At 73.5% G+C, this 57,671-nt stretch carries 42 protein-coding genes and 2 pseudogenes (1 of these 44 only partly in view); 25 read left to right on the forward strand and 19 right to left on the reverse strand.

Features of this window, described 5'->3' with window-relative positions:
• Nucleotides 1–121: 121 nt before the first annotated feature.
• Nucleotides 122–961 carry a poly-gamma-glutamate hydrolase family protein gene (locus ACZ5GH_RS05145; protein ID WP_464333562.1) on the reverse strand — a complete coding sequence of 280 codons (840 nt, stop codon included), beginning with the start codon at nucleotides 959–961 and terminating at the stop codon, nucleotides 122–124.
• Between the two features lie 185 nt (nucleotides 962–1,146).
• Here ACZ5GH_RS05145 and ACZ5GH_RS05150 point away from each other — a divergent pair.
• A pseudogene (locus ACZ5GH_RS05150) lies at nucleotides 1,147–1,846 on the forward strand (DUF5995 family protein); the annotation flags it as partial.
• 191 nt (nucleotides 1,847–2,037) lie between these two features.
• Here ACZ5GH_RS05150 and ACZ5GH_RS05155 read toward each other — a convergent pair.
• The gene (locus ACZ5GH_RS05155; protein WP_387751704.1) at nucleotides 2,038–3,477 is read right to left on the reverse strand and encodes a GuaB1 family IMP dehydrogenase-related protein; all 1,440 of its coding nucleotides are present in this window, start codon (nucleotides 3,475–3,477) and stop codon (nucleotides 2,038–2,040) included.
• A gap of 318 nt (nucleotides 3,478–3,795) precedes the next feature.
• On the opposite strand from ACZ5GH_RS05155, the gene ACZ5GH_RS05160 reads away from it, so the two are divergent.
• The 3 genes from ACZ5GH_RS05160 to ACZ5GH_RS05170 all read left to right on the forward strand — a co-directional run bounded on the left by ACZ5GH_RS05160 (nucleotide 3,796) and on the right by ACZ5GH_RS05170 (nucleotide 6,862).
• A complete protein-coding gene (locus ACZ5GH_RS05160) occupies nucleotides 3,796–5,298 on the forward strand; it encodes an SDR family NAD(P)-dependent oxidoreductase (RefSeq protein WP_387751929.1) in 1,503 nt (500 codons plus the stop codon).
• 21 nt (nucleotides 5,299–5,319) lie between these two features.
• Nucleotides 5,320–5,781: a nucleotide triphosphate diphosphatase NUDT15 gene (locus ACZ5GH_RS05165; protein WP_387751701.1), complete on the forward strand. Its 462-nt coding sequence runs from the start codon at nucleotides 5,320–5,322 to the stop codon at nucleotides 5,779–5,781.
• Nucleotides 5,782–6,184: 403 nt separating this feature from the next.
• The gene (locus ACZ5GH_RS05170; protein WP_464333563.1) at nucleotides 6,185–6,862 is read left to right on the forward strand and encodes an Rv1733c family protein; all 678 of its coding nucleotides are present in this window, start codon (nucleotides 6,185–6,187) and stop codon (nucleotides 6,860–6,862) included.
• Nucleotides 6,863–6,985: 123 nt separating this feature from the next.
• Here the strand turns inward: ACZ5GH_RS05170 and ACZ5GH_RS05175 are convergent, their stop codons facing one another.
• Together ACZ5GH_RS05175 and ACZ5GH_RS05180 are read right to left on the reverse strand one after the other, a co-directional pair.
• Complete coding sequence (locus tag ACZ5GH_RS05175) at nucleotides 6,986–7,657, reverse strand: YoaK family protein (RefSeq protein ID WP_387751696.1); 672 nt, start codon at nucleotides 7,655–7,657, stop codon at nucleotides 6,986–6,988.
• A gap of 94 nt (nucleotides 7,658–7,751) precedes the next feature.
• Nucleotides 7,752–8,486, reverse strand: coding sequence for an MgtC/SapB family protein (locus ACZ5GH_RS05180; RefSeq protein WP_387751693.1), 735 nt, complete (start codon nucleotides 8,484–8,486; stop codon nucleotides 7,752–7,754).
• A 408-nt stretch (nucleotides 8,487–8,894) separates the two neighbouring features.
• Here ACZ5GH_RS05180 and ACZ5GH_RS05185 point away from each other — a divergent pair, with 408 nt between their 5' ends.
• From ACZ5GH_RS05185 to ACZ5GH_RS05195, 3 genes are all read left to right on the forward strand, one after another.
• A complete protein-coding gene (locus tag ACZ5GH_RS05185) occupies nucleotides 8,895–9,665 on the forward strand; it encodes an ABC transporter ATP-binding protein (RefSeq protein ID WP_464333564.1) in 771 nt (256 codons plus the stop codon).
• On the forward strand, nucleotides 9,662–12,400 hold the full coding sequence (locus ACZ5GH_RS05190; RefSeq protein WP_464333565.1) for an FtsX-like permease family protein: 2,739 nt from the start codon (nucleotides 9,662–9,664) through the stop codon (nucleotides 12,398–12,400). Before ACZ5GH_RS05185 ends, ACZ5GH_RS05190 begins: the two co-directional genes overlap by 4 nt.
• A gap of 227 nt (nucleotides 12,401–12,627) precedes the next feature.
• Nucleotides 12,628–12,999, forward strand: a complete 372-nt coding sequence (locus ACZ5GH_RS05195; RefSeq protein ID WP_387751684.1) for a BlaI/MecI/CopY family transcriptional regulator — start codon at nucleotides 12,628–12,630, stop codon at nucleotides 12,997–12,999.
• A 182-nt stretch (nucleotides 13,000–13,181) separates the two neighbouring features.
• Here the strand turns inward: ACZ5GH_RS05195 and ACZ5GH_RS05200 are convergent, their stop codons facing one another.
• The 3 genes from ACZ5GH_RS05200 to ACZ5GH_RS05210 all read right to left on the reverse strand — a co-directional run bounded on the left by ACZ5GH_RS05200 (nucleotide 13,182) and on the right by ACZ5GH_RS05210 (nucleotide 16,924).
• Complete coding sequence (locus tag ACZ5GH_RS05200; protein WP_387751682.1) at nucleotides 13,182–14,201, reverse strand: acetamidase/formamidase family protein; 1,020 nt, start codon at nucleotides 14,199–14,201, stop codon at nucleotides 13,182–13,184.
• Nucleotides 14,198–15,691: an APC family permease gene (locus tag ACZ5GH_RS05205; RefSeq protein ID WP_464333566.1), complete on the reverse strand. Its 1,494-nt coding sequence runs from the start codon at nucleotides 15,689–15,691 to the stop codon at nucleotides 14,198–14,200. The genes ACZ5GH_RS05200 and ACZ5GH_RS05205 overlap by 4 nt, the downstream gene beginning before the upstream one ends.
• 156 nt (nucleotides 15,692–15,847) lie before the next feature.
• Nucleotides 15,848–16,924, reverse strand: coding sequence for an ABC transporter substrate-binding protein (locus ACZ5GH_RS05210; RefSeq protein WP_464333567.1), 1,077 nt, complete (start codon nucleotides 16,922–16,924; stop codon nucleotides 15,848–15,850).
• A 56-nt stretch (nucleotides 16,925–16,980) separates the two neighbouring features.
• Between ACZ5GH_RS05210 and ACZ5GH_RS05215 the strand changes: the two genes are divergently transcribed.
• Nucleotides 16,981–17,484, forward strand: coding sequence for a MarR family winged helix-turn-helix transcriptional regulator (locus ACZ5GH_RS05215; RefSeq protein ID WP_387751674.1), 504 nt, complete (start codon nucleotides 16,981–16,983; stop codon nucleotides 17,482–17,484).
• A 98-nt stretch (nucleotides 17,485–17,582) separates the two neighbouring features.
• Here ACZ5GH_RS05215 and ACZ5GH_RS05220 read toward each other — a convergent pair whose 3' ends face one another.
• On the reverse strand, nucleotides 17,583–18,668 hold the full coding sequence (locus ACZ5GH_RS05220) for a C40 family peptidase (protein ID WP_387751671.1): 1,086 nt from the start codon (nucleotides 18,666–18,668) through the stop codon (nucleotides 17,583–17,585).
• Nucleotides 18,669–19,117: 449 nt separating this feature from the next.
• Here ACZ5GH_RS05220 and mutA point away from each other — a divergent pair, with 449 nt between their 5' ends.
• From mutA to meaB, 3 genes are read left to right on the forward strand one after another with little or no spacing between them, the layout of a single operon-like run.
• Nucleotides 19,118–20,986 carry a methylmalonyl-CoA mutase small subunit gene (gene mutA / locus ACZ5GH_RS05225; protein WP_464333568.1) on the forward strand — a complete coding sequence of 623 codons (1,869 nt, stop codon included), beginning with the start codon at nucleotides 19,118–19,120 and terminating at the stop codon, nucleotides 20,984–20,986.
• Entirely contained in the window at nucleotides 20,983–23,187 is a 2,205-nt protein-coding gene (gene scpA / locus ACZ5GH_RS05230) for a methylmalonyl-CoA mutase (protein ID WP_464333569.1), read from the forward strand. Before mutA ends, scpA begins: the two co-directional genes overlap by 4 nt.
• A gap of 12 nt (nucleotides 23,188–23,199) precedes the next feature.
• Nucleotides 23,200–24,186: a methylmalonyl Co-A mutase-associated GTPase MeaB gene (gene meaB, locus ACZ5GH_RS05235; RefSeq protein ID WP_464333570.1), complete on the forward strand. Its 987-nt coding sequence runs from the start codon at nucleotides 23,200–23,202 to the stop codon at nucleotides 24,184–24,186.
• Nucleotides 24,187–24,789: 603 nt separating this feature from the next.
• Here meaB and ACZ5GH_RS05240 read toward each other — a convergent pair.
• A pseudogene (locus tag ACZ5GH_RS05240) lies at nucleotides 24,790–25,759 on the reverse strand (helix-turn-helix domain-containing protein).
• Nucleotides 25,760–25,884: 125 nt separating this feature from the next.
• On the opposite strand from ACZ5GH_RS05240, the gene ACZ5GH_RS05245 reads away from it, so the two are divergent.
• The 3 genes from ACZ5GH_RS05245 to ACZ5GH_RS05255 are packed head-to-tail and all read left to right on the forward strand — an operon-like array spanning nucleotide 25,885 to nucleotide 27,241.
• Nucleotides 25,885–26,055, forward strand: a complete 171-nt coding sequence (locus ACZ5GH_RS05245; RefSeq protein ID WP_464333571.1) for a hypothetical protein — start codon at nucleotides 25,885–25,887, stop codon at nucleotides 26,053–26,055.
• Nucleotides 26,052–26,489 (forward strand): hypothetical protein, encoded by a 438-nt coding sequence (locus ACZ5GH_RS05250; RefSeq protein WP_464333572.1) that lies wholly within the window; start codon nucleotides 26,052–26,054, stop codon nucleotides 26,487–26,489. The genes ACZ5GH_RS05245 and ACZ5GH_RS05250 overlap by 4 nt, the downstream gene beginning before the upstream one ends.
• Nucleotides 26,486–27,241, forward strand: coding sequence for a methyltransferase domain-containing protein (locus ACZ5GH_RS05255; RefSeq protein WP_464333573.1), 756 nt, complete (start codon nucleotides 26,486–26,488; stop codon nucleotides 27,239–27,241). Before ACZ5GH_RS05250 ends, ACZ5GH_RS05255 begins: the two co-directional genes overlap by 4 nt.
• 139 nt (nucleotides 27,242–27,380) lie before the next feature.
• Here ACZ5GH_RS05255 and ACZ5GH_RS05260 read toward each other — a convergent pair whose 3' ends face one another.
• Nucleotides 27,381–27,773 (reverse strand): hypothetical protein, encoded by a 393-nt coding sequence (locus ACZ5GH_RS05260; protein WP_464333574.1) that lies wholly within the window; start codon nucleotides 27,771–27,773, stop codon nucleotides 27,381–27,383.
• A 13-nt stretch (nucleotides 27,774–27,786) separates the two neighbouring features.
• The gene (locus ACZ5GH_RS05265; protein WP_464333575.1) at nucleotides 27,787–31,950 is read right to left on the reverse strand and encodes a polymorphic toxin-type HINT domain-containing protein; all 4,164 of its coding nucleotides are present in this window, start codon (nucleotides 31,948–31,950) and stop codon (nucleotides 27,787–27,789) included.
• 488 nt (nucleotides 31,951–32,438) lie between these two features.
• Here ACZ5GH_RS05265 and ACZ5GH_RS05270 point away from each other — a divergent pair, with 488 nt between their 5' ends.
• Nucleotides 32,439–32,924: a hypothetical protein gene (locus tag ACZ5GH_RS05270; protein WP_464333576.1), complete on the forward strand. Its 486-nt coding sequence runs from the start codon at nucleotides 32,439–32,441 to the stop codon at nucleotides 32,922–32,924.
• A 116-nt stretch (nucleotides 32,925–33,040) separates the two neighbouring features.
• Here ACZ5GH_RS05270 and ACZ5GH_RS05275 read toward each other — a convergent pair whose 3' ends face one another.
• Both ACZ5GH_RS05275 and ACZ5GH_RS05280 read right to left on the reverse strand, forming a co-directional pair.
• Entirely contained in the window at nucleotides 33,041–34,081 is a 1,041-nt protein-coding gene (locus ACZ5GH_RS05275) for a glycosyltransferase family 2 protein (RefSeq protein ID WP_464333577.1), read from the reverse strand.
• A gap of 249 nt (nucleotides 34,082–34,330) precedes the next feature.
• Nucleotides 34,331–34,933, reverse strand: coding sequence for a superoxide dismutase (locus tag ACZ5GH_RS05280; RefSeq protein ID WP_387751659.1), 603 nt, complete (start codon nucleotides 34,931–34,933; stop codon nucleotides 34,331–34,333).
• A gap of 163 nt (nucleotides 34,934–35,096) precedes the next feature.
• Here ACZ5GH_RS05280 and tsaD point away from each other — a divergent pair, with 163 nt between their 5' ends.
• From tsaD to ACZ5GH_RS05300, 4 genes are all read left to right on the forward strand, one after another.
• Complete coding sequence (gene tsaD, locus ACZ5GH_RS05285) at nucleotides 35,097–36,140, forward strand: tRNA (adenosine(37)-N6)-threonylcarbamoyltransferase complex transferase subunit TsaD (protein ID WP_464333578.1); 1,044 nt, start codon at nucleotides 35,097–35,099, stop codon at nucleotides 36,138–36,140.
• A gap of 197 nt (nucleotides 36,141–36,337) precedes the next feature.
• Nucleotides 36,338–38,614: a M9 family metallopeptidase gene (locus ACZ5GH_RS05290; RefSeq protein ID WP_464333579.1), complete on the forward strand. Its 2,277-nt coding sequence runs from the start codon at nucleotides 36,338–36,340 to the stop codon at nucleotides 38,612–38,614.
• Nucleotides 38,615–39,142: 528 nt separating this feature from the next.
• Complete coding sequence (locus ACZ5GH_RS05295) at nucleotides 39,143–40,189, forward strand: cytochrome P450 (protein WP_387751651.1); 1,047 nt, start codon at nucleotides 39,143–39,145, stop codon at nucleotides 40,187–40,189.
• Nucleotides 40,190–40,269: 80 nt separating this feature from the next.
• Nucleotides 40,270–41,277, forward strand: a complete 1,008-nt coding sequence (locus tag ACZ5GH_RS05300) for a JmjC domain-containing protein (RefSeq protein WP_464333580.1) — start codon at nucleotides 40,270–40,272, stop codon at nucleotides 41,275–41,277.
• Between the two features lie 12 nt (nucleotides 41,278–41,289).
• On the opposite strand, the gene ACZ5GH_RS05305 is transcribed toward ACZ5GH_RS05300, so the two are convergent.
• Nucleotides 41,290–43,251 carry an ATP-binding cassette domain-containing protein gene (locus ACZ5GH_RS05305; RefSeq protein ID WP_464333581.1) on the reverse strand — a complete coding sequence of 654 codons (1,962 nt, stop codon included), beginning with the start codon at nucleotides 43,249–43,251 and terminating at the stop codon, nucleotides 41,290–41,292.
• Between the two features lie 352 nt (nucleotides 43,252–43,603).
• Here ACZ5GH_RS05305 and ACZ5GH_RS05310 point away from each other — a divergent pair, with 352 nt between their 5' ends.
• Nucleotides 43,604–44,149 carry a hypothetical protein gene (locus tag ACZ5GH_RS05310; protein WP_387751642.1) on the forward strand — a complete coding sequence of 182 codons (546 nt, stop codon included), beginning with the start codon at nucleotides 43,604–43,606 and terminating at the stop codon, nucleotides 44,147–44,149.
• Nucleotides 44,150–44,204: 55 nt separating this feature from the next.
• On the opposite strand, the gene katG is transcribed toward ACZ5GH_RS05310, so the two are convergent.
• Nucleotides 44,205–46,442 (reverse strand): catalase/peroxidase HPI, encoded by a 2,238-nt coding sequence (katG, locus tag ACZ5GH_RS05315; RefSeq protein WP_464333582.1) that lies wholly within the window; start codon nucleotides 46,440–46,442, stop codon nucleotides 44,205–44,207.
• Between the two features lie 286 nt (nucleotides 46,443–46,728).
• Between katG and ACZ5GH_RS05320 the strand changes: the two genes are divergently transcribed.
• Both ACZ5GH_RS05320 and ACZ5GH_RS05325 read left to right on the forward strand, forming a co-directional pair.
• Nucleotides 46,729–47,142 (forward strand): Fur family transcriptional regulator, encoded by a 414-nt coding sequence (locus ACZ5GH_RS05320; protein WP_387751636.1) that lies wholly within the window; start codon nucleotides 46,729–46,731, stop codon nucleotides 47,140–47,142.
• Between the two features lie 105 nt (nucleotides 47,143–47,247).
• Nucleotides 47,248–47,868: an L-threonylcarbamoyladenylate synthase gene (locus ACZ5GH_RS05325; protein ID WP_387751633.1), complete on the forward strand. Its 621-nt coding sequence runs from the start codon at nucleotides 47,248–47,250 to the stop codon at nucleotides 47,866–47,868.
• Between the two features lie 68 nt (nucleotides 47,869–47,936).
• On the opposite strand, the gene ACZ5GH_RS05330 is transcribed toward ACZ5GH_RS05325, so the two are convergent.
• Entirely contained in the window at nucleotides 47,937–50,681 is a 2,745-nt protein-coding gene (locus tag ACZ5GH_RS05330) for a helix-turn-helix transcriptional regulator (RefSeq protein ID WP_464333583.1), read from the reverse strand.
• A gap of 257 nt (nucleotides 50,682–50,938) precedes the next feature.
• On the opposite strand from ACZ5GH_RS05330, the gene ACZ5GH_RS05335 reads away from it, so the two are divergent.
• Nucleotides 50,939–51,895: an AraC-like ligand-binding domain-containing protein gene (locus ACZ5GH_RS05335; protein ID WP_387751628.1), complete on the forward strand. Its 957-nt coding sequence runs from the start codon at nucleotides 50,939–50,941 to the stop codon at nucleotides 51,893–51,895.
• 73 nt (nucleotides 51,896–51,968) lie between these two features.
• Here the strand turns inward: ACZ5GH_RS05335 and ACZ5GH_RS05340 are convergent, their stop codons facing one another.
• Nucleotides 51,969–53,309, reverse strand: coding sequence for a cytochrome P450 (locus ACZ5GH_RS05340; protein WP_464333584.1), 1,341 nt, complete (start codon nucleotides 53,307–53,309; stop codon nucleotides 51,969–51,971).
• Between the two features lie 150 nt (nucleotides 53,310–53,459).
• On the opposite strand from ACZ5GH_RS05340, the gene ACZ5GH_RS05345 reads away from it, so the two are divergent.
• Entirely contained in the window at nucleotides 53,460–55,538 is a 2,079-nt protein-coding gene (locus ACZ5GH_RS05345) for a tetratricopeptide repeat protein (protein ID WP_464333585.1), read from the forward strand.
• On the opposite strand, the gene ACZ5GH_RS05350 is transcribed toward ACZ5GH_RS05345, so the two are convergent.
• Nucleotides 55,466–56,302 carry a helix-turn-helix domain-containing protein gene (locus tag ACZ5GH_RS05350; protein WP_464333586.1) on the reverse strand — a complete coding sequence of 279 codons (837 nt, stop codon included), beginning with the start codon at nucleotides 56,300–56,302 and terminating at the stop codon, nucleotides 55,466–55,468. The two genes, ACZ5GH_RS05345 and ACZ5GH_RS05350, sit on opposite strands and share 73 nt — an antisense overlap.
• 120 nt (nucleotides 56,303–56,422) lie before the next feature.
• Nucleotides 56,423–57,193 (reverse strand): SDR family NAD(P)-dependent oxidoreductase, encoded by a 771-nt coding sequence (locus tag ACZ5GH_RS05355; RefSeq protein ID WP_387751614.1) that lies wholly within the window; start codon nucleotides 57,191–57,193, stop codon nucleotides 56,423–56,425.
• 152 nt (nucleotides 57,194–57,345) lie between these two features.
• On the opposite strand from ACZ5GH_RS05355, the gene ACZ5GH_RS05360 reads away from it, so the two are divergent.
• Nucleotides 57,346–57,671, forward strand: the 5' portion of a protein-coding gene (locus ACZ5GH_RS05360) for an NADPH-dependent F420 reductase (protein WP_387751611.1). The gene runs 337 nt beyond the window's last position; only the first 326 of its 663 coding nucleotides appear in the window; the start codon lies at nucleotides 57,346–57,348; the stop codon falls past the right edge of the window.

Here is a 57,671-nt window from a genome sequence, read left to right on the forward strand (position 1 = left end):
CTCGAACGGGGCCGGGTCGGGGGCGTACTGCTCGCCGGCTCTCCGGGCATGGCGCCCACGGCGGCACCGTGGGTGCCGGGCTGACGCCGGCCGCGGCGCGCGCAGGCCGCCGCCGGGTCCGTCAGAGGACGGGCTGGGACGCCTCCAGCCGCTGGATCGCGGTCCGGACGGCGGTCGTGAAGCTCCAGAACAGCGGCAGGGTGTTGGTCGCCCGATCGGCGCGGGTGTTCTTGCCGGGGACGAACATCGCGGTCCGCAGCTCAGTGGTCATCTCCAGCTGGGCGCCCATTCCGAGCAGGCTGCGGTTGCAGATGTTCTCCGTGGAGATGCCCGCGATCTCCTCCTCGCCGGAGGCGGTCACGGCCCGGACGCCCGCCGCCGCGAACTCCTCCGTCAGGTACTGGCGGAAGGTGGGGTTCAGGCCACCGACCAGCACGGCCTGGGCACCGGTTTCCAGGCCCGCCTGGGCGGCGGTGCAGCCGTGCAGCGACAGCACGTTGAGGCTGCCGGCGCACATCGCGCGGGCCACGCCGTCGTCGCAGTGGGTCGACGTGACGTGCAGCTCGCCGTTGCCGGAGGAGCGCAGGCCCTCGAACATCCAGAAGTCGTGCGTCGGCCCGGCGGCCGGGGTCGGGGTGAGGTCCGCGGGGTGGTAGCCGGCGACGGCCAGGCACAGTTCGGAGGTGCCGACCTCGATGCCGCCGCCGTGCGGGGCGATGACGGTGGTCCGGACGAACGGCCCGCGGCTCTGCAGGCTCTGGTCGTCGATCAGGTGCCGGCGGTAGCGGCGGCCGTAGTCCACGCCCTCGACCACGGACGAGCTGGCGTAGAGGGCCGTGTTGGAGGGGAACAGGTCTCCGGCGGCGCTCGCGGGGGTGCGTCCCACGACGGCGCCGAGGGTACCGAGCGCCGGGGCCGCGGCGAGCGCGGTGATGAGGGTTCGTCGGTTGATCACGGTCACGGATCATGGCAGGAGGTGGAGATCGGCGACAGTCCCCGCAGGGCCACGACGGGTCGAGGCCGCCCCCGCCGGGACCGGTCCGATCGTGTGACACCGGCTGGGCGGACGCGTGCGGCGCCCACCGGCGCGGACCCGCGCTGTCACGATGATGCGATCAGCGCATGATCGGCATCGGAGGGTGGCGCATGCCCGGCACAGCGGTGGACCGTACGACGGCACGGATCAGGGATGCGAGGACGGTCGGGCAGGTGGTCGGCCGGCTGCGGCGGATCGGGGCCGCACTGCCCCCGGCCGACGGGGTGGCGGTCTTCAACCGGATCTACCTCGCCGTGACGGAGGCCGTCCGCGACCGGCTGGGCGACGGGTACTTCGCCGACCCGCCGGCCGTGGCCGAGCTGGACCGTGTTCGCCCGGCGCTACCTCCGAGCTGTGGCCGCCGACGCGGCCGGGCGGGAGCCGCCCGCCTGCTGGCGGCCGCTGTTCGCGCTGCGCGCCCACCCGGGGGTGCACCCGCTCCAGTTCGCACTGGCCGGGATGGCCGCCCACATCCAGCACGACCTGCCGCTGGCCGTCCTGGACACCTGCCGCCGCCGGGGCTGCGAGCCGGCCGTCATCGAGGAGGACTACCGCCGGATCAACCGGGTGCTGGCGGAGGTGGAGGCGGCCGTCCGGGAGCAGCTGATGCCCGGGCCCGACCTGCTGGAGCTCGCCGAGCCGCTCACCCACCTGCTCGGCGTCTGGTCGGTCGCGGCCGCCCGGGAGGGTGCCTGGAGCGCCGCCGACGCGCTGTGGGAACTGCGCCACCTGCCGGACGCGGCCCGGGCGTTCACCATCGCACTGGACGCTTCGGCCGGGCTGCTCGGCCGCGCCCTGCTGCTCCCGCTCGGAGCGCTGCTCCCGTCCGGGCCGGACGACGGGCCCGCCGCTCCCCCGGCGGGGCGCCCGGACGACGGCCCGGACGATCGCCCCGGCACTGGGCGGAACGCCCCCGCAACGGCCGCCGCCCGGCTCCCCGAGGCAAGGAACCGGACGGCCGGCGGTACGGACGCGGGCGGCGCGGCGGCCGCCGGCGGCGATCAGGCCCAGCTGGAGTGCAGCGGCTTGCCCTCGGCGTAGCCGGCCGCGCTCTGGACGCCCACGATCGCCTTCTCGTGGAACTCCTCCAGGCTGCCGGCGCCCGCGTAGGTGCAGGAGCTGCGGACGCCCGCGATGATCGAGTCGATCAGGTCCTCGACGCCCGGGCGGGCCGGGTCCAGGAACATCCGGGAGTGCGAGATGCCCTCCTCGAACAGCGCCTTGCGGGCCCGGTCGTACGAGGAGTCCTGGGCGGTGCGGTTGCTGACCGCGCGGGCCGAGGCCATGCCGAAGCTCTCCTTGTACTGCCGGCCGTCGGCGGCGGTCTGGAGGTCGCCCGGGGACTCGTAGGTCCCGGCGAACCAGGAGCCGATCATCACGTTCGAGGCGCCGGCGGCCAGCGCCATCGCGACGTCGCGCGGGTGGCGCACACCGCCGTCGGCCCAGACGTGCTTGCCGAGCCGGCGGGCCTCGGCAGCGCACTCCAGGACGGCGGAGAACTGCGGCCGGCCGACGCCGGTCATCATCCGGGTGGTGCACATGGCGCCGGGGCCGACGCCGACCTTGAGGATGTCGGCGCCCGCCTCGACCAGGTCGCGGACACCGGCGGCGGAGACCACGTTGCCGGCCACGATCGGGACCTGCGGATCCAGGCCGCGCACCGCGCGCAGCGCGGTGATCATGGACTCCTGGTGGCCGTGCGCGGTGTCGACCACCAGCACGTCGGCGCCGGCCTCGATCAGCGCCTTCGCCTTGCCCGCGACGTCGCCGTTGATGCCGACGGTGGCGGCGATCCGCAGCTTGCCGGCCGCGTCCACGGCCGGGGTGTACAGGGTGGCGCGCAGCGCGCCCTTGCGGGTGAGGATGCCGACCAGCCGGCCCTCGCCGTCCACGACCGGGGCGAGCTTGCGGTGCGCCTCGGTGAGCTTCTCGAACGCGGCCCGCGGGTCGATGCCCTCGTCCAGCACCAGCAGGTCGCGGGACATGACGTCGGCCAGGCTGGTGAAGCGGTCCACGCCCTGGCAGTCGGACTCGGCGACCACGCCGACCGGCCGGCCGTCCTCGACCACCACGAGGGCGCCGTGCGCGCGCTTGGGCAGCAGCGAGAGCGCCTCGGCGACGGTGGCGCCCGGGTCGAGCGTGATCGGGGTGTCGAAGACCAGGTGGCGCTGCTTGACCCAGGAGACGACCTCGGCGATGACCTCGGTGGGGATGTCCTGCGGGATGGCGACCAGGCCGCCGCGGCGGGCGACGGTCTCGGCCATCCGACGGCCGGCGATGGCGGTCATGTTGGCCACGACCAGCGGGATGGTGGTGCCGGTGCCGTCGTTCGAGGAGAGGTCGACGCCCTGCCGGGAGCCCACGGCGGAACGGCTGGGGACCATGAAGACGTCGTCGTACGTCAGGTCGTACGAGGGTGTGAGGTCGTTCAGGAAGCGCATGAAGAAGGGCTCTCTGGCTGGGGGATACACCTCGGGTGCGGTTGCGGCGATGCCGCCGGAGCGCACTCGGGCGCCCGGCACCCAGCGTTCGATTCTCCGGGAAGAGCGGGGGCAAAAGCCAGTCCGAGGAGCATCGCTGGGGCTGTGCACAAACCCCGCGGAATGCTCCGCGCGTAGACATGGAGGATCGTCCAAGGACCCCCTCCGACGTCCGGTTTTCGCCCCGGTCCCGGCCCCTCCCGTAGCATTCACGCGGTAACGGGCATGGCTTCACGCGTGTGGGCGTGGCGAGACGGGAAAGCGGCAGCAGGCGTGAGCATCGGGCAGACGGACATCGAGCAGGACCTGATCGAGGGCACCGAGGAGGAGATCGACTACGGTCCCGGCCTCGACCCCGAACGGCTGAGGCTCTGCCTGGAGGTGCTCGCCGAGCTCGACGAGCTGCACGTGGACCACCCGGACGCGATCACCGTCCGCAAGGCCGTCGGCGGCATATTCCGGACCCTCAAGCAGCGCCGCCGCCAGGAGACCCGGGCCCGCAAGACCGCCAACGACCGCGCGGTCACGGCCCGCACCGCCACCGGCGCGCCCACCCGGATCGACGACGAGACGGCGGGCGCCTTCGGCCTGACCACCGTCACCACCACCGAGATCGCCGGCGTCCTGGAGCGTCCGCGCTCCTGCTACACCTGCAAGCAGCGCTACGTCGAGGTCGACGCCTTCTACCACAACCTGTGCCAGAAGTGCGCGGTGCTGAACCGCTCCCGCCGGAACGCCCGCGCCGACCTCACCGGCAAGCGCGCGCTGCTCACCGGCGGCCGCGCCAAGATCGGGATGTACATCGCGCTGATGCTGCTGCGCGACGGCGCCCACACCACCATCACCACCCGCTTCCCCAACGACGCGATCCGCCGCTTCAAGGCGATGCCGGACAGCGCCGAGTGGCTCCACCGCCTCAAGATCGTCGGCATCGACCTGCGCGACCCGGCCCAGGTGATGGCGCTGGCCGACGAGGTCGCCGCGGACGGCCCGCTGGACATCCTGATCAACAACGCCGCGCAGACCGTGCGCCGCCCGCCGGAGTCCTACCGCGAGCTGGTCAACGCCGAGTCCGCGCCGTTGCCGGCCGGCGAGCTTCCCCAGTCCACCACGATCGGCCGCTTCGGCAGCGGCGGCGTCGAGCTGCCCGCCCTGCCCCACCAGGCGGGCGGCGACGCGCGGCCGATCGCCGCGGAGGACGTCACCTCGCTCGCCCTGGTCACCGGCTCCGCCACGCCCGCCCGGATCGCGGCCGGCACCGCGATCGACGCCGGCGGCCTGGTGCCCGACCTCGCGGACACCAACAGCTGGGTGCAGACCGTCTCGGAGGTCGGCCCGGTCGAGCTGCTGGAGGTCCAGCTCTGCAACTCCACCGCGCCGTTCATCCTGATCAGCCGGCTCCGCCCGGCGATGGCCGCCTCCCCGTCCCGCCGCAAGTACGTGGTCAACGTCTCCGCGATGGAGGGCGTGTTCTCGCGCGGCTACAAGGGCGCCGGACACCCGCACACCAACATGGCCAAGGCCGCGCTGAACATGCTCACCCGCACCAGCGCCCAGGAGATGTTCGAGGCCGACGGCATCCTGATGACCGCCGTCGACACCGGCTGGATCACCGACGAGCGCCCGCACCCGGACAAGATGCGGCTCGCCGAAGAGGGCTTCCACGCCCCGCTCGACCTGGTCGACGGCGCGGCCCGGGTGTACGACCCGATCGTGCGGGGCGAGGCGGGCGAGGACCTGTACGGCTGCTTCCTCAAGGACTACGAGCGCGCCAACTGGTAACCAGCTGAAGGAGATGGCGAGTTGAGCACAGCACCGACCGCACCGCTGCTCGGCGCCGGGATCGTCGTACCCACCGGGGACGGCCGGGTGCTGGTCGGCCGCCGGATCACCGCCGGCGAGCCGCCCACCTGGAGCCTGCCCGGCGGCAAGGTCGACCCGGGCGAGTCCTTCGAGCAGACCGCGGCCCGCGAACTCGCCGAGGAGACCGGCATCGTGCTGCCCGCCGAGGGGATGCGGGTGCTCGCCGTCCACCTGGACCACGAACTCGGCCGGCCCCGGCTGACCGCCGCCGTACTGGCCCCGCCCAGCCTGGCCGAGGCCGTGGTCACCGAGCCGCACGCCTGCGCGGGCTGGGAGCGCTTCCCGGTGGACGCGCTGCCGGAGCCGATGTTCTACCCGTCCGCGCTGGTGCTCGGCAGCTGGCTGCCGGGGCTGGACGTGGTGCGGGCGGACGGGACGCACGGCTACCCCGTCGCCCGCTGAATGCCGAGTGCTGACGGCTCACGGCTGACAGCTGACGGCTCCCGGCCGTCGTCAGGGAAGCGGGCCTCCCGGCCGGGACCGGACGGGAACGGGACGCGCGGCACAGGCAGGGGGTGACCCCACGACCACCCCCTGCCCCGTACCCGGCCCGGCGCCCCCACGGTCGACCGGGCCACGGCCGCGCCCAGGCACAGGGAGCACCGCCACAGCCCCAGCCTGCCGGGAGCGAACGGCGGGTGCCGAGGGCCGAACGTCCCGGCCGTGGGGCCGAGCGGCCCTGGCGGCGGCGCCGAGTGGCCCAGGCGGTGCTACGGACGCGCACGACTCTTGTGCGCGAGGGGTCGCCGGGTGGACATTGGGGCGCAAACACCGTGCGTTCCCGCGTCCCTGAGGAGCCCTCACCGTGTCCAGCACGCCCCGTCCGGCCCGGCCCGGGCCGCCCCCGCGGCGCACCGGCCGGCGGCTGCGGCGGGCCCTCGGTGCCCGGCACGAGCCGCTCGTCCGCCCGGTCGACCGCTCCCGGGCCCGGGCCTGGCTGTCCGCCGCGCTCGGCGCGGTGCTCGCCCTCGCGCTGTCCGCGGGCGCCGCCCTGCTCCTCTACCGCGCCACCGTGCACCAGGCCGCCGTCGACCGCGGACGGCTGCGCCAGGTCGACGCGGTGGTCCGCGCCGTCCCGGGCCGCGACGCCACCGCCGCCGGCACCACAACCGCCTCCGGGAGCCGCTTCGCCGGCGGCTACAGCAACCGGATCGACGTCGACGCCGACTGGACCGGGCCCGACGGCACCGAGCGCCGAGGCACCGTCCAGGCCCCGCACTCCGCCGCCGTCGGCGGCCGCGTCCCCGTGTGGGTCGACCCGTCCGGCGCCGCCTCCGCTCCCCCGGCCGACCGGGTGGCCCTGGCCGTCTCCGCCGCCTGCACCGGCGCCGGCGCCCTGCTCGCCCTGCTGGCCGTGCTCGCCCTCGCCCTCCGTCTGCGCCTCCGCGCCCTCGACCGCCGCGCCGAATCCGCCTGGACCGCCGACTGGGCCCGCCTCGAACCCCTCTGGAGCGGCCGCGCGGGCCAGCGGCACGAGGACTGACCCGCCGACAGCCTGCGGCGGAACGCCGGCGGCCGGTCGGTGCCGAGCGGCTCCCCGGCCTCGGCCCCCGCCATCCGGCTGGATCCGTCCCCGCTGACCGAGCCGCGCCGGGAGGCGGCCCGGTCAGCGGGGACGGGTCCAGGCGGGGGCGGCCCTGGCGGCGTGGTGGGTGAGGGCGGCGACGGCGAGGAGGAGGGCGAGGGCCAGGGCGAGGGCGACGGGCACACCGGCGTGGAGGACCAGGAGGGCGCCGAGGAGGGCTCCGGCGAACATCCAGACGGCGGAGGCGAGGCGGCGGCTGCCGGTGAGGTCGGCGGCGAGGGCGGTGATGGTCATGGTCAGCACGGTGGTGGTGAGGTCGGGCACCTTCAGGGCGCGGACCACCGCGTTCTGGCCGCCCATGGCGAAGCCGAGCAGCCCGATCAGGGTGTAGCGGGCCGGGTCGGAGGTGTGGCCGGCCGCGGCCGCCAGCACGGTGGCCGCCGCGACCAGCACCGACTGGACGACGACGGCGGCGGTCAGCAGCTGCCCGCGGTGGCCGGGCAGCCGGCGGGCGAGGTGGCCGCCCGCGAGGGCGCCGAGCAGGAAGGCGGCGAGGGCGGCCAGCGAGGCGGTGGCGGAGAGGTTGGCCGCGCCGGCCAGGGCGAAGCCGAGGAACACCACGTTGCCGGTCATGTTGGCGACGAAGACGTGGCCGAGTTCCAGGTAGCTGACCGCGTCCACCACCCCGGTGACCACGGTCAGCACCAGCAGCATCGGGACCAGCGGCCCGTGCTCGGGGTCGGGAGTCGGCATCGGGCCTCCAGTCGGTTCGGGCGGGGTCGGACCAGGGTTCGGGTGGGGCGCGGACGAAGGCCCGGACGGTTACGGGTGGACTCCGTACGGCCCGTCAGGCGAGCGCCGGGTTGCCGGGGTCCTCCGGTTCGTCCTCCAGGTGCCAGTGCAGGTCGCGCACCCCCGGTTCCAGCGACAGCCGGGTGACGACCTGTTCGAGCGCCGGGGCGACCGATCCGGTGATCGCGACGGTGGCCCGCAGGCTGGTGGCGTCGCCGCTGTCGGTGCGGCGGGCGCGCAGTCCGGTCGGGGCGAGCCCGGAGGCGGAGAGGGCCTGGAGCAGCAGGGCCCGGATGTGGGTCTCGGACTTGCGGTCGCACTCCAGGTGGACAGTGGCACGGCTGGTGGAGTCCGGGTCGCTGCCGGACTGCGGGGCCCGGTCGAGCAGCCGGCCGGCCGGGCGCAGCACCAGGTGGACGACGAGCACGGCGAGCGTGCCGAGGACGGCGAACTCCAGCTCGCCGGAGGCGGCCAGTACCCCGACGGCGGCCGAACACCACAGCGTGGCGGCGGTGTTGAGGCCGCGTACGCCGGCGCCGTCGCGCAGGATGACGCCGCCGCCGAGGAAGCCGATGCCGGAGACGACGTACGAGGCGACCCGGGTCGGGCTGCCGGCGTCGCCGACAGCCTCGCTGTACAGCACGAACAGGGTGGCGCCGGCGGCGACCAGGGCGTTGGTGCGCAGGCCGGCCATCCGGGCCCGCCACTGGCGTTCGACGCCGATCAGCGCGCCGCAGGCGACGCCGGTGGCGAGCCGGATCAGGAAGTCGGCGGTGGTCAGGGTGTGCACGACGGCACCTCCTTCACGGGAGGAGGGGAGGGGCGGGTGGCCGCCGCCCTCCGGCCGTCCGTGCGGACGGTGGCACCGGAAGGCGGCACGTGGTCGGCGCGGTCGGCCGTCCGGCGCGCGGTCCGGACGACCTCGATGATGGCGACCGCCGTCGCGGCCGGTGGGTAGGCGCGCAGGGGCGCCCGGGGGCGTGAGTTGTGAGCCGTCCCGAGCTTAGACCGGCCGCGAACGACCCCGACCGGGTTTCCGCTCCATCCTCGACAGCTTTGTAGAAGTTTGACCGAAGCCGACCACCGCGCCCCGGAAGCCCGGGAAGCCCGCACGGGAACCATCCGGCCTTGCGTCACGTCCTCCGGCATATATAGTTCACCGACATATGCAGTTGAGCAGCTTTCACGAGGGGGAAGTGTGTCCCACGCCGATCCGACCCGGCCCGCGCCCGTCCTGCGCCTGGCCGACGTCACCCGTGTGCACGGGCGGGGCGCCGCCGAGGTGCACGCCCTGCGCGGCATCGACCTGTCCGTCCACCCGGGCGAGTTCGTCGCCGTCATGGGCCCGTCCGGCTCCGGGAAGTCCACCCTGCTGACCCTGGCCGGCGGGCTGGACCAGCCCAGCGGCGGTGAGGTGCTGGTGGAGGGGGTCGCGCTCGGCGGCCTCGGCCGCGGCAAGCTCGCCGACCTGCGGCGCCGTTCGATCGGATACGTCTTCCAGGACTACAACCTGATCCCGGCGCTGACCGCCGCCGAGAACATCGCGCTGCCCCGCGAACTGGACGGCGTCCCGGGACGCCGGGCCCGCCGGGAGGCGCTGGCGGCGCTGGAGGAGCTGGGCATCGGCGAGCTCGCCGACCGCTTCCCCGACGACATGTCCGGCGGCCAGCAGCAGCGCGTCGCGATCGCCCGGGCGCTGATCGGCGAACGCCGGCTGGTGCTCGCCGACGAGCCGACCGGCGCCCTCGACTCGGCCACCGGCGAGGCGGTGCTCGCCGTGCTGCGCGCCCGCTGCGACGCCGGCGCCGCCGCGATGATGGTCACCCACGAGGCGGCGCACGCCGCTTGGGCGGACCGGGTGGTCCACCTGCGGGACGGCGCGGTCGCCTCGGAGGCCGCCGGCCGCCGGGCCTCCGCCCACCTCGCCGCGGTGCGCCCGTCCGGCGCGGTCGGCGAGGTGGCGCAGTGAGGCTCGGAGCCTGGCGGGTCGCCCTGCGGATCGCCCGCCGCGACGCGCTGCGCGCCAAGGGCCGCAGCGCGCTGATCGCCGCCATGATCGCGCTGCCCGTGCTCGGCGTCACCGGCGCCGACGTGGTCCACCGCAGCGGGCAGTTGACCCCGGCCGAACGGGTGGAGCGGGTGGTGGGCGGCGCGGACGCCCTGGTCACCTCGCTCGACCCGGGCCAGCTGGTCGAGCAGGCCCCGATCGCCGAGGACGGCGCCTTCTCCGTCCCGCTCCGCCCGGGGGAACAGCCGACGGCCGAACAGCAGAAGGGCGCGAGCACCGACCCGGTCACCCTGATCGGTTCGCTGCTGCCGCCCGGCAGCGTGCTCGTCCCGGCCCGGCCCGGCCCGGAGGCCGGCGCGACCTCGCCCGAGGGCCTGGTCCGCGCCCTCACCACCGAGGCCGACCTCGGCGACCCGGTCTGGCGCGGCCGGCTCGACCTGGTCGAGGGCCGCGCCCCGGCCGCCCCGCGCGAAGTGGCCGCCACCCGGGCCTTCCTGGACCGCTCCGGGCTCAGGACGGGCTCCACCACCACCCTCCAGGGCCTGGAGGGCACCACCTACACCATCACCGGTGTGGTGGAGCACCCGAGCGAGCTGGGCCGGGTCGAACTCGTCGCCCGGCCGGGCGAGTTGATCGATCCGCTGAGCACCGCGCTGGCCGCCGGCGGCGCCGCCGCGGAGAAGCCCGCGACCACCCGCTCCAGCTGGCTGGTCCGGCTGCCGTCCGGTGCGGCCCTCGACTGGGCCGGGGTCCAGCGGTTCAACGCCCACGGCTACACGCTGACCGCGCGTTCGGTGGCGATCGCTCCGCCGCCGGAGCGGGCCGTCCCCTACTACCGCGACTCGTTCCGCTACAGCGACCCGGCGCCCGCCATGAACACCAGGATCGTCGTCGCCACCGTGACCGGCCTGGCGCTGCTGGAGGTCGCCCTGCTCGCCGGGCCCGCCTTCGCGGTGGGCGCCAACCGCTCGCGCCGCCAGCTCGCCCTGCTCGGCGCGGCCGGCGGCAGCCGCGCCCACGTCGGTGCGGTGGTGCTCGGCGGCGGCCTGGTCCTCGGCGCGGCCGGGGCACTGGTCGGCGTGGTGCTCGGCACCGCGGTGGTCGCCGTGCTGCGCTCCCGGATCGAACAGTTCGGCGGCGTGCGCTTCGGGCACCTCGCGCTCCCCCCGCTGGACCTGCTCGCGATCGCCGGGATCGGCCTGTGCACCGCGCTGCTCGCGGCCGCGCTGCCCGCGCTGCAGGCCGCCCGCCGCAGCGTCACCGCCGGGCTCACCGGCCGGGACACCGTCCGCGGGCCCAGCCGCCGGGTCACCGTCGCGGGCGTGGCGCTGCTCGCCCTCGGCGCCGTGCTCGCGATGTACGGCGCGACCGCGGTCCCGCGCGAACAGTCCGGCGTGGGCGGCTACGGCGGCCGGGTGCTCACCGTGCTCGGCGGATCGGTGGTCGCCGAGATCGGCCTGCTGCTCTGCACCCCGATGCTGGTCGCCCTGATCGGCCGGGCCGCCGGCCGGCTGCCGCTCGGGCCGCGGCTCGCGCTGCGCGACTCCGCCCGGCACCGCTCGCGCACCGCTCCGGCGGTGGCCGCGGTGATGGCCGCGGTGGCCGGTGCCGTCGCCATCGGCGTCTACACCACCAGCACCGACGCCGAGAACCGGCGCGACTACGAGCCGGAGGCCCCGTACGGCGCCGTCCAGCTGATCAGCCACGCCGACGGGCCCCGGCTCGCCGACGAGCGCGCCGAGGTGGAGAAGCAGCTGACCGGGCTCGGCCCGCGCGGCGACCTCGACCAGGTGGTGTACCGCTTCTGCGACAACTGCACCAGCGTCGTCCAGCTCAAGGCCCCGGAGGTGCGGCGCGGCCTCGTCGCCCCGCCGCACCTGGCCGCCGGTGACGTGAACGTGCTGCACAACCTGTTCGCCGTCCACGACCCGGCAGCCGAGGAGGCGCTCGCCGCCGGCAAGCTGCTGGTCTTCGACCCGGCCGTGGTGGGCGCCGACGGCAAGGCCGTGATGGTGCTGCGCGGCGGGGGCGCCCCGGTGCGGCCGGGCGAGGTGCCCAAGCCGGACGTGCAGGAGGTCCCGGTCGAGGTGGTGCTGGTGGACAACCCGGCCGCCGCCAAGTTCGCCCAGGGCCTGGTGCTGCCCTCCGCCCTGCCCCGGCTCGGGCTCTCCACCCAGCCGACCGGATCGGTCTGGCTGCCGGCCACCCCGCCCGACCGCAAGGCGCAGCAGCGCGCCGAGGCGGCCACCGTCCAGCTGGACCGCTTCGCCAGGCTGCAGGTGGAACGCGGGTACCAGCCGAAGAGCGACGCGCTGACCCTGGCGCTCACCGGCTTCGCCGCGCTGGTCGTGCTCGGCGCCGCCGGGATCGCCACCGGCCTGGCGGCCGCCGACTCCCGGCAGGACCAGGCCACCCTGGCCGCGGTCGGCGCGCCGCCGAGGATCCGGCGGACCATGGCGGGCCTCCAGTGCATGCTGATCGCCCTGCTGGGCGCGCTGCTCGGGGCGGTCAACGGGTTCGTTCCCGCGGTGGGGCTGTTGAAGTCCCGGGCCGGCGGGTTCGGGGCCAAGCCGGCGCTGATCGCCGCGCCCTGGGGCGAGTTGCTGCTGATCGTGCTGGCGCTGCCGGTGCTCGCGGGGCTGCTCGCGGCGCTGTTCACCCGGTCCCGCGTCCCGCTCGGTCGGAGGCTGTCCTGAGCGGTCGGCCGTTCTGAGGCCCGGCCGTCCCGGACGCTTCCGACACGGCTTGGACACGCCCCGGTCACCGGCCGACACCACTTGGGCACCACCCGGGCACCACCCGGAACACGCCGGGCGTCCACCCCCTTCACCCGGGGGCGGGCGCCCGGCGCTCGCCGTACCATGGGCCGCGTTCCGGCGGGCGAAGGGCGCCGGTGGTCGGCTCGGCGAGGGAGAAGAGGGCGGTGCTACGGGGGTTCGGCGATCTCGAGGCCGAGATCATGGACCGGTTCTGGTCCTGGGGCCGGCCCGCCACGGTGCGCGAGGTGGTGGACGACCTCCAGCAGGACCGCGCGGTCGCGTACACCACCGTCACCACGGTCGCGGACATCCTGCACACCAAGGGCTGGCTGCGCCGCGACAAGGTCGGCCGCGCCTGGGTGTACGAACCGACCTGCACCCGCGAGGAGTACACCGCCCGCCTGATGCACCAGGCCCTGGCGACCACGCCCGACCGCGCCGGCGCGCTGCTCCGCTTCGTCGACCGGATCACCGGGGACGAGGCCTCGGCCCTGCTCCTCGCGCTCGAACAGGTGCGCTCCCGGGCCGCCGGCTGACCCGCGGGCCCCCTGGAAGACGCCCCGCGGGCCCGTCGGCGACCGGTGCCGACCGGGGCCGACGGGCCCGGGGTGGGGGTCCGTGGAGATTTGCCGGGACCTTGACCGGCGCACCTGAACCCGCGCTTCGGCCCGCACGTCCGAGCCGGCGCTTCAACCAGGCGCGCCCGGCCCGGCGGCGCCTACCGGTGCCGCAGGTACGCCCCGGCGGCCTCGCGCAGCCGGTCGTGCAGCCCGTCGTAGGCGCGGGCCCGGCCGAGCAGGCTCTTCGGCAGCTTGGCGACCATCGTGTAGTTGGTGTCGCATACGTTCGCCGCCGGCGCCAGCCCGGCCTGGCTGACCAGCTGGTACGCGTCCAGCTGGTCCAGCCCGAGCAGTCCGCCGGTCCAGCCGACCAGGTCGTGCTGGCTGATCCGGAACGCGTCCTCCAGCGGACGGGCCGAGCCGGTGCTGATCAGGAAGTCGTCGTTCTCCAGCCGGGGCCAGGCCGGGCCGCCGCCCTTGACCAGGTCGACGATCACGGTGGTCCGCATCGCCGCCTCCACCGCCGTGCCGCACACCTCGCCCTCGCCCTGGCGGGCGTGGCCGTCGCCGACGGCGAGCAGGCCGCCCTCGACGTTGACCCCGAAGTAGGCGGTGGTGCCGGCCCGCATCTCGGGGGTGTCCAGGTTGCCGCCGTGCGCGCCCGGGGTGATCGAGGCCAGCACCTCGCCGGCCGCCGGGGCGACGCCGACCGTGCCGTGCATCGGGTCGAGCGGCAGGTCCACCGTGAAGCCGCCGTTGCGGGCCCGGAACCGGCACAGGCCCGCCTTGACGTCCAGGTCGTAGACCCAGACCCGCTCCTCCAGCGCCGGGTGCAGCATCGCGGTGCTGTGGGTGGCGGTCAGCGCGCCGAAGTGCGGGAAGGTGCTGGAGATGCCGTAGTCCCGGGCCGGGGTGATCTCCACGAAGTGCACCGCGAGGACGTCCCCGGGCTCGGCGCCCGCCACCGCGATCGGGCCGGTGACCGGGTTGAGGTAGGGGAAGGCGCAGACCTGGCTGGGCAGGTCGCCGGTGCCGCGCACCCTGCCGCCGAAGCAGTCCTCGGTGGTCAGTTCGACGACGGTGCCGGGCCGGACGGTGACCAGCGGGGCGCGGCCGCCGAAGGTGTAGGCGTAGTCCTCCGGGGTCGGGGACAGCGTGACGATCTCGGGCAGGCTCACTGCTTCTCCTCGGCAGGGGTGGTGGCGTTCGGTGCGGCGGTGTTCGTCGTGTCGGCGCTGGTCGCGGCGGCGTTCGTCGCACCGGTGCCCGGGTCCGCGGCGGACTCGCCCCCGGTGACGGCCAGTCGGGGCGTGCGGCCGGTCGCCATCAGCCCGGCGAGGACGATCCCGCCGACGAGCAGCCAGACGAAGCCGAGCCGCTGGGCCGCGATGTCGGCGTTGACCACGACGTACGCGAGGATCGCGAAGCCGAGCGCCGGGGCGATCAGGTGCCGCCAGTAGTCCTTGCTGCGCCGGCGGATCAGGTAGTGGACGACGACGGCGACGTGCAGGACCAGGAAGGTGGTCAGCGCACCGAAGTTGACCAGGGTGCTCAGCAGCGTGATGCCGTCGTCGCGGGAGGCCGTGTAGAGGCCGAGCACCAGCGAGATCCCGGCGGTCAGCAGGGTCGCGTTGACCGGCACCCGGCGGGTGGGGTGGATCCGGGCCAGGAACGAGGGCAGCTGGCGGTCGCGGGCCATCGCGAACAGCAGCCGGGAGGTGGCCGCCTGGGCGACCAGCGAGTTGGCGAAGCCCCAGGCCACGGCGGTGGAGGCGGCGGTCAGGGTGGCGAGCCAGCCCCCGGCGGCGGTGCGGGCCGCGTCGTAGAAGGCGGTGCCGTTCGGGTCGCCGTCCCGGATCAGCGCGTCGGGGTCGGCGACCAGCAGCGAGGCGACCCAGGTCTGCACGATGAACAGGGTGCCCGCGAGCAGCAGCGCGGCGACCATCGACCTGCCGATGGCCTTGGTGGAGTCCCGGTTCTCCTCCGAGAGGGTGGAGATGCCGTCGAAGCCCAGGAAGCTGAGCACCGCGATCGAGACCGCCCCGAAGGCCAGGCTCCACGAGAAGGTGTGCGGGTCGTACAGCGGCGTGAAGTCGAAGCCGCGGCCCTTGCCGTCGGCCAGGGCGATCACGCCGATCACCACGAACACGGCCAGCACGACGAGTTCGCCGACCAGCATCGCCTTGTTGACCTTGCTGGTGGTCTCGATGCCGAGGTAGTTGACCACGGTGTTGAGCAGCACGAAGCCGACCAGCCAGAGCCAGACCGGGACGGACGGCACCAGCGAGTTCATCGCGACGCCGGCGATCAGGTACAGCAGCCCCGGCACCAGCACGTAGTCGAGCAGGATCATCCAGCCGGACAGGAAGCCGACCGGGGCGGCGATGCCGCGGCCCGCGTAGGTGTAGACCGAGCCGGCCATCGGGAAGGCCCGGGACATCTGGGCGTAGGACAGGGCGGTGAACATCATCGCCACCATGCCGAGGACGTAGGCCAGGGCGACCATGCCGCCGGAGCCCTGGAAGACGCCGCCGAAGATGCCGAACGGTGCGATCGGCACCATGAACACCAGCCCGTAGACGAGCAGGTCGGTGAAACCGAGCGAGCGGCGCAGCTCCTGCTGGTAGCCGTAGCTCTCGATGCCCTGGGGCGCGGGTGTGTCGGCCATGGTGCTCTCTCTCCGTGACGACCCTGCGGGTGTGTGGGGAGACTGTAGAGGCAACTATTTCCAGATGGAAGGGATTTGCCGGGGTTCCCCCTGACGGGAACCAGGCGACCGGGGCCGCCGGCGGGGCACTCGGGGCTCCCGGCGGAAGGCGCGGGGCTACCGCGACAGGACGGTGAAGCCGAGGCCCTCGGCCCGGGCGAGGTGGATCGGCGCCCGGCCCGCACCCGCGCGGTGCAGCAGCCGACCGGCGGCCGTCAGCAGGCCGTCCGGGGCCAGGGCCCGCCGGGCCGCCAGCTCGGCCAGCAGGCGCAGCCCCTCGTACAGGCCCACCGCGTAGGCGTCCAGGACCGGCGCCCACGGGCCGCACAGCGCCCGGTGCCGCTCGGCGAGGCCCTGCCGGTGCTCCTCGGCCAGCGTCGCGAAGGAGGGCATCGCCGCGTACAGCGTCCCGGTGTCGTCGCCGCCGAGCGCGAGCAGGCCGTTCTCCTCCAGGGCGCCGGAGAGCCGCACCATCCGGCGGTCCAGCCCGCTGCGCCGCAGCGCCCGGTTGAAGTGCACCAGGTCGCGCCCGATCAGGCTGAGCAGCAGGGCGTCCGCGCGGGCGGCGCGCAGCGCGTCCAGCAGCGGTTCGAGCGCCTCCTCGACCGCCCCGAACGGGATCCTCCGCTCCAGCACCACCCGGGCGCCGGCCCGCGCCGCGAGCTCCTCCGCGGCCCGGTGGACGGAGCGCGGCCAGATGTAGTCGTTGCCGATCAGCGCCCACCGTCCGATGCGGTGACGCACCGTCAGTTCCGTTACCGCTGAACTTAGTTGACGGGACGGGCCGAGGCCGGTGCAGAGCACTCCGGGCAGCCGGGAGCCGCCCTCGTGCGGCGGGGTGTAGACGTACGCGACGCGGCCCGCGGCGACGGCCTCCACCGCCCGGTGCACATCGCTGGTGTGGCACCCGGCGAGCGCGTCCAGCGCCCCGGCGTCCAGCAGCCGCCGCACCTCCCCGGCGACCGGCCCCGGGGCGCCGCCGCCGTCCACCAGCACCAGCTCCAGGGGGCGGCCTCGCACCCCGCCGCCCCCGTTGACCTCGTGTGCGGCGAGCAGGGCGCCGTCCAGCGCGGACGGGCCGGTGAGCCCGAGCGGGCCGGACTGCGGCACGACGAGGCCCACCCGAAACGCCGCCTCCTCCCGGGCCGAGTGCAGCGCGTCGAGCGGATCGATCAACCTCACCTCGACGCTCACAGGGCGAGTATCGTCGTACCACCGATATCGGGAAAGGCCGGGAAGGGGAGCGTCCGATGACCGCAGCTGGTGCCGCACCGGGAGTCGACACCCGCCCCGGCGATTCCGTCGACCGGGCCGCGGACCGGCCCACCGGCGACCCGGCGGACCGTCCGGCCGTCCCGGAACCGCTGCTGGTCGAGCTGGTCACGCTGGCCCAGCGCAGGCTCTCCGGCGGCCTCGCCGCCGCGCTGGCCGAGGAGGACTGCACCGTCGACCAGTGGCGGCTGCTGCGCGCCCTCGCGGACGGCCGGGGGCACCCGATGGGCGAGCTGGCCCAGGCCCTGCTGATCCCGCAGGCGAGCCTGAGCCGGCTGGTGGACTCGCTGGCCGACTCCGGCTGGGCCTACCGCCGCCAGGACGACCAGGACCGCCGCCGGATCACCGCCCACCTCTCCCGCCAGGGCCGCGCCCGGCTGACCCGCCTGGACGCCCTCGCCGCCGCCCACGACGCCGCCGTCCGCCGGGCCTGCGGACTCACCGACCCGGCGCACCTGCTGCGACGGCTCGCCGCGCTCTGACCCGCCCGATCGGCCGCCGAGTCCCCCTCCCCACCCAGAACGACGGTGGCCCGCCCCCCGCCGAAGCGGGAGCGGGCCACCGGAGGCGTACGTACCCGTCAGGCCGGGCGGACGGCGCCCATGTAGGGCATCGCGGAGATCGGCAGGACCTCGATGTTCTTGCCCGTGCGCGGGGCGTGGATCATCTTGCCGTCGCCGATGTACAGGCCGACGTGGTGCAGGTCGTTGTAGAAGAAGACCAGGTCACCGGGCTGGAGGTTGGCACGGTCCACGTGCGGGCCGTCCTTCCACTGCTCCTCGGACGTCCGGGAGATCCTGACGCCCGCCGCGCGGTAGGCCTGGCTGGTGAGGCCGGAGCAGTCGAAGCTGGCGGGGCCGGACTTGCCCCAGCCGTACGGCTTGCCCAGCTGGGCCTGGGCGAACGCGATGATGTCGGCGGCCCGGCCGGAGGCCGCCGGCACCGGGGCGTTCATGTCCGGGCGGTCGGCGGAGCGGGAGGCGCGGTCCTTGGCCGCCGCGGTGGCGGCCTGCTGGGCCTCGGCCTTGGCCTTCTCGGCGCTCTGCTGGGCGTTGATCTTGGCCCGGTCCTCGGCGCTGAGCTTGTTCAGCATCTCCTGGGCCTGGGCCAGCTTGGTCTGGATGTCCTTCTTCTGCTCCGCCAGCTGGGTGCCGACCGAGTCGAGCGCGGCCAGGGTGGCGGTGGCCTCGGCGCGGTCCTGGTCGAGCTTGCGCTGCTCGTCCTGGGCCTGCTTGAGCAGGTTCGCCTGGGAGTCGGAGACCTGGTTCTGCACCGCGGCGCGTTCCAGGTAGGCGGACGGGTCGGAGTCGAGCATCAGCTGGACCGACGGGTCGATGCCGTTGGTGCGGTACTGGTCGGCGGCGACCGCGCCGAGCCGGGTCCGCAGTTCGTTCATCGTCTCCTGGCCGCGGACGACCTTCTCCTGGATCTGGTTGGCCTCGGCCTGGAGCTTCTGCTGCCGCGCCTGGAAGCCGTTGTGCTTCTCGATCGCCTGCTCGGCCTCCTCGTTGAGCAGGTCGACCTGCTCCTTGACGGAGGCGAGGTTCGGGGAGGGCTCGGCGTGGGCGGTGCCGGAGGCGAGGACCGCGCTGCCGGCCGCCATGGCCGTGGTGAGGACCGCCATACGGGCCCGGCTCGGGGGGCTGGGCTTGCGACGCTTTCCCATGCCGGTCGCTCTCCTTCGGGGGAATCTGGGGACGGTCCGGACGGGCCGGGGGAACGGCTCGGCCGGGGCCGGTGGACGGCGAAGGCGGGCAGGGCGAGCAACGGGGGGGTGCTGCCCCGCCCACCTTCTTCGAAGTAACTTAATAGATGAGGGGCCGGGTTCCGCAATCCCCCTGATCATGACGTTCCGGCAGCATGACGGGCCATCGATCGCGTTCCGTGCCATCGGCGTTGACCGCGGACACCGGCCACCGCCGACGGCGGCCGGCCCGCACCCGCCCCGCACCTCCGGCCGCCCGTCGCGGCACCCCCTCCCGACCCGGGTGCCGGCCGCCCCGGCACCCCGTGGCACTCCCCGCCCCGAGGAGTGCTCGAAATCAGCCAAATCGAGGGAAAGGTCACACGGGCTCCCCCTCCTGCGGCCCTGCGAACGGGCGCTAACCTGCGCACATGAAGGTCCCGCCCGAAAGGCTCCCCCTCGCTGCCGAGTTCCCGGCCGCGCACCGTGAGCAGTGGCAGCAGCTCGTCCAGGGTGTGCTGCGCAAGTCCGGTGCCCAGCCCGAGGACGGCCCCGCCGCCGAGCAGGCGCTCACCACCCGGCTGCAGGACGGGCTGAGCGCCCGCCCGCTGTACACCGCCGAGGACACCGCCGCCGACCCGGGCTTCCCGGGCTTCCCGCCGTTCGTGCGCGGCGGCCGGCCGCAGGGCGCCGCCGTGACCGGGTGGGACGTTCGCCAGCGGCACGCCGACCCGGACCGCCGTCGCGCCAACGAGGCCGTGCTGGCGGACCTGGAGCACGGCGTGAGCTCGCTCTGGCTGGAACTGGGCGGCGCCGGCCTCCCGGTCGACGCCCTGCCCGAGGCGCTGGCCGGCGTGTACCTGGACCTGGCCGCCGTGGCCCTCGACGCCGGACCCGAATTCACCCACGCCGCCGAGCAGTTGTTCAAGCTGTACGAGGAGCGCGAGGTCTCCCCCGGCTCCGCCGCCGGCAACCTCGGCGCCGACCCGCTCGGCCTCCAGGCCCGTACCGGCGACGGCGACCGCACCGAGGCGCTGCTCGCCGAGGCCACCGCGCTGGCCGCCCGCTGCGCCGCCGGGTACCCGGGCCTGCGGGCGCTCACCGTGGACGCCCTGCCGTACCACGAGGCGGGCGCCTCCCCCGCCCAGGAACTCGGCTGCTCGCTCGCCGCCGGCGTCGCCTACCTGCGCGCGCTGACCGCCGCCGGGCTCACCGTGGACGAGGCGCTCGGCCAGCTGGAGTTCCGCTACGCCGCGGACGCCGACCAGTTCCTCACCATCGCCAAGTTCCGTGCCGCGCGCCGCCTCTGGGCCCGGGTCGCCGAGGTCTCCGGGGCCGGCGCGACCGCCTCCGCGCAGCGCCAGCACGCCGTCACCTCCCGGGTGATGATGACCGCCCGCGACCCGTGGGTGAACATGCTGCGCACCACGGTCGCCTGCCTGGCCGCGGGCGTCGGCGGCGCCGACTCCGTCACCGTGCTGCCCTTCGACAGCGCCCTCGGCCTGCCGGACGCCTTCGCCCGCCGGATCGCCCGCAACACCCAGGCGATCCTGCTGGAGGAGTCCCACCTGGCCCGGGTGATCGACCCGGCCGGCGGCTCCTGGTACGTCGAGCAGCTGGGCGAGGAGCTGGCGCGGGCCGCCTGGGCCTGGTTCCAGGAGATCGAGCGGGCCGGCGGCCTGCGCGCCGCCCTGTCCACCGGGCTGGTCGAGGAGCGGATCGCCGCGACCTGGGCGGAGCGCTCGGTGAAGCTCGCCAAGCGGCGCGAACCGATCACCGGCGTCAGCGAGTTCCCGCACCTGGACGAGCAGCCGCTGGTCCGCGAGCCGGCCCCGGCCGCACTCGCCGGCGGGCTGCCGCAGGTGCGCCGCGCCGAGGCCTACGAGGCGCTGCGGGACCGCTCGGACGCCCACCTCGCCGCGACCGGCGCCCGTCCGACGCTGTTCCTCGCCTCCATCGGCACCGCCTCCGCACATACGGCGCGCACCACCTTCGCCGCCAACCTGTTCCAGGCCGGCGGCATCGCGACGGTCTCCGCCGAGTCCGTCGACCCGGCGGCCTTCGCCCAGGCGTTCACCGCCTCCGGCGCGACCGTCGCCTGCCTCTGTTCCAGCGACGCGCTGTACGCCGAGCACGCCGCCCCGGTCGCCGGGGCCCTGAAGGCGGCCGGCGCCGACCGGGTGCTGCTGGCCGGGCGACCCGCCGAAGCACCCGACGGCGTGGACGAGTTCATCTTCGCGGGGGGCGACGCGGTCGCCGTCCTGACCTCCCTGCTGGACCAGATCGGAGCCGCTCGATGATCCCCGACTTCACCGGAATCGGGCTGGACGGCGGCCCCGCCGCCGGCGTCACGGACGAGCAGTGGCAGGCCGCCTGGCGCCGGTCCACCGGCAAGGACGTCGACGAGCTGCTCTGGGACACCCCCGAGGGCATCGGCGTCAAGCCGCTGTACACCGGCGCCGACCTGGCCGGGCTGGACTTCCTGGAGACCTACCCGGGCGTCGCCCCGTACCTGCGCGGGCCCTACCCGACCATGTACGTCAACCAGCCGTGGACCGTCCGCCAGTACGCGGGCTTCTCCACCGCCGAGGAGTCCAACGCCTTCTACCGCCGCAACCTCGCGGCCGGCCAGAAGGGCCTGTCGGTCGCCTTCGACCTGCCGACCCACCGCGGCTACGACAGCGACCACCCCCGGGTCACCGGCGACGTCGGCATGGCGGGCGTGGCGATCGACTCGATCTACGACATGCGCCAGCTGTTCGACGGCATCCCGCTGGACCGGATGTCGGTGTCGATGACCATGAACGGCGCCGTGCTGCCGGTCCTCGCGCTGTACATCGTCGCGGCCGAGGAGCAGGGCGTACCACCGGAGAAGCTGGCGGGGACCATCCAGAACGACATCCTCAAGGAGTTCATGGTCCGCAACACCTACATCTACCCGCCGCAGCCGTCGATGCGGATCATCTCGGACATCTTCGCGTACACCTCGCAGAAGATGCCCCGGTACAACTCGATCTCCATCTCCGGCTACCACATCCAGGAGGCGGGGGCGACCGCCGACCTGGAGCTCGCCTACACCCTGGCCGACGGGGTGGAGTACCTGCGCGCGGGCCTGGACGTCGGCCTGGACGTGGACGCCTTCGCGCCGCGGCTGTCGTTCTTCTGGGCGATCGGCATGAACTTCTTCATGGAGGTCGCCAAGCTGCGCGCGGCCCGGCTGCTGTGGGCCAAGCTGGTCAAGCAGTTCGACCCGAAGAACCCCAAGTCCCTCTCGCTGCGCACCCATTCGCAGACCTCCGGCTGGTCCCTCACCGCCCAGGACGTGTTCAACAACGTCACCCGCACCTGCGTGGAGGCGATGGCGGCGACCCAGGGCCACACCCAGTCGCTGCACACCAACGCCCTGGACGAGGCGCTCGCCCTGCCCACCGACTTCTCCGCCCGCATCGCCCGCAACACCCAGCTGCTGCTCCAGCAGGAGTCGGGCACCTGCCGGGTGATCGACCCGTGGGGCGGCTCGGCGTACGTCGAGAAGCTCACCCACGACCTCGCCGCCAGGGCCTGGGAGCACATCCAGGAGGTCGAGGCGGCCGGCGGCATGGCCAAGGCCATCGACGCCGGCATCCCCAAGCTGCGCGTCGAGGAGGCCGCCGCCCGCACCCAGGCGCGGATCGACTCCGGCCGCCAGCCGGTGATCGGCGTCAACAAGTACCGGGTGGAGAGCGACGAGCAGATCGACGTGCTCAAGGTCGACAACTCCTCGGTGCGCGCCCGTCAGATCGAGAAGCTGCGCCGGCTGCGCGCGGAGCGCGACGAGGCCCTCGTCCAGGACTCCCTGCACGCCCTCACCCGGGCCGCCGGGGCCGGTCCGCAGCGCGGCGGCTCGCTGGACGGCAACCTGCTGCACCTGGCCGTCAACGCGGCCCGGGCCAAGGCCACCGTCGGCGAGATCTCGGACGCCCTGGAGAAGGTGTACGGCCGCCACTCCGGTCAGATCCGTACCATCTCGGGTGTGTACCGAGACGAAGCGGGCCCGTCGGCCTCCCTCCAGCGCACCCGCGACCTGGTCGAGCGGTTCGAGCGGGCCGAGGGCCGCCGGCCGCGCATCCTGGTCGCCAAGATGGGCCAGGACGGCCACGACCGCGGCCAGAAGGTGATCGCCACGGCGTTCGCCGACATCGGCTTCACCGTGGACGTCGGCCCGCTGTTCCAGACCCCGGCCGAGGTCGCCCGCCAGGCCGTCGAGGCGGACGTCCACATCGTCGGCGTGTCCTCGCTGGCCGCCGGCCACCTCACGCTGGTGCCCGCGCTGCGCGCCGAACTCGCCGAGGCGGGGCGGGAGGACATCACCATCGTGGTGGGCGGGGTCATTCCGCCGCAGGACTTCGACGCCCTGTACGAGGCGGGCGCGGCCGCGGTCTTCCCGCCCGGGACGGTCATCCCGGACGCCGCGTACGACCTGCTGAAGTCCCTGGCGGCCGACCTCGGCCACGAGCTGTGATCGCCTGATCGTATGCCTCCGCGGACGATCGACCTCGACAGCTACGTGACGGGTGTGCTGGACGGCTCGCGCGCCTGGATCGCGCGCGCCGTCACCCTCGTCGAGTCCTCCCGGCCCGACCACCGCGCGCTCGCGCAGCAGTTGCTCCAGCGGCTGCTGCCGCACGCGGGCGGGGCGGTCCGGGTGGGCATCACCGGGGTGCCCGGTGTCGGCAAGTCGACCTTCATCGACTCCTTCGGCACCATGCTGACCGGGCAGGGCCGCCGGGTCGCGGTCCTCGCCGTCGACCCGACCTCCAGCCGGACGGGCGGCTCCATCCTGGGCGACAAGACCCGGATGGAGCGGCTCGCCGTCGACCCCGCCGCCTTCGTCCGGCCGTCGCCGACCTCGGGGACGCTGGGCGGCGTCGCCAAGGCCACCCGGGAGTCCATGGTGGTGATGGAGGCGGCCGGGTACGACGTGGTGCTGATCGAGACGGTGGGCGTCGGGCAGTCCGAGACGGCGGTGGCCGGGATGGTGGACACCTTCCTGCTGCTCAGCCTCGCCCGGACCGGCGACCAGCTGCAGGGCATCAAGAAGGGCGTGCTGGAGCTCGCGGACGTCATCGCCGTCAACAAGGCGGACGGCCCGCACGAGACCGACGCCAAGGCGGCGGCCCGCGAACTCGCGGGCGCGCTGCGGCTGTTGCAGGCACCGGACGCGGCGTGGACGCCGCCCGTGCTGACCTGCAGCGGCCGCGACGGCGCCGGCCTGGACGCGCTGTGGGAGCGGCTCCAGCAGCACCGCAAGGTGCTGGACGCGACGGGCGCGCTGGCCGCCAAGCGCCGCGACCAGCAGGTCGAGTGGACCTGGTCCATGGTCCACGACCAGCTCTACGCCCGCCTCCACGAGAACCCCGAAGTGCGGCGCCTGACCCCCGAACTGGAGGCCCAGGTCCGCGCCGGCGCCCTCCCGGCCGGCCTGGCCGCCCAGCAGATCCTGGACGCCTTCTTCACCTGACCCTGCGCGCACTAGTCGAGCGCCGTGCCCCCACCCCTGCGTGAGGCACGGCGCTTCGCGGGTTTCGAGGTACTCGAACCACACCACCTGCCCACCTCCATCAAGCACCACCACCACCAATCCGCGAGCGCCTCCACAAGCACCAGGCCGCGCCCGCTGGTCGCCTCCTCGTCGCAGTCCTTGACCTGCGGTTCCAGACTCCATCTGGTCACAGTCAACAATTCAGCGCCATGCCGGTTCGTTCGGGTACGCATCCATCGCCCGAACGGCTGACAACAACTCAACGCGGGTACACAGGAGCGGAGAACCGGAGATGCTGGTACAGCCATTGAACCGGTTGAACAGAGGACGGGACCGCGATGACCAGTCGACCTCGCACACCGAACACCGACCTCGCCTCACTCATGAAGCAGGCGCAGTGGGGCAATGACCAACTCGCCCGGGCCGTGAACCGGGTCGGCTGCGAGGCCGGACTCCGGCTGACCTACGACAAGTCCGCCATCTCCTACTGGCTCTCCGACACGATCCCCCGGGCCGAGGTGCAGAAAGTCGTCCGGGAGACGCTCTCCCGTCGGCTCGGGCGACTAGGGCGTTTCTTTTGGCTCAGCGGGCGGACCAGATGAAGATTCCAGCAATGTGGAGTCCGGCTTGGAAGACGGTCGCGGTCTTCTCATAGCGGGTGGCCAGGCCACGCCAGTTCTTCAGGCGGTTGATGCACCGCTCGACGGTGTTGCGCTGCTTGTAGGCCTCGCGGTCGAAGGCCGGTGGCCGGCCGCCGGCTCGGCCTTTGCGCTTGCGGTTGGCGATCTGGTCGGCCGGCTGCGGGATCACCGTTCGGATCCCGCGCCTGAAGGATCCGACGAACATGCTGCGGTCCGCCGGATGACCCGCCACACAGGCACCGTGCGATACCGGTAGACCTCGACCTGTCCGTGGTCGGCCACCTCCCGCAGCCGAGCCTCCGCCAGACGGATGCCTCCCGCCAGTGAAGCGGTGGATTCTCCGATCTCGGCCGCCCGGCGTTCGACGGCCGGTGATTCCGGATCAAGGAGCAGCACCCGCAGACGGGGGCTGGGCCGCCCTCGCGGCGCAGGTGCTGACGCAGCAGGGAATCGCGCAGGGCGAGGAGACCGAGGCCGCGTACGGCCAGGATGCCCAGTTCGGCTGCCGACCTCGCCGCGGACTGGATCTCGGCGGCCGCCGAGGCCTGGTCGCTGTACACGCGGACGATTTCCGGAAACGCCGCAAGGTCGATGGCTGGTCCGGACGTACGTCGGCCGTCTGACTGTGGCGCCAGTCCGAGCAACCGCCGCGCATCGTCAGGAAGGTTCAGCTCGTCGGCGATTCGCTCGAACACGCTCAGCTTCGTCACCAGCCGGCGGCCGTTGAGGATCTCGTTCACCCGGCCTTGCGTCATCCCCACCTGCACGGCCAACCGTGCCTGACTCGCGCCACTGTGGTGCTGCACATAGCGGAACAGAGCGGCGACATCGCGGTCCCGCAGCGCGCACCGTACCTGCTCGTTCTGCCAGGCGAGATCGGCCAACCTAGCCGGTTCGAGTGCACTGCCCATGAGACTGACCTCTCGTCAATCGATCTATTCCACGGTGAGATTACTGTCTGGATATCGCCGAACGCGCTCAGTGAGGCGATGGTGGGTGTGCAACGCGCGGTAACACGAACAAGCGGGAGAATCCCATGGGACGGGGCACGGGCAAGGGCGGCAGCTCCGGCGGCGGCAGCGGTTCCAACGACGGCGGACAGGGCAAGCACGCCGGCAACAAGGACTTCAGCAAGAGCCCGCAGAACCAGGATCACCAGTCGGGAAAGCGCGACAACAAGCACGGCAAGGACAACGACAAGAAGTGACCACCAGCCAGAAGAGCCTGCAACAGGCCGGAACCACCGGCCTGTTGCAGGCTGTTTCCCGCCATCTCGGCCACGATGTCGCTCCGGAGTGGCGCAGGGCAGCCCACGCGACCCCGCGCCACCGTTTCCTCCCCGCCCGCGTTTGGCTGGGTCCCGACGGCGACGCTCTCGCACCGTGCGATCGTGGGAGCGATCCCGACCGGTGGTGGGACGCCGCCTATGCGGACGAGCCCGTGGTGACACAGATCAACGACGGGCAGCATGTGAAGGACCCGTCCGATACCCTTCCGTCCTCCTCGGCCTCGGCCCTGTCGATCGTCTTTCGAATACTCGAACTCCTGGGCCTCGAACCGGCGATGACAATCCTCGAGATCGGCACGGGCACCGGGTTCAACGCGGCGCTCCTGTCCCACCGGCTGGACGACGAAACGTGACCACGATCGAGATCGACCCTGACCTCGCCGACCTCGCTCGTTCCAACCTCAAGGCCACCGGCTACGCCCCCACCGTGGTCCGCGGCGACGGAGGCCTCGGTCGGAGCGCCCAAGCGCCGTACGACCGTCTGGTGGCCACGTGCTTGGTGCGGCAGGTTCGGTACGCCTGGATCCGCCAGGGGCGGCCTGGCGGAGTCATCCTCACCCCGTGGTGCGACGACTGGAGCCACGGTGGCCTGCTCCGCCTCACCGTCGGCGACGACGGGACCGCCGTCGGCCGGTACACCCCCGACAGTGCATTCATGCTGATGCCCACCCAGCGCCTAGACCTCCGGCTCTTCCGGGACGTCGTCATGGACGAGCACGTACCGGCCGAGTCCACGACCGCCCTCGACCCGTGGTCCGTCGCGGATTCCGCCTTCGAGACCCAGTTCGCCCTCGGCCACCGCTTGGGCGACCTCTGGTACGCCTGGCACCACGACCCCGAGGTCGAGGGCGTGACGACCCGCCTCTGGGTGGCCACGACCGACGGCGGCTCCTGGGCGGCCGTGGACTGGGACGGAACCGAGAACACGACGCATTTCACCGTGTGGCAGCACGGTCCACGCCAGGTGTGGACCGAGGTCGAGGCCGCTCACCGGTGGTGGCTGGACAACGACCGTCCCGGGCCGGACCGGCTCGGCCTGACCGTCACGCCCGAGGGACACACCGGCTGGCTCGACCACCCGGCGAACGGATGGCCCTTGCGGTAGGGCTGCCGCCGACCGGTCGCCGAGTCCTCGCACTCCCCGACCTGTGGCTCCACCCCGCGGTCAGCAACCTGCACCCGCGGACGTTCCTGAGCACGGGGGTGCCCCGGCGCCTCCTCGGCGCCGGGGCACCCCGTCCTTCTCAGTCGACGACCATCCGCTGCTCGGAGGCGGCGGAGGGCGGCTCGCTCCAGCCCGTGCCGCAACGCACGGTGAGGACTCCGCAGACCACGAACCCGTCGTGCGCGCCGTCGCCCTGGACGACCCGAAGTTTCCGGAACCTTCCGGCGTGACGCTCCGGGATCGGGAGCAGGGCGTCGATCTCCCGGGTGTCCTCCACCTCCGTGACGGTGAGCGAGGTGTAGCTGGACACCGTCTTCATCGCCAGCACGTCGCCGAAGACCAGGTCCACATAGTCCGTGTGGTCCTCACCGGGCTTCCCCCGCAGGACCAGGGTCCGGTGGGACTTGGTGTACGACCACAGTTGGAACCAATGGTCGAAGTGCAGGGGCAGGGACGCCCGGCTGCCGGTCATTTCGTGTCCTCTCTCAGTCGAACGGACCCTTGCCCTGCTCCGCCCCGCCCTTGAACCACTTGACCCGGGCCCGCGCGGACGGCGGGGCGTCCCTGATCATCGCAAGTTCCCACGCGGTCAGGTCGGATGCGTACGGATTGTTCGGGTCCGCCGTCTTCGCCCACTCCTTGGGGTCCGTGATGTCGTCCAGGTTGAAGTAGATCTCGGTCGTACTGTCCGGCGACAGGGCGGCTCGGACCACCTTCTCGAAGTCCTTGCCCTCGGCGCTCCACTGCTCCCAGTACGAGGCGTCGTTGTGGTCGGCGAACGTTTCGAGAGCGTACCTGTCTCCGTTGGCCTCCGTGAGCCCCAGGGCGATGCGGCCGCACTCGCCGTTGTGAACCAGAACCGGTGTGGTCCCCGCCAGCACGTAGTACGTGTGGACGTCCCGGACGGTCAGGTTGTAGGCGGCCTGGAGGCCGGCCCACTGCCGCACCGCCGCGACCGTCACCGTTGCCGCGTCGGCGGTCCGCAGCTGGTCGCCGACGACGACGTCCGCCACATCGACCCAGGCCTGGCGGTTCTCCGACCAGAAGGGGTGATGGGCGGTCGCCGTGACGCTGCCGGAGCCTCCCGTCCCGTCGGTCACCGTGAGGTCGACGAAGTCACGGTCGGCCGGGCTCTGGATGGTGCCGTCGACCGGTTGGGCGGCGGTGGTGCCGGTGCCCGGATCGGTGGCGAGGACCCGGTCGCCGTACCGCACCTGCTCGATCGGCCGGTTGCCGCCGTCGGCCATCAGCACCTTGGTGCCGGCCGGGAAGCTGTTGGGGGTCAAGCAGATCCCCACCTTGGAGAACGCGTCCTCCAGGAAGGGGGTTATCTTGTTTCCGACGAAGGGGAGCCGACGGGTGACGTCGAGGAGCTTGGACGCAGGTTCGGCCAGCACACCCCTCGGATCCCTGGTGCAATCCGGGATCCGGTCGATGGCATCGCCGTGCACGATCCCGCTCACGCAGCCGCCCGCCTGCCTCGCCAGGGTGGGGACGGTGTCGAAGAAGACGGTCCCCAACAGCGACTTGGCCGAGCTGTAGAGATCGAGGAGTCGGTTGTACGCGCGCAACGCGGCGTCGGTGGCCGGCCCGACGAAGGTGTCGATCGCCCAGTCGACCGGCCACAGGAACGGCGCCGGAAGCCACGGGATGTTGGGGTGGAGGAAGTCGTACGGGCCACCGCCGACCGGGGTGTGTCCGCCGCCGCCCCCGCCCTTGCGGTCCTCGTCCTCGATCTTCTTGCGCTGCTCCTCGATCTGCAGCTGCTTGACCGCCTCCCGCTGGGCCGCGACGGCCGCGTCCTCCAGCTTCAGCTCCAGCGCCCGGGCCTCGGCCTTGCGTTCCTCGATGTCCTTGATCACCGCGGTGTCGAAGGCGGACGCGGCCGCAGCGGCGGCGGTCCGGGCGTCCTTGCCGGCCGCCACGGCGGAGGCGCGCGCCGCGTCGGCGGCGCGGTAGGCGGAGTTCGCGGAACCGCGGGCCTCGCGCTCGGAGTACCGGGCGCGCTGCTCGGAGTAGCGTGCGCTCGCGTAGGCCGCGGTGGCGGTGGACTTCGCCGCATTGGCGTTCTGCGAGGCGACGGCCGCGCGCGCGGCGCTGCCTTCGGCCTGCTTGGCGCGCTCCTGGGCCTGGGCGGCGTAGCCGGCCGCCTTGGTGGCGGCCGCCTGGGCCTGGCCCGCGGCCGCCTCGGCCTCGGTCTGGGCGTTGCTGGCGACGGCGGCGGCCTGGGCGGCCTCGGCCGCAGCCTGCTGGGCATAGGCCACGTTGGCCGCGCCCTCGGCGATCAGGCGCTCGATGTCCGCCTGGTGGGCGCCGGTCAGCTCGTCCTTGCGCTGGGCCATGTACTGCCCGCTCTCGACGAAGGCCCGCAGCATCTCCGGCGTTCCTTCGAGGGCGACGCGGGCGGCAGCGTCCAGTTCGGGGCCGGCGCCGTTGCGCAGTTGGGCCGCGCGGACCTTGTCGTCGGCCAGCTGGGCGTTGTAGCGGCCGGAGCCGAGGTACCCGCGCAGCGCGTCGACGGTGCCCGCGCTCAGGGCCGCCTGGGCGGCCGCCGTGACTCCGGGGCCAGCGCCGTTGGAGCTCTGGGCGACGGAGACCTGGTAGTCCTTGGCCGCGGCGTCGTACTGACCGGAGGTCAGGAAGGCGCCGACGGCCTGGGCGTCACCGCTGAGGGCCTTGGCAGCAGCCGCTCGGACACCGGCCATCTCGGACTCGGTGGCGAGCCGGGCCACCCGTGCCCGCTCGTCCGCCTGGACGGCCTTGGTGCGCCCGGTGCGGATGTAGTCCAGCACCGCGGCGTCGGTGCCCGAGAGCGCGATCCGGGCCGCGGCCTGGTCGTAGGGGCCGGAGATCTGCACCGACAGCAGGGCCAGCTTGCGGCCGTCGGTGACCAGCTGCGCGGTGTCGGCGTCCGGCTTGAGGACGGCCTGGGCCAGCCGGTCGGCCTCGTCCTGGTAGCGGCGGGCCTTCTGGACGGCCTCGCCGGTCTGTTGGGCGGAGTCGTCGTAGGCCGCGCGGGCGTCGGCCGCCTTGTCGACGGCGTCCGCGGTGCGGGCGGTGAGGTCCTCGGCCTCCGTGCGCTGGGCCAGGTCGCGCACCTGGTTGGCCTTCTCGACCGCGGCCTGCGCCTCGTTGGCCAGGATCTGCGCCTGCTCGGCGTGGGCCTTGGAGTTCGCGGCTGCAGTGGCGGCTTCACCGGCGTGCTGGGCGGCCTCCTCGGCGGCCGCGGCGGCGGCCTGGGCGTGGGCCCCGGCACTGGCGGCCAGGGTCCTGGCCTCGGCGGCGAACACCCCCGCGGCCTCCAGCAGGCCGGCGGCGGCCTGGGCCGCGCGGCTCGCCTCCTGCGCGTGGCGCTGGGTGGAGGCCGCGGCCTGCCGGACCCGGGCGGACTGGGCCCCCGCCTGGTCGGCGAAACCGCCGGCCTTGACGGCGGAGTTCGCCGCCTCGTTGGCGTCGGCACCGGCGGCGAGCGCCGAGGCCGTCGCGACCTTGCTCGAATCGGCGGCGACCAGCGCGTCGTCCAGCGAACGGGCGGCGGTCAGGGCGTTCTCCCCGGCCTGCTTCGCCAGGATCGCGTCCCGGGAGGCCTCGCCCGCCTTGGCGCGGTCGTAGGCGGCGGCCGCCGCCGAGCTGCGCGCCTTGGTGGCGGCCTGGGCCGCCGCGGCGGCGGCGAACGCGGCCTGGGCGGCGGCCGCGGAGGCGGTCCGGGCGGAGCTGGTGGCGGACCGGGCGGCCGTCGCGGCGGTCTGGGCGGCGGTGGCGGCCTGGTTGGCCGCCTCGGCGGCCTTGTCGGCGGCGGCGCCGGCCTTGGCGGTGTCCGCACCGGCGAGTTCGGTCTCCTGGGCGGCCCGAGCCGCGGCCTCCTTGGCCTGCTTGGCCGCACCCACTGCCTGGGCGGAGGCGGTCTTGGCGGACTCGCTCTCGCGCGACGCGGCCGCGGTGGCCTCCTTGGACTGCTGCACCAGCTGCTCGACCGTGGTGCGCTCGGCGTCGCGGGCGCGCGCCACGTGCTGGCCCACCCGCAGGAACTCGCGGACGTCGTCGATGGAGCCGTTGAGCGCCAGCCTGGCCGCGGCCTGGGTGTTGGGCCCGCCGGCGCTGAGGATCTGGACCAACTGGACCCGGTCGTCGGCCTCCCGCGCGGTGAACTGGCCCTCGGTCAGGAACACCCGCAGGTCCTCGGCCGAGCCCTGCAGGGCTGCGTCCGCAGCCGTGCGCACGCTCTGGCCGGCGCCGTTCTTCAGCTGCGCCGCCTGGACCTGCTGGTCCTTCAGCAGGGCGGCCCGGTAGCCGCCGTTCAGGAAGTTCTGCAGGTCCTGGGCCGTACCCTGGAGCGCCTTCAGCCCTTCGGCCTGGACGCCCGGGCCGGCCAGGGTGTTGATCTGGGCGATCGCGACCTGGTCGTCCTTGATCTGCGCGTTGGCCTGTTCGGCGTCCAGGAAGCGGCGCACGTCGGCGTCGCTCCCCAGCAGCGCGGCCTCGGCCAGGGCCCGTATGCCCGGCCCGCCCGACTGCCAGAACGCCAGCACCCGCGCCCGGTCGGTCACCGGCACGGCGGGCGCGGTGGGATCGGCCGTCCCGGCCGCGAAGGCCGGAGCGCTGCCCAGCAGGCCGGCGACCAGCGCCAGGGGTAGCAGGCGGGCCGTCAAACGGCGCGCCGGCGCTCCCCGCGCCCTCCTCCCCCGCCCCTTCAGGAACACCGACATGTCCACTCATGGCCCCCTTTTCATTGTTCCTTCGTCCACGCCTCTTCCGGGCGCGCGACGAGCGTACCGGGGGCGCTTCGACGGAATTCGGGGAAATCCGCCGCAATGCCCCGACCGCTGGCTCGAATTGGCGCCGCGTTTTCCCCGTTCGATTCACTTGCGGCCCGATTTGCCCCGCACCGGATCCCCGGACGGATGGCCGGAAGTCCGTGACAAGGCGTCATGGTCCCTGCCGAAGACAGCGATTTCCGGCCAGCCGCGGAGCCAGGAAAGCCGTTTACACACCCCGCGCGATCTTCTAGTCTTTGGCATCTCCAGACCTGATCGCACCCTTCCGTCCCAGCGGCTCCGGAACAGTTCGGACCAACCCGGACATGCCCCATCACCAAAGCCCGCAATCGACGACGGAACCCCAATTGAGGAAATTCACGATGAAGACTCGTACCCGGTGGGGCACCGCCGCCGCAGCAGTCGTCGCCGTCGCCGCCGCCACCGTCGGCGGCTCTGCGCTCGCCTCCGCCAACGCCTCGTCGGGCGGCGCCGAAACGGCCCCGCCGGCCGTCGAGGACTTCAGCTACCCCGGGCCCTCGCCGTACCCCGAGCTCAAGCTGCTGCGCGGGGACGGGCACATCATCGTCGCCGACTGCCACACCACCACGCAGATCAAGCTGTACAGCCGGGTCATCGGCGGGGCCGGCCCCAGCGTGTGCTTCCGCGTCACCGCCCCCAGCGGGTACCTCTCGCTGGAACTCCCGCAGACCTTCATCGTCCAGACCACCGACTACCCGGTGCATGCCCGTCTGACCACCAGCGACGGCGCCAGCACCAGCGTCGACGTGCCGTCGAACTCCTCGACGAACGTCGGCGAGGGTCTCGGCCAGAAGCCGACCGCCGTCGTCGAGCTCCGGGTCGGCTGACCCGGGAGACGCACCGCACGCCCGGCCGGCCGCCCCCGAAGGGGTGGCCGGCCGCTGCCGCGTCCGTGCCGGGGCCCGCCGGACGGTGCCGCGCTCAGCAAGGCGGCACGGCCGACTCAGCGGCGGCCGACGGCCTGGCGGGTGCGGCGGGCGAGGCGGTGGGCGCGTTGGACGGCGACGAAGGCGGGCATGGAACCGGCCTGGGTGAGGCGGTACTTGAGGCGGAGTTGGGGGCTGAGGCCGGCCTGGGCCTCGGGGCCGATGGCGCGCAGGAGGCGGGTGACGTGCTGCTGGTAGGCGGCGCGGTAGGCGCGGTCGCCGTCGGGGACGGTCCAGAAGAACATCGGGATCTCCTCGACCAGGCAGTTGCGGTCGTAGGCGCGCAGGTGGTCGGCGAAGACGGGTTCGGGGCGGGCGAGGAGCCACTCGCGGACGAGTTCCATCGAGCGGACGCGGTCGACGACCCCGCGCGGGTCGGTCTTCTTCTGGGTGATGGAGAGGTCGCCGTCCTCGCGCACGCGCCAGTGGTAGACCGGGTCGGCGAGCACGTCGACGCGTTCGGCGAGGAAGTGGTGGGGCACGCTGACCGGGGCGTCCTCGTACAGGATGCCCTCGGGGTACAGGATGCCCGCGCCGTCGAAGAAGGAGCGCCGGTAGACCTTGTTCCAGGCGGTGCGGTCGGTGACGAGCGCCGGCAGTTCGCTGACGTGGGTGCGCAGCCGGGTCTCGCGGAACGGGCGGCGGTGGCCGTGCGAGGGGGTGAGGCCGGTGGTGCGCAGCCGCAGGGCGTTGCCGGCGGCGAAGTCGGAGCCGGTCCCGTCCAGGGTGTCGATCATCAGCTGGTAGGCGTCCGGCGGCAGGGTGTCGTCGCTGTCGACGAAGGCCAGGTACTCGGTGCCGGGGGTGAGGTGGCGCCAGCCGGTGTTCCGGGCGGCGCCGAGGCCCTGGTTGTCCTGGCGGACCAGCCGGAAGCGCCGGTCCTTTTCGGCGTACGCCTCGGCGATGCGCGGGCCGCCGTCGGTCGAGCCGTCGTCGACCAGGACGCACTCGAAGTCCCCGAAGGTCTGCGCCGCGATCGAGTCCAGGCACTCCCGGAGGTAGCGCTCGACGTTGTAGACCGGGACGACCAGGGAGAGACGCGGGGCCAGCGGGGCCATCGGGCGCCCTTTCGCTCAGGAGCGGACGGGCCGGGAGGCCGTTGCCGGCCGGTCACCGGCGGTGGTCCCAGCGAGCGTAGGGAGCACACGCGACCGGCAGGCGAACGGCGGGTGGCGTCCGGCCTGCGGCGGGGTGCATCGGCTGTGTCCGGGGTCAACTCCGGTACCGGGAAACCCCCGTGGGAGGGGAACAAGGGAAAGGGCCCGGACCGCCCGACCGGCCCGGGACCTTCCGTCACCCGATGCTGATCAGGCGCTCTTGACGGCCGCGAAGCGGTCCGAGACGTCCTGCCAGTTGACGACGTCCCACAGGCGGGTGACGTAGTCCGGGCGGACGTTGCGGTACTGGAGGTAGTAGGCGTGCTCCCAGGCGTCGAAGGCCAGCAGCGGAGTGGTGTTCTGGCCGACGTTGCCGTGGTGGTCGTAGACCTGCTCGACGATCAGGCGCTGACCCAGCGGCTCCCAGGACAGGATGCCCCAGCCGGAGCCCTGCACGCCGGTGGTGGCGGTGGTGAGCTGCTTCTTGAAGGCCTCGAAGCTGCCGAAGTGCTCGGTGATGGCGTCGGCCAGCTCACCCTCGGGGCGGTCGCCGCCCTCGGGCGAGAGGTTCTGCCAGAACAGCGAGTGCAGCACGTGGCCCGACAGGTGGAAGGCGAAGGTCTTCTGCAGGCCGACCAGGCCGCCGAACTGCTCCTTGTCGCGGGCCTCGGCCAGCTGGTCCAGGGTGTCGTTGGCGCCCTTGACGTACGCGGCGTGGTGCTTGGAGTGGTGCAGCTCCAGGATCTCGGCCGACATCGCCCGCTCCAGCGCGGAGTAGTCGTACGGCAGGTCGGGAAGCGTGTAGGTGCCCATCAGGACACGGCCCCTTTCGGCGGGTTGAACGGTGGTGATCGTGCCGGGACAACACTATTGCGTATCAGTTGCAAGAACGAAGCATGGGCTCCTGCTTATTCCTCACACCCCGTCGGGCACAATGGCCACCGTTCCGCGTAATGACCGACAAGGGTGAGTGACTGTGACAGGGTCGCCGGTGGTGCTGGGCATCGAGTCCTCCTGCGACGAGACGGGAGCGGGCCTGGTCCGTGACGGCGTGCTGCTCGGGCAGGCGGTGGCCTCGTCGATGGACGAGCACGCCCGCTACGGCGGGGTGGTGCCCGAGATCGCCGCCCGGGCGCACGTCCACGCGATGGCGCCGGTGGTCCGGGAGGCGCTGGACCGCGCCGGACTCACCCTCGCGGACGTCGGCGCGGTCGCGGTGACCACCGGTCCAGGGTTGGCCGGGGCACTGCAGGTGGGCGTGGCCGCCGCCAAGGGGTACGCCTTCTCGCTCGGCGTCCCGCTGTACGGCGTGCACCACCTCGCCGGGCACGTCGCCGCCGCCACCCTGGACGGCGGCCCGCTGCCCGACCCGTGCGTGGTGCTCATCGTCTCCGGTGGCCACACCTCGCTGCTGCTGGTGCGCGACCTGGCCCGGGACCGGATCGTCCACCTCGGCGACACCCTGGACGACGCGGCCGGCGAGTGCTTCGACAAGGTCGCCCGGGTCCTGGGGCTCCCCTACCCGGGCGGTCCGGCGATCGACCGCGCGGCGCGCGAGGGCGACCCGACGGCCGTCCGGCTGCCGCGGCCGCTGACCGGGCCGCGTGACGACCCGTATGCGTTCTCCTTCTCCGGCCTGAAGACCGCCGCCGCCCGCTGCGTCGAGGCCGGACCCGAGCCCCGGGTGGCGGACGTGGCGGCCGCGCTGCAGGAGGCGATCGCGGACGTGCTGACCCGCAAGGCGGTGCGGGCCTGCCTGGACCACGGGATCGGCACCCTGGTGGTGGTCGGCGGCGTCGCGGCCAACTCCCGGGTGCGGGCGCTGGCCGAGCGGCGGTGCGCGGCGGCCGGGATCGCGCTGCGGGTGCCGCCGCTGCGGCTGTGCACGGACAACGGCGCGATGGTGGCGGCGGTCGGCGACCTGCTGGTCCGCTCGGGCGCGGAGCCGGCCCCCGCCGACGTGTCGGTGGATCCGTCGGCTCCGCTGGAGTTCGCGGCCCTCGCCCCGCGGGCGACCTGAGAGGAACCCGCCCGGGACGGCCACCGGCCCGGCCCCAGCCCGGACCTGACAACGTTTCGGTCTCGCAGCCCGGCAATCCGTTCCCGGGGCTTCCCTCCGCGTTCTCCGGTGTGCCATTTTACATGTCACACGGCAAGGCCCGTGCGCCCCACCCAGCACGGCCACCCCCACCCCGACGGCCCCGGAGGCCCCCACAGATGCGTCCCTCCTCGATGGCGAAGGACGGCGCGCGCAGACTCCCTGCGCTCGGCACCGCCCTCCTCCTCTCGCTCGGCCTGTTCGCACCGGCGGCGCACGCCGCCACCACCGCCGCCGCCGCCCCGGCCGGGCAGCCGCCCGCCCCGGCCGCCTCGGCGGGCAAGGCCGCGCCGCGCGCGATACCCGTCCCGAAGTCCCCCGACACCCCCAAGGACGCCCGCCCGCTCGCCTCGGACCCGCAGGCCAGGGCGACCGCCCCGACGGCGGGCAGCTCCGTCGGCGCCGCCCCGGCGGCCCGGGCGCTCACCGCCGCCTGCGACGTCTCCGCCTTCACCGGCAAGTCCGGTGCCGCGCTGGTCCAGCAGGTCGAGGCGGCCGGGCTCGACTGCGTCAACTCCCTGTTCACGCTCACCGGAAACGACGCCAAGGGCGCCTTCAACGAGGCCCAGATGGTCACCGTCGCCAACGCCCTGCGCGACACCGCCGCCACCTACCCCGGCGACAACTCCACCTCAGCCGGGCAGCTGGTGCTCTTCCTGCGGGCCGGCTACTACGTGCAGTGGAACAACGCCGACGCCGTGGGCCCGTACGGGGCCGGCCTCAAGACCGCCATCCGCGGCGCGCTGGACGCCTTCTACGCCGCCCCGCACAGCAAGGACGTCACCGACGCCAACGGGGCGACCCTCGCCGAGGCCGTCACCCTGATCGACAGCGCCCGGGAGAACGCCCGCTACACCGGCGTCGTCAAGCGGCTGCTGAACGACTACACCGGCAGCTGGCCCACCGCGATGACCAGCGCCGTCGCCAACACCGAGACGGTCATCGAGCGCGGCTTCGAACTGCCGGAGTTCGTCTCCGCCCTCCAGGCCGACCCCGCCTTCGCCACCACCGTGTCCTCCTTCGTCACCCGCAACAGCGCCGTGATCAACGGCGGTGACGTGGTCACCAGGGTCGGCATCCAGCTGGGCAACCTGGTCGCCCACGACGCGCTGCGCGCCCAGGGCCGGCCGGTCCTCAAGGACCTGATCAACCGCTACCCGCTGGTCGGCGCCACCGGTCCGCTCACCATGAACCTGCTCTGGTTCACGGAGAACAAGGACAGCGGCAACTGCTCCTACTACGGCACCTGCGACGTGCCGGCCAAGCTCGTCCCGCTGGTGCTCACCGTCGACCACACCTGCAACGCCAACCTGCGCGTCCGCGCCCAGGACATGACCGCGCAGCAGCTCGCCGACACCTGCGCCAGCCTGGTCAACCAGGACGCGTTCTTCCACAAGGTCGTCAAGGACAACGGCGCCGTCCCCGGCGACAACAACACCAGCCTCGAGGTCGTCGTCTTCGACGACTACTACAACTACAGCCTGTACGCCTGGGAGATGTACAAGATCGCGGTCGACAACGGCGGCATGTACGAGGAGGGCGACCCGGCCAAGGCCGGCAACCAGGCCCGCTTCATCGCCCACGAGGCCTCCTGGCTGCGCCCGTCGTTCCAGATCTGGAACCTCAACCACGAGTACACCCACTACCTCGACGGCCGCTACGACATGTACGGCGACTTCGAGGCCGGCATGACCACCCCGACCATCTGGTGGGTCGAGGGCCTCGCCGAGTACGTCTCCTACAGCTACCGCGGCGCGCACTACGACGACGCGGTCGCCCAGGCGGCCAAGGGCACCTACGCCCTGAGCACCCTGTTCGACACCACGTACGACAACGCGGACTCCACCCGCATCTACAACTGGGGCTACCTGTCCGTCCGTTACATGCTCCAGTCGCACCCGCAGGACGTCGCCGCGCTGCTCGCCAAGTACCGCGCCGGCGACTGGAACGGCGCCCGCACCCTGCTGAAGACCACCATCGGCACCCGGTACGACGCCGACTTCGCCGCCTGGCTCAAGCAGTGCGGCGCCGACGCCTGCGGCTCGCTGCCCACCGACCAGGCCCCTCTGTGCACCGCCGCCGACGTCCGGCAGTACGACAAGAACTGCCGCCGGGACGACGTGGCCGCCACCACCGGGAACTACGCCTACAGCTTCCTGTACCTGCCGGCCGGCGTGCGGCAGCTGACCGTCACCACCAGCGGCGGCACCGGCAACGCCGACCTGTACTACAACGGCGGGGCCTGGGCCACCACCGGCTCGTACCTGGCCAAGTCCACCAACAGCGGCAACGGGGAGACCCTCACCATCACCAACCCGCCGTCCGGCTGGGTGTACTTCAGCCTCTTCGGGCAGCAGGGCTTCGGCGGCGTCACCGTCACCACGACCTACAACTGACCGTTCGCACCGTTCACGACGTATCGCACAGCAGGGCCCCGCGGCTTCGCGGGGCCCTTCCGCGTTCCCGTTCCGGGCCCCCACCGCACTTTCCCGGAGGTTATAACGATTCGACCACCGAATAGCCCGTCAACAAGGCGCAGAGATCGCATACTTCTCTGCGGAAGGGGTGTCCGGACGGCGAACTTTCGGTTAGGGTCCATGAACAGATCAACCGTTCGGCGGCCGGCAACGGAATGCCGAATATCTCTGACGGCACGGGCGCGGCATTTCCGCCGGGCCCGCGATCCCAGAAATGGAGAGTAGTCATGAAGATGATCAAGGCGCTCGTGAAGAAGTTCAAGAAGGACGAGGACCTCGCGAACCACGCGTGGGTGCTGCACGTCATCTGACGTGGTCAGCCGTCGGCGGGGGCCCGGGTCGGCCGATCCCCCGCCGGCGCCGCGGCGCGTCCGGAATTCCCCCGGAGGCCGCCCCGAAAGCATTTCCCAGGCATTTCGAAATGGAGGCCGGAGTCCCGTGGAAGAAATGACGACGGCGACCGCACCCAGCCATTCCATCGTGTTCGCCCCGAGGATTCAGGACCTGCTGGCCAGGACCGGCAAGGTGTTCCGGATCGACCCGGCCAAGGTCGGCGTCGCGGACTCCCGGCTGATGGCCGAAATCGTCGCGGCCCGCCCCGTGCTTTCCACCGAGCGGTCGGTCTACAAACCCGCCGCCGGCGCCGACATCCCCCACGACAGCGCGACCCGGACGATCCGGGCGCTGGGGCAGGACGCCATTGCGGGCATCCGGACGCCCCCGCCGCCGGCCCGCGCGATGGCCGGCCCCTGGCCGTACGCGGGCACCTCCTATCTGCGCCGCTGGCTGTTCTCCGCCGACCCGCTGCCGGTCTCCCTGCTGTCGAAGCGCGGCGTCACCCGCTCCGACGCCCTCTCCCGGCTGGTCGACCGCGCCGTCACGCTCTGGCCCGGCTCCGCCGGCCAGGACGGGCGCACCGCGCTGGCCGGGCTGATCCGCGACGCCGACGACCCGCTGGAGCGCAAGCAGGCCGTCGCGATGTACCGGCGGGCGACGGCCACCCTCTGCGACGGCGTCGCCGCGCTGACCGGAAACGCCCTGTGGCTGATGGGCCCCGACCGGGACCGGCCGCAGGCCCGCGCCGGGCTCACCGCGGTCCTCTGGGAGACCCTGCGGCTCCTCCCGCCGGCCTGGATGCTGTACCGCGACGGCGGCGCGGCGTACGCCGGACTCCACCCGGAGATCCGGCCGGAGGACGACGTCGCGCTCTTCCCGCTGCTGATGCACCGCCACCGCGACTACTGGGCGGACCCGCTGGAGTTCCGCCCCGAGCGGTGGGACGGCGTCGCCGACCCGGAGAGGACGCCCGGGTTCATGCCGTTCGGCTTCGACGGCGCCCGCTGCTGGGCCAAGCACCTGGTCGTACCGCTGGCCGAACGGCTGCTGACCGTCGCCCTGGACAACCGCCTCGTCGTCCACACCCCCCAGCCGCAGGCCCAGGTGCCGCTGCGCTCCCTGCTCTCCGTACGGTTCGAGGCGCGGGTCGGCACCTGACGCCCCGGCACCCCGGTGCACCCCCGGCGCCAGGCGCACCCCCGGCGCCCCGGAAGACCCTGACCACCACGGGACACACCATGGAATCGCCCACACTGGCCGACTGGGTCGGCGACGTCCGCGGCTTCACCGGCCGCCAGTGGCAGCGCGAGCCCGCGCTCTTCCCCCGGGAGGACCCCGGGGCCTGCGCCCCGCCGTTCGACCTCGACGAGCTGGACGCCGCCTTCGACGGCGGGCTGCTGCGCACCCCCTACCTGGAGCTGGTCCGCTCCGACAAGGTCACCATCCCGCCCGAGGCCTTCACCACCCCGCGCGTGGTCAACGGCGTCACCCACCACGGCTTCGCCGACCGCGCGAAGGTGCTCGCGCTGCTGCGCGGCGGGGCGACCCTGCTGCTGCGCCGCGTCGACCAGTGGCACCGCCCGACCGGCGACCTGGTGGCCCGGCTGTCCGAGGAACTCGACCGGCCGGTGGAGGCCTTCTTCTTCGTCACCCCGGCCGGCGGCCAGGGCCTCGCGGTGCACCGCGACGACGCCGACGTGTTCGTCCTCCAGGCCGCCGGGCGCAAGACCTGGTACGTCCACGACGCACCGGCGACGGCGGACTGGCGGCTCGGCGAACTCCCGGACGGCGAACGCTCCCCGCTGCGCCTGCACGGCGTCCTCGAACCCGGCGGCGTGCTCTACGTCCCGCGCGGCTTCGCGCACCGCGCGGTCGGCGCCGGAGGCCTGTCCGCCCACCTGTCGCTGACCGTCCGCGACCTCTCCGTCCAGGACCTGCGCACCGCCCTGGCGGGACAGTTGGCCGAAGGCCTCGGCCTGCCCGACCGCCCGCTCGGCGAGGCCGCGATCACCGAGGCCTGCGCCGCCCTGCTCGACCACGCCCGGGCGCGCCTCGACGCCCTCCGACCGGAGGACCTGCTGCGCGCCGCCCGGGCCCGCCCGCCGGCCCCCCGGGCCACCACGGAGACCCTCGCCGAGGCGGCCCGGACCTGGGAGCCCGGTGCGCCCGCCGCCGGACGCACCGGGCCGTCCTCCGTCAGCCGGACCTGGCGCAAGCTGCGCGGCGCGGCCCGCGCCAGGGGCTGACGGCCGGACCGGTCAGCCGTTCTCCCCGGCCCGCTGGGCGGGGATCGAACGGTCCCGCTGGAGGTCCAGCAGTTCGCGGAACAGGCCGTCCGGGCGGGCGGCCAGCTCGGCCCAGGTGCCGGACTGGACGATCCGGCCCTGGTCCATCACCAGCACCCGGTCCGCGACCGCCGCGTTGGCGATGTTGTGGGTGACCAGCAGGATGATCCGCCCGGGGGCGAGGTCGCGCAGCGCGTGCAGGATGCGGTGCTCGGCACGCGGGTCCAGGTCGGAGGTCGGCTCGTCCAGGATCAGCAGGCCGGGGCTGCGCTCCGTACGGTAGAGCGCCCGGGCGACCGCCGCGCGCTGCCACCCGCCGCCGGACAACTCGGCGCCGCCCCACCACCCCTGGGCCAGCAGGGTGCGCCAGCCGGAGCGCAGCCGGGCGACCACCTCGTCGAAGCCGGTACGGGCCGCGGCCTGCTCGACGTCCGCCATCGGCCGCTCGGTGAGGTGCCCCAGGTGGACGTTCTCGGCGGCGCCCAGCGGCCAGCGGGCGAACTCCTGCGGCACCCGGGCCACCCGGGCCCACATGGCGTCCGCGTCCAGCTCCTCCACCGGGACGCCGTCCCAGGTGATCCGGCCGGACTGCGGCAGGTAGAGGCCGGAGAGCAGCTTCAGCAGCGTCGACTTGCCGCTGCCGTTCTGCCCGATGACGGCGACCACCTCGCCGGCCCGCAGGGTCATGCTGACCCCGCGCAGCGCCGGCTCCTGCTGCTCGCCCGGGTAGCGGTGGACCAGGTCGGTGACCTCGACCGACGCCGGCGCCGCGGGCACCAGTGCACCGCGTCGGATGCGGTGGCCGCCGGCCTCGTCCAGGAAGGTGAAGTAGTCGTCCAGGTAGAGGCCCATCCGGTAGAGCCGGGCGCCGTTGCCGACCAGGCCGTGCAGACCGGTGGCGGCAGTGCGCAGCGCGAAGGTGGCGGTGCCGGCGGCGGCCAGGTCGATCCGGCCGCTCGCGACCAGGTAGAGCAGGGTGCCCCAGATCAGCGCGCTGCCCGCGCCGGTGCCGAGCGCGGCCAGCAGCGAGACCCTGGCGGCCTGCCTGGTCGCCCGGTCGGTGGCGGCGACGATCTTCTCCTCGGCGCGCCGGTACTTGGCCATCAGGAACGGCGTGACCTGGTCCGAACGGACCTGGTCGGCCCGGGTCTTGTCGACCAGGAACCAGCGGTAGACGCGCAGCGCCCCGCGGTCCTCGTTGGTGGTCACCGCCGCCAGGTAGTGGATCCGGGCGGTGCGGACGGCGCCGACGCCGGTGGGCACCGAGCCGAGCAGCAGCAGCGGCACCAGCCAGGGGTGCAGGGTGGCCAGGACGCCGGCGGCGGCGGCCAGCGAGACGGTGGAGGCGATCACGTCCTGGGCGTTGGAGAGCAGGTCGGGCGTGGTGGAGGCGCCCCGGTCGGCGGCCTCCCACTGCTCGTTGTACGCGGGCTCGTCGTAGGCCTCCAGCTCGGCGGCGCACCCGGCCGCGATCAGCGCCAGCTCCGCCTCCCGGGTGATCCGCGGCGAGACCCGACCGGACAGGCCGACCACGGCGATGCCCAGGACGGCGCGCAGCGCGGCCGAGACGGTGAGCAGCAGCAGCGAGGGCGCGGCGGTGCGCAGGTGCTCGGTGACCGGGCCGGGCACCAGCAGCGCGCCGAGGGTGCCGGTGGTGGCGTACAGCGCGAGCGCCCCGAACACGCCCGCCAGCGCCTGGCAGACCAGCAGCAGCACGGTGGACGTCCGGTCCGCCGCCCAGGCCAGCGTCAGCGCCCGCCGCACCAGGTTCGGCAGGCGGCGCAGCATGGCGCTCGCCGACATCGCGGCGCCGGCCCGGGCGCGGCGGTCGCCGGGGAAGCACAGGCGCAGCTCCTCGTCGTGCTCGGGCTCGTCGCGCTCGGGCCCGTCCGTCCGGTCCGGGGTTCGGTGGGGATTCACGTCCTGCTGGGACACGGTGTTCCTCCCTGGTACGGCGGCCGGGGCCGCGGTGGATCCGCACCCGGGCAGCCCTCGGCGCCGGGTGGGTGCGCCGGGGCGGCAGCGGTGCCGGCGGGCACGCCGCGAGGGGCGGTCCGCCGGTGCGGACCCCGATCCTGGCAGCGGCCCGCGGGGCCGACCGGCGTGTCCCGGGCGGTCTCACTCGATCCGGGCAAATCCGTGTCGGCGACGGCGAGTTGGTGGCAGTCGATCACCGGGGAGGTCCGTGATGTTCGATTCGCCCCGCGGGCGCCGGGGTGGCAGCGGGCCGTACCGGGGGTCACGATGGAAGCCCGGCCACCGCCGGTCCCGGCCCGATCGGAGCGCCATGAGCGACCAGCACAACGTCGTCCTGCTGACCTTCCCCGACGCCGGTGCCTGGCGCCCGGCGTTCGACGAGGCGCAGCACCTGCCGGGCCTGCGGATGGTGGCGGCGATGGAGCGCAGCGCCGACGGACTGCTGGAGGTCAGGGACACCTACACCCGGGGCGCGGGCATGGCCACCGTCGGTTCGGGGGTGCTGGGCGGCCTGATCGGGCTGCTCGGCGGGCCGGTCGGCGTGCTGCTGGGCTTCGCGGCGGGCGCGGCGCTCGGCAACGCGGCCGAGGAGCACCAGGCGGCCGAGGGCGGCGCCGGGCTGATCGTGCTCTCGCCCCGGGTGCCGGACAGCGGCGCGCTGCTCGTTCTGGAGGTCAGGGAGTCCGCGCCGGGACCGGCCGACGAGCTGGCCGCCCGGCACGGGGCCGCGGTCGAGCGGATCGACGCCCACGACTTCGCCGAGCGGATCCGGGCGGCCGAGCAGCGGGCGGAGGAGGAGACGGCGGCCGGGCAGGCGGCCGGCAGTGAGGGCCCGGGCCGGAAGGGTGAGGGATAGCGACGGCGGGAGCCCGGGGTCGACGTCCCCGGGCTCCCGCCGTCGGCTGCCGCTGCTACGGCCGATCAGCCGCCGGTCGGACGAGGTCGAAGCGGTCCGCGTTCATGACCTTGACCCAGGCCGCGACGAAGTCCTCGACGAACTTCTCCTTGGCGTCGTCGCTCGCGTACACCTCGGCGACGGCCCGCAGCTCGGCGTTCGAGCCGAAGACCAGGTCGGCGCGGGTGCCCGTCCAGATGACCCGGCCCGACTCGTCCCGGCCCTCGAAGGTGTGGGCGTCCTCCGAGGTGGCCGTCCAACTGGTGCCGAGGTCCAGCAGGTTGACGAAGTAGTCGTTCGTCAGCACGCCGGGGGTCCTGGTGAACACGCCGTGCGCGGACCCGCCGTGGTTGGCCCCCAGCACCCGCAGGCCGCCGACCAGCACGGTCAGCTCGGGCGCGCTGACGCCCAGCAGGTTGGCCTTGTCGAGCAGCAGGTACTCGGCCGGCAGCCGGTTGCCCTTGCCGACCCAGTTGCGGAAGCCGTCCGCCCGGGGCTCCAGGGCGGCGAAGGACTCGGTGTCGGTGAGCTCCTGCGGCGCGTCCACCCGGCCGGGGGTGAACGGCACCTCGACGGCGACGCCGGCCGCCTTGGCGGCCTGCTCGACGCCGACGCCGCCGGCCAGCACCACCAGGTCGGCGATCGAGACCTGCCTGTCGCCGGCCTGCGCGTTGAACTCCTGCTGCACGCCTTCCAGGGCGCGCAGCACCGGGGCCAGCCGGTCGGGCTCGTTGACCTCCCAGCCGATCTGCGGCTGGAGCCGGATCCGGCCGCCGTTGGCGCCGCCGCGCTTGTCGCTGGAGCGGAAGGAGGAGGCGGCCGCCCAGGCGGCGAAGACCAGGTCGGACACCGGGAGGCCGGTGGCGGTGATCCGCCGCTTGAGGTCGGCGACGTCGGCCGCGCCGATCCGCTGGTAGGTGACCTCCGGCAGCGGGTCCTGCCAGAGCAGCTGCTCGCTCGGGACCTCCGGGCCGAGGTAGCGGACCACCGGGCCCATGTCGCGGTGGGTCAGCTTGTACCAGGCACGGGCGAAGGCGTCGGCGAACTCCTCCGGGTTCTCCAGGAAGCGCCGGGAGATCGGCTCGTAGACCGGGTCGAAGCGCAGCGACAGGTCGGTGGTGAGCATGATCGGCACGTGCCGCCGGGCCGGGTCGTGGGCGTCCGGGACGGTGCCCTCGCCGGCGCCGTCCTTGGGCTTCCACTGGTGGGCGCCGGCCGGGCTCTTGGTGAGCTCCCACTCGTAGCCGAACAGCGTCTCGAAGAAGCTGTTGTCCCAGGTGATCGGGGTGGGCGTCCAGGTGCCCTCCAGACCGCTGGTGATGGCGTCGCGGCCGACGCCGGTGCCGTAGCCGCTCTTCCAGCCGAGGCCCTGCTGCTCGATCGGGGCGTCCTCGGGGGCCGGGCCGACGTTGTCCGCCGGGCCGGCGCCGTGGGTCTTGCCGAAGGTGTGGCCGCCGGCGATCAGCGCGACGGTCTCCTCGTCGTTCATCGCCATCCGGTGGAAGGTCTCGCGGATGTCGCGGGCGGCGGCGATCGGGTCCGGGTTGCCGTTGGGGCCCTCGGGGTTGACGTAGATCAGGCCCATCTGGACGGCGGCCAGCGGGTTCTCCAGCTCGCGGTCGCCGGTGTAGCGCTCGTCGCCGAGCCAGGTGGTCTCGGGGCCCCAGTAGACGTCCTCGTCCGGCTCCCACTCGTCGACCCGGCCGCCGCCGAAGCCGAAGGTCCGGAAGCCCATGCCCTCCAGGGCCACGTTGCCGGACAGGACGATCAGGTCGGCCCAGGACAGGGCGCGCCCGTACTTCTTCTTCACCGGCCACAGCAGGCGGCGGGCCTTGTCCAGGCTGGCGTTGTCGGGCCAGCTGTTCAGCGGGGCGAAGCGCTGCTGGCCGCCGCCGGCGCCGCCGCGGCCGTCGCTGATCCGGTAGGTGCCCGCGCTGTGCCAGGCCATCCGGATGATGAAGGGGCCGTAGTAGCCGAAGTCGGCCGGCCACCAGTCCTTCGAGGTCGAGAGGACCTCCTGGATGTCCCGCTTGACGGCCGGGAGGTCGAGCGTCCGGAAAGCCTCGGCGTAGTCGAAGTCCGCACCGAGCGGATTGGCCACGGCCGGGTTCTTCGCGAGGATCTTCAGATTGAGCCGTTCCGGCCACCACTGGCGGTTCCCGCCGCCCTGGGTGGGGTGCGGCGCGCGCCCGTGGACCACCGGGCAGCCCTCCGCCTTCGCCTCTACGCCGGTTGCATCGTGGATGTCAGACATGGGAATCCTTCCCTCACAAGGCGGATCACGGTGTCTTCTGCTACCTACGGCACCTACTGCTGCTGTCTCGTCCTGGCGCGCCACGTGCTGCTCCTGCTCGCCGCCGGGTACGGCGGTGACGGGAGTCACGTGTGCTGCTACCCAGGCTAGCGCCGGAGCCGATCCTACGATGGACGGAATCCAAGTCAAGAAAGACACCAAAGCCATATCCGATCGGGATTCGGAAGGGACCGGATCCGCATTGGTAAACTCCGGTCCTCCCCTTGACCTGAATAGGTGAACCGTTATGAGTGACCTGCTGGAGCGGCTGCGCGGGCGCGGCTGGCGTCTCACCTCGCAGCGGCGTGTCGTGGCCGAGGTCCTGGACGGCGAGCACGTGCACCTGACCGCCGACGAGGTGCACGCCCGGGCGGCGGAGCGCCTGCCGGAGATCTCCCGGGCGACGGTCTACAACACGCTCGGTGAGCTCGTCACCCTGGGTGAGATCATCGAGGTGTCCACCGACGGGCGCGCCAAGCGTTACGACCCCAACGCCCACCGCCCGCACCAGCACCTGATCTGCACCGGCTGCGGCGCCATCCGCGACGTCCACCCGCAGGGCAACCCGCTGGCCGACCTGCCGGCCGAGCAGCGCTTCGGATTCGCCGTGTCCCAGGCGGAGGTCACCTACCGGGGGCTGTGCCCGGCCTGCTCGGGCTGAGCGTTCCGGCACACGGCGGGGCCGCACCGTCGCCCGCGCCGGCGGCCGGTCGCGACGCGTCGCGGCTGCGCCCGTCGACCGCCGGCATCCCGTAGGGTCGGCCAGATGGCGAAGTACTTCGACGTGCACCCCGACTCCCCCCAGCCGCGCACCATCGGCACCGTGGTCGACAGCCTCCGCTCCGGGGCCCTCATCGCGTACCCGACCGACTCCTGCTTCGCGCTGGGCTGCCGGCTGGACAACCGCGACGGCCTCGAACGGATCCGGTCGATCCGGCGCCTCGACGACCGCCACCACTTCACGCTGATGTGCGTGGACTTCGCGCAGCTGGGCCAGTTCGTCCAACTCGACAACGCCGTCTTCCGCGCCGTCAAGGCCGCGACCCCGGGCAGCTACACCTTCATCCTCCCGGCCACCAAGGAGGTCCCGCGCCGCCTGATGCACCCGAAGAAGAAGACGGTGGGAGTCCGGATCCCCGACCACGCCGTCACCAGGGCGCTGCTCGCCGAACTCGGGGAGCCGCTGCTCTCCAGCACCCTGGTCCTGCCCGGCGACGACGAACCGATGACCCAGGGCTGGGAGATCAAGGAGCGCCTCGACCACGTACTGGACGCCGTGGTGGACTCGGGCGACTGCGGCACGGAACCGACCACCGTCGTCGACTTCTCCGGCGGCGCACCGGAGATCACCCGGCGGGGGGCCGGCGACCCGTCCCGCTTCGAGTGACGGGCCGGGCGCACCCGAGGGGCAGCCTCGGCTCCGCGGTGCCCGCCCGGGCACCGACCGGGCCGCGCTCAGTCCGCGAGCTTGTCGCTCAGCTGGCTGCGGGAGGTGATCCCGAGCTTCGGGAAGATCCGGTACAGGTGGGTGCCGATCGTCCGCGGCGACAGGTGCAGCTGACGGCCTATCTCCTTGTTGGACAGGCCTTGCGCCGCCAGCTGGGCGATCTGGACCTCCTGGGGCGTGAGCAGGTCCCGGCCGACGGGGCTCTGGCTCCTGCTGCCCTCGCCGGCCGAGCGGAGCTCCTGGGCCGCCCGTTCCCACCAGGGCTCCACGCCCATGGCCGCGAAGGACTCCCGGGCCGTCCGCAGCGGATTGCGGGCCTCCGTCACCCGGCGGCGGCGCCGGAGCCAGGTGCCGTAGGCGAGCATGAGCCGAGCGCGGACGAAGGGCGTACGGGACATGTCCAGCTCGAACGCCGACCGGAAGTGCTCCTCGGCGTGCTCGTCGTCGGCGAGCAGCGCCCGGGCGAACCCCAGGTTCACCCGGACCGTCTGGACCTCGCTCGCCCCGGCGGACGCGACGAGCTGTCGCAGGGCGGTCCTCGCCAGGGCCCGCTGCTCGTCGCCGGTGGCCGCCTCGGCCAGCTCCGTGATCGCCATGGTCTGCATGAACGGGTGGTAGGAGGGATCGGCGGGGTCGAAGACCCGCCAGACGCAGGAGAACGCCTCGGCGTGGTGGCCCGCGGCGAGGCCGATGAGGCCGCGCGTGATCTGGACGTACGCCAGCTTGGACGGGTCGACCACCGTCAGCCCCTGGCCCTCCGCCTCGCCGATCGCGACCAGCGCGGTGTCCAGGTCCCCGCTCAGGGCGGCGAACTGCGCCCGCGCCACCCGCGCGCCGGTCAGCCAGCGCGGCTGCGCGTTCTCCTCGGCCAGCCGTGCCGCCTCGGCCGCCGCCGGGAGCCCGGTCTCCCGGTCGACGGTGTGCACGGTGGCGAGGGCGAGGAACACCAGGCTCTGGGCCAGCGGGCCCAGACGCCCCTGCCTGCGCAGGCCGTCCGCCGCGTGGCGGACGAATCCGGTGACCTGGTCGTAGGCGTTCACCATGATGGCCGCATTGGCCAGGGCGGCAGCGGTCAGGACGTCGTACCCGCCCTCGCGTTCGAGGCGCCGCAGCCGGTCGAGCACCGTCGCCGACGCCTCCACCGGGGCGGCGGCCGCCAGCGTGCACACCAGGTCCGGGTGGAGTTCCGGCACCGGCAGCCGCTCGGCGGCCGCCACGACCCGCTCCCGCAGTTCCCGCCCCGGGTCCGCCCACCAGCAGCGCCGCGCGGCCGCGCGCAGCAGCCGCAGGGCGAGTTCGGGATCGCCCGCCTCGGCGGCCTGCTCCGCCGTGGCGACCAGCAGGTGGAGCCGGGACGTGCTCGTGTCGGACTCCGACTCGAGCCAGTCGCGCAGCAGGACCACGCGGGCTCGCTCCAGCCCGGCCGGGCCCAGGGATTCGGCCTGCTGCACCAGGTCCGACGCGCGACCCGTCTGGCCGAGTTCGAAGCGCAGTTCCGCGGCGCCGAGGAGGCGGGCCACCCTTCCCGCGGGGGCCTCGCTCAGCGCGGTGGCGCGTTCCAGTGCGGTCAGGGCCGTCGCGGGGGCACCGAGCTCCCGCGCGTCGAGAGCCGCCTGGTCCAGTTGCCGTGCCACCGCCTCGTCGGGGCGACCGCCGGCCGCGGCCCGGTGCCACGCCTGCCGGTCGGGGTGTCCCCGCAGGGTGCGGGCGAGCGCGCCGTGGGCGGCCAGACGGTCCGCGAGCGAGGCCGACCGCAGAACGGCGGAGCGCAGCAGGGGGTCGGTGAAGTCGGCCCGGAGCCTGTCGATGCGCACCAGGCCGGCGGCCATGGCGGGCTCCAGGGAGCCCGCGGACACCTCGGTGCCCGTCAGGGCCGAAGCCGCGGCGAGCACCTCGGCCAGCGCACCGTCCTCGGCGGTGGCCGCGACCAGCAGCACACGGCGCGTCTCGGACGGAAGACCGGCCAGCCGCGAGGAGTAGGCACGCTCGAGTCGGGCGGTGAGGGGAAGCTCCGGCGACGCCGGGAAGTCCGACGGCACGCCGTTCGTCCCCAGGGCGACGGGCAGCTCGGTCAGTGCGAGGGGGTTGCCGGCCGACACCTCCGCCACCAGGCGGCGCGTCCCCGGCGCGAGACCGGGGTTGCGGGCGTCCAGCAGGGCGTCGACCGCGCTCCGGTCCAGGGGCTTGAGGTGGAGTTCGTCCAGGTCGGGGGCGCCCGGCCACGCCGTACGGTCCTCGCGGACGGCGACGAGCAGGCCGAAGGGCGCGGAGCCGACGCGGCGCGCGAGGAACCCGAGGACGTCCAGGGTCGGCGTGTCCATCCACTGGGCGTCGTCCACGACCAGCAGCACGGGAGCCTCGGCGGCCGCGTCGCCGAGCAGGCCGAGGACGGCCAGGGCGATCATGAAGAACCGGGGACCTGAGGTGCTGTAGGACGGATCCGCCATGCCGAAGGCGTCGAGCAGCGCCTGTGCCTGCGCGGAGGGGAGGCGCGAGACGCGACCCGTCATGGCGTGGGTCAGCTGGTGCAGCCCCGCGAACGGCAGATCGGTCTCGGACTGGACACCCGACGCCCTCAGGACGGTGAACCCCGAGGCCCTGGCCCGGGCGACCGCGTGGTCCAGGAGGGCGGACTTGCCGATCCCGGGAGCCCCGCGCAGCAGCAGCGCGTCGCCGCGCCCGGGGAGCCCGTCGACCAGTTCGTCGACGACCGACAGCTCAGCCTCCCGGCCGAACAGTCCGGAGCCTGACATCCGATGTTCCTCTGCGCCCGCGCCAACGTCCTGACCTGGACCGTTGCAGTGTACGTGCGCGCAGAGCACCGCCGGAACGCGCCGGCAACCATGTGTCTGGCACCACACCGACCGCAGTCGCTTCGCAGTCATCCGGCCGCCGACGTAAGTCATCCGGTGTTCCATGCTGGATGCGCCGGCGGGCCGACGATTCGCCCGTGGCACCGTCCAGGGCCCGGTGTCCTGATGCCCCTTCGACCTGACCTGGGAGGAACCCGGTGTCCGCATCTCTCTCCACCGCCCAGCTGTCCGCCTCCGACCGGGCGGAGAGCTGGCACGACGCCGTGTCCCACGCCTTCGTGCCGATGGCGGTGAGCCTCCTGGAGGAGGTGCCCTCGCCCGGGGAGATCGTCGGCCACCAGCTGGGCCCGGTGCGGATATCGAGGGTCCAGGCCGGGCCGCAGGTGGTGACGCGCAACAGGCGCCTGATCACCGACGGCGACTCGCCGTCGCTCATCGTCAGCCTGCAGGAGCGGGGCACCGCGATCAAGGAGCAGGACGGGAGGGAGGCGCTCGTCCGGCCCGGCGAGTTCTCCATCACCGACACCTCGCGGGTCTTCCGGAAGACGCTCGAGGACGACTTCGCCTTCACCTCCTTCCACTTCCCCCGCACGGAACTGGACGTGCCGGAGAAGGACCTGCGGGAACTCACCGCGACGGTGTTCAGCGGAGCCGAGGGCAGCGCCGCACTGCTGGGGACCTACCTGTCGAGGATGGCGCGCGAGGCACCGGGGCTGGACGAGGCCGTCGGGCGCCGGGCCGCGGCGACGGCGCTCGACCTGCTGGCGCTCCTGGTCGACGACCGGCGCGGGCGCGCCCGCACGCGGGGTTCGCGGACCGCGGCCTCGCTGGAGCGGGTCAAGGACCACATCCTGCGCCACCTCCGCGATCCGGACCTGTCTCCGTCGGGGATCGCGGAGGCGAACTTCATGTCGGTGCGCCTCCTCCACAAGCTGTTCCAGCAGGAGGGCGTCACGGTCGGCGGGTGGATCCGCACGCAGCGGCTGGAGCGCTGCAGCCGGGACCTCCTGCGGCCGCTCGCCGAGGAGCTCGGGGTGGCGGGGATCGCCCGACGGTGGGGCTTCGCCAACTCCAGCCACTTCAGCCGCGCCTTCCGCGACGCCTACGGCATGACACCGAGGGACTGGCAGACCAGCGGCAGGACACCGGGGTGACGCCCGCCGTACGCCCGGACGACTCATCGGTGCGGACCGACGCACGGGACCGGTACCCGAAGTCGTACGGCGTTCACCGGTCCACCACCGTACGGCCGGCGGAGCGCCCTCCCCGGCGCCAGCGGACGGGCAGGCTCTTCAACCCGTTCTGGAAGTTGGAGACGAGCCGCGTCGGCGGTACGCCCGGAGTGAGTTCCAGGTCGGGCAGCTCGGCGACGACCCGCCGGAGCAGGGCCGACATCTGGATCCTGGCGAGTTGCGCTCCCACGCAGAAGTGCGGGCCGTAACCGAAGCTGACGTGGTCGTTCGGCGTACGGGTGATGTCCAGGCGGTCCGGTTCGGCGAACACCGATCCGTCGCGGTTGGCGGAGGCGTGGTACACGACCACCTTGTCACCACGGCGGATCGGCTGCCCCCCGAGCTCCACGTCCCGCGCGGCGGTGCGCCGGAACTCCATGACGGGCGGCCAGAACCGCAGCAGCTCCTCCACCGCCGACCCGACCAGGTCCGGCCGCCGGCACAGCAGACGGTACTGGTCGGGGTGGGTGAGCAGGGAGTACAGCCCACCCGGCAGACCGTTGCGCAGGGTCTCGTTGCCGGCCACCGCGAAGAGGAAGAACATCGTCTCGAACTCGGCGACGCCCAGCCCGGCTTCCCGCATCCGGGCCACGATGCTCCCGGGCGGCGGCTGTTCGGCCAGCGCGTGCGCGTAGGCGAACATGTCCGCGAGGGCGGCGCGCGAACGCGGGTCGACCGGGCGGCCGTCGGGGGTGGTGAGCGCCTCCGGGCGGCGGGCCAGCGCGGCCCGGCCGAGGTCGGTGAGCCGGGACGGGTCGGCGGTGCTGGACCGGGCGTGGTCGGGGTCCTGGTAGCCGATGACCCGGTTCGACCAGTCGACCAGCAACTGCCGGTCCTGCTCGGGCACGCCCAGGATCCGGGCCAGTGACCACACGGGCAGGTCGGCGGCGAGCGGCACGAAGTCGGCCTCGCCGAGCGGGCGGACGGCGGCGACGAGTTCGGCCGCCCGCCGCTCGATGCCCTCGCCCAGCTCCCGGAGCGCCCGCGGGGTGAACGCGGCCGCGACGGCCCGGCGCAGCCGGGAGTGGTCGGGCGGGTCCTGGTTGAGCATCATCGCCCGGGCGAACTCCAGGTCCGCCGGCGTGTCGGGGTCACGGATCTGGGTCGCCCCCAGGTGCGAGGAGAAGTCCCCCGGGCTGCGCAGCACGTGCTTCACGTCCGCGTGCCGCAGCACCGCCCAGTACCCCGGCCCGCCGGGCCAGCCGCCGACGGGCGGCTCCTCGACCCGACAGACGGGAGCGGACTCCCGCAGCTCCCGGAGGAGTTCGTACGGCACGCCGCGGGCGTAGGTGTCCGGGAGGAAGATCTGGTTCACGTACGCCTGGTCGAGGGTCACGTGCACGGACGGTACGGCAGGGCCGCCACGATGTCATGGACGGCGGCGAGTTGGTCGCCCCGACGGGCCGCCGGCCCGGGCGGCACGGCAGCGCCGTTTCCGGCTTCCATAATGGAGGCCAGGACAACGCGGGGCGGTGGGGGCGAGCACGTGCAGCAGGGGTGGCGGGTCCGGAACGGGATCGACGGCGGGACCGTCAACGGCGATGCCTTCCAGGCCGGGGAGATGACCGTCAACCAGTACGCCGCGCCGACGGCCGAGGTGCGGTGGCCGATGGTGATCGGGCGGATCCCGCCGAAGGCGACGGCCTTCCAGCCCCGCGCGGAGCTGCGGCGGGAGATCGACGAGGCGCGCGGGGAGTGCGGGACCGTCGTGCTGAGCCAGGTGCTGGCGGGCGGCGGGGGCGTCGGGAAGTCGCAGCTGGCGGCGCACTACGCGCGCGAGGCGATCGACGCGGGCACCGACCTGGTGCTGTGGGCCGACGCCGCCGAGCCGTCCGCCGTGACGGACCTGTACGCCCGGGCCGCGGCGGCGGTCCGGGCGCCGGGGGCGAGCGGCGAGGCCGAGCAGGACGCCGAACGCTTCCTGGCCTGGCTGGCCGCCACCGAACGCGGCTGGCTGATCGTCCTCGACAACACCACGGAGCACACGCCCGAGCAGCTGTGGCCCGCCACCAGCCGGGGCGGCCGGGGCCGGGTCATCGCGACCACCCGGCACCGGGGCGCCGCCAGTACGGGCGGGGACCGGATGCTCGTGGACGTCAGCACGTACTCCGCCGCCGAGTCGGCCGCCTACCTGCGCGAACGGCTGGAGCGGGCGAAGTGCGCCCGCTTCCTGGACGAGCACGCGGAGGAACTGGCGCGGGAGCTGGGGCACCTGCCGCTCGCGCTGGCGCACGCGGCGGCCTACATGGTCAACACCCGGCGCAGCTGCGGCCGGTACCTGGAGCTCTTCCGCGACCGCTCGCGCAGCCTGGACGCCGTCCTGCCGGCCCGCTCCGGCGCCGACGGCTATCGCGGCCCGGTGACGGCGGCGCTGCTGCTGGCGTTGGACGCGGCGCAGCAGGAGGAGCCGGTCGGGCTCGCGGGGCCGGTGCTCCACTTGGCCGCACTACTCGACCCCGCCGGCCATCCGGAGCAGGTATGGGGCACCGAAGCGGTGTTGGATCACCTCAGCAGCATCCGCGGCAGGACTGTCACGGCTGACGACGCACTGACCGCGCTCGCGGTGCTGCACAACTACAGCCTCATCAACCACACAGAGACTTCCCACCGCGAGGTGGCCCTCCACACGCTCACCGCCCGTGCCGCTCTCGACATCGGGCCCGACACGCCGCAAACCGTCCTCGCGGCCGCCAATGCCCTCCTCGAACTGTGGCCGAGCGCGGACTACAGTGCGCAGGACCTGACCGCGACACTCCGGGCCAACACCGACGTCCTCGCCGGACATGATGCCGCCCACCTGATTCAACCGTCGCGGGGAATCCACGGACTTCTCTTCCGCTGCGGAATCAGCCTGTTGCAGGCAGGCCTGTACACCACCGGCATTCAGTACTGGAGCGGTCTCTCCACCACGAGCGAACGTCTCCTGGGCAGCGACCACCTCGACACCCTAAGCGCCCGCCACAATCTCGCCTCCGCGCACTGGGAGGCCAACGACATCGATCAGGCGATGCTCCTCCAGGAACAGGTGCTCGCCGTCCGCCGACGCCTCGTCGACGCCGACGATCCGGCCCTCCTCACCTCCCTCAACAACCTCGCCGCCACCTACTGGGACGCCGGGCGCATCGATGAGGCCAGGATTCTCCAGGAACAGGTCCTCGCCGATCGCGAACGCGTCCTGGGCAACGACCACCTCGACACCCTCATGACCCGCAACAACGTCGCCATCGTCTATGCGGAGACCGGGCGCACGGAGGAGGCCATCCGAGTCCAGGAGCACGTGCTCGCCGACCGCCAACGTCTCCTGGGCCCCGACGACCCCGACACCCTCATGACCCGCAGCAACCTCGCCTGCATCTACTGGGCCGCCGGACGCCCGGCCCGTGCGGTGGAGATGCTCCGTCAGGCGGTGGCCGATCTCGACCGAATCCTCGGGCCGGAGCATCCCAACACCGAACTGGCCAGGAGGAACCTGATCGCGTTCACCTCTGACCCTCAGCCCGACGCCGCCCAGGACAGCAGCAGCCGCAGTCCGTCGTCCGACGGCGAGCCCGGGTCGGCGGTGTAGGTGACCAGGGCCTGGCCGGGGTCGTCGGCGGGGCGGAGGGTGTCGTAGGCGAGGTCCAGGGTGCCGGCCAGGGGGTGGCGGAAGGACTTCCGGCCCGAGGTCTTGTCGGCGACCGGGTGTTCGGCCCACATCTGCTGGAACTCACCGCTTCCCAGGCAGAGTTGGCCGACGAGTTCGGCGAGCAGCGGGTCGTCGGGGCGGCGGCCGGCCTCCAGGTGGAGGAAGGCGACGTTCTCCCGGGCGCAGGTGGCCCAGTCGGCGTAGAGCTCGCGGGAGGACGGGTCGAGGAAGGTGATGCGGGCGATGTTGCGGTCCTCGACGGGCAGGGCGCCGTAGTCGCCGAAGAGCGCCACCGCGGCGCGGTTCCAGGCCAGGATGTCCATCCGGTGGCCCATCACCATGGCCGGGGTGTCGTGGAGTTGCGCCAGCAGGTGCAGCAGGGAGGGGCGCGGCTGCTGGCGGGCGGCGGGGCGCCGGGGGCGGGCGGTGGGGCGGGCGAGGCGGTGGAGGTGGCCGGACTCGTCGGGCTCCAGGCGCAGGGCGCGGGCGACGGCGTCGAGGACGGCGTCGGAGGGGTTGCCGACCCGGCCCTGTTCGAGCCGGGTGTAGTAGTCGACGCTGACTCCGGCGAGGTGGGCGAGTTCCTCGCGGCGCAGCCCGGCGACGCGGCGGCGGCCGCCGTAGTCGGGGAGGTCGACGTCCTCGGGCCGCAGGCGGGCGCGGCGGGTGCGGAGGAATTCGCTCAGGGCGCTGCTCGGGTTCACGGTACGGATTGTCACCCGGACGGGCGCCTCCGTGCCTGGTCCTGCCAGGACCAGGCACGGGCGGCCACGGCAGAGCGGGCACCCGACGGTGCGGTCGGCCGCGGGCACCCGGGGGAACGGTCAGCCGGTCAGGGACGGGAAGGCCGGGACGAGGCCGCCGTCGATCACGACGTCCTGGCCGGTGATGTACGAGGAGCGCTCGGAGAGCAGGAAGGCGACCGTCTCCGCGACGTCCTCGGCGGTGCCCAGCCGGCCGAGCGGGACGTTGCCGCGGATCGGCTCGTGGTCGGCCGGGTCGGGGATCGCCTCGTGGAACATCTCGGTGACGATGTAGCCCGGGCTGACCGAGTTGACCCGGATGCCGCGCCCGGCCAGCTCGGCGGACAGGGTGCGGGCGAGGCTGAGCACGGCGGCCTTGGTGGCGGCGTAGACGGCGGCGCCGGGCAGCCCGCGGTGCGGGGTCCAGGAGGCGTTGAGGACGACCGAGCCGCCGCCGGCCGCGGCCAGCAGCGGCAGGGCGTGCTGGACGGTGAAGAAGACGCCCTTGAGGTTGGTGGCGACGATCCGGTCGAACTCGGCCTCCGCGACCTCCTCGACCGGCTGGAAGCCGGCCACGCCCGCGTTGGCGAAGACGCCGTCGAGCCGGCCGTACCGCTCCCGCACGGTGTCGGCGAGCCGGGCGAGGTCCGCCGGTACGGAGGCGTCGGCGCGGACGGCGAGCAGCCTGTCGCCGGCGTCGAGCGTCGCCGCGGCGCGGGCGAGCCGGGCGTCGTCGCGGCCGGTGATCACGACCCGGGAGCCGGCGGCGAGCAGGTGGCGGGCGGTGGCGAGGCCCATGCCGCTGGTGCCGCCGGTGACGAGGACGGTGGAGTTCGAGGAAGTGGAGTTCATGGCGTCCACCCTCGCGACCCGCGCCGGGCGGACACCAGGCCCGCTCCGACCCTGGGTCCGGCAGAACCACCCGCCGACCGGGAATCGGAGCGGCCGTACGGTGGTTGGCCCCAGGCGACGGTCCAACACGGCACTCGCGAACGGGGCTTCCCATGAAGATCGGCATCATCGGCGCGGGCAACATCGGCGGCAACCTGACCAGGCGGCTGACCGCGCTCGGGCACGACGTCTCGGTGGCCAACTCCCGTGGCCCGGAGACGCTCAAGGACCTGGTCGAGGAGACCGGCGCCAAGGCGGTGACGGTCTCCGAGGCGGCCCGCGGGGCGCAGGTCGTGGTCGTCACCGTCCCGCTGAAGAACGTGCCGGACCTGCCCTCCGGGCTGTTCGCCGAGGCCGCCGAGGGCGTCGCGGTGATCGACACCGGCAACTACTACCCGAAGGAGCGCGACGGCCGGATCGACGCGATCGAGGACGGCGG

It is taken from the genome of Kitasatospora sp. Xyl93 (assembly GCF_055383135.1).

Bases quoted from the DNA above. Each gene is read 5' to 3' on its own strand.
- ACZ5GH_RS05155 (WP_387751704.1), bottom strand. From the start codon at position 3,477: ATGCGCTTCCTGAACGACCTCACACCCTCGTACGACCTGACGTACGAC.
- ACZ5GH_RS05175 (WP_387751696.1), bottom strand. From the start codon at position 7,657: ATGCCGACTCCCGACCCCGAGCACGGGCCGCTGGTCCCGATGCTGCTG.
- ACZ5GH_RS05205 (WP_464333566.1), bottom strand. From the start codon at position 15,691: ATGGCCGACACACCCGCGCCCCAGGGCATCGAGAGCTACGGCTACCAG.
- ACZ5GH_RS05215 (WP_387751674.1), top strand. From the start codon at position 16,981: ATGACCGCAGCTGGTGCCGCACCGGGAGTCGACACCCGCCCCGGCGAT.
- ACZ5GH_RS05220 (WP_387751671.1), bottom strand. From the start codon at position 18,668: ATGGGAAAGCGTCGCAAGCCCAGCCCCCCGAGCCGGGCCCGTATGGCG.
- mutA (WP_464333568.1), top strand. From the start codon at position 19,118: ATGAAGGTCCCGCCCGAAAGGCTCCCCCTCGCTGCCGAGTTCCCGGCC.
- scpA (WP_464333569.1), top strand. From the start codon at position 20,983: ATGATCCCCGACTTCACCGGAATCGGGCTGGACGGCGGCCCCGCCGCC.
- meaB (WP_464333570.1), top strand. From the start codon at position 23,200: ATGCCTCCGCGGACGATCGACCTCGACAGCTACGTGACGGGTGTGCTG.
- ACZ5GH_RS05245 (WP_464333571.1), top strand. From the start codon at position 25,885: ATGGGACGGGGCACGGGCAAGGGCGGCAGCTCCGGCGGCGGCAGCGGT.
- ACZ5GH_RS05260 (WP_464333574.1), bottom strand. From the start codon at position 27,773: ATGACCGGCAGCCGGGCGTCCCTGCCCCTGCACTTCGACCATTGGTTC.
- ACZ5GH_RS05270 (WP_464333576.1), top strand. From the start codon at position 32,439: ATGAAGACTCGTACCCGGTGGGGCACCGCCGCCGCAGCAGTCGTCGCC.
- ACZ5GH_RS05275 (WP_464333577.1), bottom strand. From the start codon at position 34,081: ATGGCCCCGCTGGCCCCGCGTCTCTCCCTGGTCGTCCCGGTCTACAAC.
- ACZ5GH_RS05280 (WP_387751659.1), bottom strand. From the start codon at position 34,933: ATGGGCACCTACACGCTTCCCGACCTGCCGTACGACTACTCCGCGCTG.
- ACZ5GH_RS05290 (WP_464333579.1), top strand. From the start codon at position 36,338: ATGCGTCCCTCCTCGATGGCGAAGGACGGCGCGCGCAGACTCCCTGCG.
- ACZ5GH_RS05295 (WP_387751651.1), top strand. From the start codon at position 39,143: ATGACGACGGCGACCGCACCCAGCCATTCCATCGTGTTCGCCCCGAGG.
- ACZ5GH_RS05300 (WP_464333580.1), top strand. From the start codon at position 40,270: ATGGAATCGCCCACACTGGCCGACTGGGTCGGCGACGTCCGCGGCTTC.
- ACZ5GH_RS05310 (WP_387751642.1), top strand. From the start codon at position 43,604: ATGAGCGACCAGCACAACGTCGTCCTGCTGACCTTCCCCGACGCCGGT.
- katG (WP_464333582.1), bottom strand. From the start codon at position 46,442: ATGTCTGACATCCACGATGCAACCGGCGTAGAGGCGAAGGCGGAGGGC.
- ACZ5GH_RS05320 (WP_387751636.1), top strand. From the start codon at position 46,729: ATGAGTGACCTGCTGGAGCGGCTGCGCGGGCGCGGCTGGCGTCTCACC.
- ACZ5GH_RS05325 (WP_387751633.1), top strand. From the start codon at position 47,248: ATGGCGAAGTACTTCGACGTGCACCCCGACTCCCCCCAGCCGCGCACC.
- ACZ5GH_RS05330 (WP_464333583.1), bottom strand. From the start codon at position 50,681: ATGTCAGGCTCCGGACTGTTCGGCCGGGAGGCTGAGCTGTCGGTCGTC.
- ACZ5GH_RS05355 (WP_387751614.1), bottom strand. From the start codon at position 57,193: ATGAACTCCACTTCCTCGAACTCCACCGTCCTCGTCACCGGCGGCACC.